Annotated in this window: 53 protein-coding genes and 2 pseudogenes (2 of these 55 running past the window's edge); 46 read left to right on the plus strand and 9 right to left on the minus strand. The window is 32.8% G+C overall.

What is annotated here, in order from left to right:
- The 25 genes from KQI88_RS15580 to KQI88_RS15700 form a co-directional block, all read left to right on the plus strand.
- On the plus strand, positions 1 to 1,324 hold the 3' portion of the coding sequence (locus KQI88_RS15580; protein WP_216418889.1) for a VWA domain-containing protein. 683 nt of this gene lie to the left of the window's left edge; 1,324 of the gene's 2,007 nt are visible here — the last part of the coding sequence; its start codon lies off the left edge, out of view; its stop codon occupies positions 1,322 to 1,324.
- A 47-nt stretch (positions 1,325 to 1,371) separates the two neighbouring features.
- On the plus strand, positions 1,372 to 3,537 hold the full coding sequence (locus tag KQI88_RS15585) for a transcriptional regulator (RefSeq protein ID WP_216418891.1): 2,166 nt from the start codon (positions 1,372 to 1,374) through the stop codon (positions 3,535 to 3,537).
- Between the two features lie 102 nt (positions 3,538 to 3,639).
- Positions 3,640 to 3,918 carry a hypothetical protein gene (locus tag KQI88_RS15590; protein ID WP_216418893.1) on the plus strand — a complete coding sequence of 93 codons (279 nt, stop codon included), beginning with the start codon at positions 3,640 to 3,642 and terminating at the stop codon, positions 3,916 to 3,918.
- An 88-nt stretch (positions 3,919 to 4,006) separates the two neighbouring features.
- Positions 4,007 to 4,432 (plus strand): membrane-associated protease 1, encoded by a 426-nt coding sequence (locus KQI88_RS15595; RefSeq protein WP_216418895.1) that lies wholly within the window; start codon positions 4,007 to 4,009, stop codon positions 4,430 to 4,432.
- A 33-nt stretch (positions 4,433 to 4,465) separates the two neighbouring features.
- A complete protein-coding gene (locus KQI88_RS15600; RefSeq protein ID WP_216418897.1) occupies positions 4,466 to 4,891 on the plus strand; it encodes a membrane-associated protease 1 in 426 nt (141 codons plus the stop codon).
- Between the two features lie 53 nt (positions 4,892 to 4,944).
- Positions 4,945 to 5,370 (plus strand): J domain-containing protein, encoded by a 426-nt coding sequence (locus KQI88_RS15605; RefSeq protein WP_216418899.1) that lies wholly within the window; start codon positions 4,945 to 4,947, stop codon positions 5,368 to 5,370.
- Between the two features lie 14 nt (positions 5,371 to 5,384).
- On the plus strand, positions 5,385 to 5,936 hold the full coding sequence (locus tag KQI88_RS15610) for an FHA domain-containing protein (protein ID WP_216418901.1): 552 nt from the start codon (positions 5,385 to 5,387) through the stop codon (positions 5,934 to 5,936).
- Between the two features lie 16 nt (positions 5,937 to 5,952).
- Positions 5,953 to 6,459 (plus strand): FHA domain-containing protein, encoded by a 507-nt coding sequence (locus tag KQI88_RS15615; protein WP_216418902.1) that lies wholly within the window; start codon positions 5,953 to 5,955, stop codon positions 6,457 to 6,459.
- Positions 6,460 to 6,464: 5 nt separating this feature from the next.
- The gene (locus tag KQI88_RS15620) at positions 6,465 to 7,316 is read left to right on the plus strand and encodes a PP2C family protein-serine/threonine phosphatase (protein ID WP_216418904.1); all 852 of its coding nucleotides are present in this window, start codon (positions 6,465 to 6,467) and stop codon (positions 7,314 to 7,316) included.
- A 31-nt stretch (positions 7,317 to 7,347) separates the two neighbouring features.
- On the plus strand, positions 7,348 to 9,159 hold the full coding sequence (locus KQI88_RS15625; protein WP_216418906.1) for a PP2C family protein-serine/threonine phosphatase: 1,812 nt from the start codon (positions 7,348 to 7,350) through the stop codon (positions 9,157 to 9,159).
- 22 nt (positions 9,160 to 9,181) lie between these two features.
- On the plus strand, positions 9,182 to 10,459 hold the full coding sequence (locus KQI88_RS15630) for a normocyte-binding protein (RefSeq protein WP_216418908.1): 1,278 nt from the start codon (positions 9,182 to 9,184) through the stop codon (positions 10,457 to 10,459).
- Positions 10,456 to 11,151: a hypothetical protein gene (locus tag KQI88_RS15635; RefSeq protein WP_216418910.1), complete on the plus strand. Its 696-nt coding sequence runs from the start codon at positions 10,456 to 10,458 to the stop codon at positions 11,149 to 11,151. The genes KQI88_RS15630 and KQI88_RS15635 overlap by 4 nt, the downstream gene beginning before the upstream one ends.
- Before the next feature lie 22 nt (positions 11,152 to 11,173).
- A complete protein-coding gene (locus tag KQI88_RS15640; protein WP_216418913.1) occupies positions 11,174 to 13,783 on the plus strand; it encodes an acetate and sugar kinases/Hsc70/actin family protein in 2,610 nt (869 codons plus the stop codon).
- A gap of 28 nt (positions 13,784 to 13,811) precedes the next feature.
- The gene (locus tag KQI88_RS15645; RefSeq protein WP_216418915.1) at positions 13,812 to 14,588 is read left to right on the plus strand and encodes a hypothetical protein; all 777 of its coding nucleotides are present in this window, start codon (positions 13,812 to 13,814) and stop codon (positions 14,586 to 14,588) included.
- Positions 14,589 to 14,767: 179 nt separating this feature from the next.
- A complete protein-coding gene (locus KQI88_RS15650) occupies positions 14,768 to 15,391 on the plus strand; it encodes a hypothetical protein (protein ID WP_216418917.1) in 624 nt (207 codons plus the stop codon).
- Positions 15,392 to 15,412: 21 nt separating this feature from the next.
- Positions 15,413 to 16,840, plus strand: a complete 1,428-nt coding sequence (locus KQI88_RS15655; RefSeq protein WP_216418919.1) for a contractile injection system protein, VgrG/Pvc8 family — start codon at positions 15,413 to 15,415, stop codon at positions 16,838 to 16,840.
- Between the two features lie 17 nt (positions 16,841 to 16,857).
- On the plus strand, positions 16,858 to 18,276 hold the full coding sequence (locus KQI88_RS15660; protein WP_216418921.1) for a contractile injection system protein, VgrG/Pvc8 family: 1,419 nt from the start codon (positions 16,858 to 16,860) through the stop codon (positions 18,274 to 18,276).
- Between the two features lie 35 nt (positions 18,277 to 18,311).
- On the plus strand, positions 18,312 to 19,271 hold the full coding sequence (locus KQI88_RS18525) for a pentapeptide repeat-containing protein (RefSeq protein ID WP_216418923.1): 960 nt from the start codon (positions 18,312 to 18,314) through the stop codon (positions 19,269 to 19,271).
- A gap of 12 nt (positions 19,272 to 19,283) precedes the next feature.
- Positions 19,284 to 19,805 carry a hypothetical protein gene (locus KQI88_RS15670; RefSeq protein WP_216418925.1) on the plus strand — a complete coding sequence of 174 codons (522 nt, stop codon included), beginning with the start codon at positions 19,284 to 19,286 and terminating at the stop codon, positions 19,803 to 19,805.
- Positions 19,806 to 20,342 carry a DUF4280 domain-containing protein gene (locus KQI88_RS15675; RefSeq protein WP_216418928.1) on the plus strand — a complete coding sequence of 179 codons (537 nt, stop codon included), beginning with the start codon at positions 19,806 to 19,808 and terminating at the stop codon, positions 20,340 to 20,342.
- 25 nt (positions 20,343 to 20,367) lie between these two features.
- Positions 20,368 to 27,618, plus strand: coding sequence for an RHS repeat-associated core domain-containing protein (locus tag KQI88_RS15680; RefSeq protein WP_216418930.1), 7,251 nt, complete (start codon positions 20,368 to 20,370; stop codon positions 27,616 to 27,618).
- 17 nt (positions 27,619 to 27,635) lie between these two features.
- Positions 27,636 to 27,884: a DUF7660 family protein gene (locus tag KQI88_RS15685; RefSeq protein ID WP_216418932.1), complete on the plus strand. Its 249-nt coding sequence runs from the start codon at positions 27,636 to 27,638 to the stop codon at positions 27,882 to 27,884.
- A gap of 1,051 nt (positions 27,885 to 28,935) precedes the next feature.
- Entirely contained in the window at positions 28,936 to 29,196 is a 261-nt protein-coding gene (locus KQI88_RS18710; protein WP_408629729.1) for an RHS repeat-associated core domain-containing protein, read from the plus strand.
- Positions 29,197 to 29,208: 12 nt separating this feature from the next.
- Positions 29,209 to 29,586: a hypothetical protein gene (locus KQI88_RS15695; protein ID WP_216418934.1), complete on the plus strand. Its 378-nt coding sequence runs from the start codon at positions 29,209 to 29,211 to the stop codon at positions 29,584 to 29,586.
- Position 29,587: 1 nt separating this feature from the next.
- The gene (locus tag KQI88_RS15700) at positions 29,588 to 29,932 is read left to right on the plus strand and encodes a hypothetical protein (RefSeq protein WP_216418936.1); all 345 of its coding nucleotides are present in this window, start codon (positions 29,588 to 29,590) and stop codon (positions 29,930 to 29,932) included.
- 1,207 nt (positions 29,933 to 31,139) lie between these two features.
- Here the strand turns inward: KQI88_RS15700 and KQI88_RS18770 are convergent.
- Together KQI88_RS18770 and KQI88_RS15710 are read right to left on the minus strand one after the other, a co-directional pair.
- Positions 31,140 to 31,439: a cysteine-rich KTR domain-containing protein gene (locus KQI88_RS18770; RefSeq protein WP_456298291.1), complete on the minus strand. Its 300-nt coding sequence runs from the start codon at positions 31,437 to 31,439 to the stop codon at positions 31,140 to 31,142.
- Between the two features lie 25 nt (positions 31,440 to 31,464).
- Positions 31,465 to 31,992: pseudogene (locus tag KQI88_RS15710) on the minus strand (DUF998 domain-containing protein); the annotation flags it as partial.
- A gap of 173 nt (positions 31,993 to 32,165) precedes the next feature.
- On the opposite strand from KQI88_RS15710, the gene KQI88_RS15715 reads away from it, so the two are divergent.
- On the plus strand, positions 32,166 to 32,801 hold the full coding sequence (locus tag KQI88_RS15715) for a TetR/AcrR family transcriptional regulator (protein ID WP_216418940.1): 636 nt from the start codon (positions 32,166 to 32,168) through the stop codon (positions 32,799 to 32,801).
- An 11-nt stretch (positions 32,802 to 32,812) separates the two neighbouring features.
- Positions 32,813 to 33,649, plus strand: coding sequence for a M23 family metallopeptidase (locus tag KQI88_RS15720; protein WP_246579336.1), 837 nt, complete (start codon positions 32,813 to 32,815; stop codon positions 33,647 to 33,649).
- A 213-nt stretch (positions 33,650 to 33,862) separates the two neighbouring features.
- Here the strand turns inward: KQI88_RS15720 and KQI88_RS15725 are convergent, their stop codons facing one another.
- A complete protein-coding gene (locus KQI88_RS15725) occupies positions 33,863 to 34,306 on the minus strand; it encodes a threonine/serine exporter family protein (protein ID WP_246579337.1) in 444 nt (147 codons plus the stop codon).
- The gene (locus KQI88_RS15730; protein ID WP_216418942.1) at positions 34,303 to 35,109 is read right to left on the minus strand and encodes a threonine/serine exporter family protein; all 807 of its coding nucleotides are present in this window, start codon (positions 35,107 to 35,109) and stop codon (positions 34,303 to 34,305) included. The genes KQI88_RS15725 and KQI88_RS15730 overlap by 4 nt, the downstream gene beginning before the upstream one ends.
- Positions 35,110 to 35,328: 219 nt before the next feature.
- Here KQI88_RS15730 and KQI88_RS15735 point away from each other — a divergent pair, with 219 nt between their 5' ends.
- The 9 genes from KQI88_RS15735 (at position 35,329) to KQI88_RS15775 (ending at position 45,858) form a co-directional block, all read left to right on the plus strand.
- Positions 35,329 to 36,561 carry a serine hydroxymethyltransferase gene (locus KQI88_RS15735; RefSeq protein WP_216418944.1) on the plus strand — a complete coding sequence of 411 codons (1,233 nt, stop codon included), beginning with the start codon at positions 35,329 to 35,331 and terminating at the stop codon, positions 36,559 to 36,561.
- A 223-nt stretch (positions 36,562 to 36,784) separates the two neighbouring features.
- Complete coding sequence (gene ord, locus KQI88_RS15740; protein ID WP_216418946.1) at positions 36,785 to 37,831, plus strand: 2,4-diaminopentanoate dehydrogenase; 1,047 nt, start codon at positions 36,785 to 36,787, stop codon at positions 37,829 to 37,831.
- Positions 37,832 to 37,841: 10 nt separating this feature from the next.
- Positions 37,842 to 38,150 carry a 2-amino-4-oxopentanoate thiolase subunit OrtA gene (gene ortA, locus KQI88_RS15745; protein ID WP_216418948.1) on the plus strand — a complete coding sequence of 103 codons (309 nt, stop codon included), beginning with the start codon at positions 37,842 to 37,844 and terminating at the stop codon, positions 38,148 to 38,150.
- Positions 38,143 to 39,567: a 2-amino-4-oxopentanoate thiolase subunit OrtB gene (ortB, locus tag KQI88_RS15750; RefSeq protein ID WP_216418950.1), complete on the plus strand. Its 1,425-nt coding sequence runs from the start codon at positions 38,143 to 38,145 to the stop codon at positions 39,565 to 39,567. Before ortA ends, ortB begins: the two co-directional genes overlap by 8 nt.
- Before the next feature lie 25 nt (positions 39,568 to 39,592).
- Positions 39,593 to 39,958 carry an ornithine aminomutase subunit alpha gene (locus KQI88_RS15755; RefSeq protein WP_216418952.1) on the plus strand — a complete coding sequence of 122 codons (366 nt, stop codon included), beginning with the start codon at positions 39,593 to 39,595 and terminating at the stop codon, positions 39,956 to 39,958.
- Entirely contained in the window at positions 39,958 to 42,165 is a 2,208-nt protein-coding gene (gene oraE / locus KQI88_RS15760; RefSeq protein ID WP_216418954.1) for a D-ornithine 4,5-aminomutase subunit OraE, read from the plus strand. Before KQI88_RS15755 ends, oraE begins: the two co-directional genes overlap by 1 nt.
- The gene (locus KQI88_RS15765) at positions 42,155 to 43,513 is read left to right on the plus strand and encodes a GlmL-related ornithine degradation protein (RefSeq protein ID WP_216418955.1); all 1,359 of its coding nucleotides are present in this window, start codon (positions 42,155 to 42,157) and stop codon (positions 43,511 to 43,513) included. Before oraE ends, KQI88_RS15765 begins: the two co-directional genes overlap by 11 nt.
- A 10-nt stretch (positions 43,514 to 43,523) precedes the next feature.
- Positions 43,524 to 44,591 (plus strand): ornithine racemase Orr, encoded by a 1,068-nt coding sequence (gene orr, locus KQI88_RS15770; RefSeq protein ID WP_216418957.1) that lies wholly within the window; start codon positions 43,524 to 43,526, stop codon positions 44,589 to 44,591.
- Between the two features lie 184 nt (positions 44,592 to 44,775).
- A complete protein-coding gene (locus KQI88_RS15775; RefSeq protein ID WP_216418960.1) occupies positions 44,776 to 45,858 on the plus strand; it encodes a hypothetical protein in 1,083 nt (360 codons plus the stop codon).
- A 94-nt stretch (positions 45,859 to 45,952) separates the two neighbouring features.
- On the opposite strand, the gene KQI88_RS15780 is transcribed toward KQI88_RS15775, so the two are convergent.
- From KQI88_RS15780 to KQI88_RS15800, 5 genes are all read right to left on the minus strand, one after another.
- On the minus strand, positions 45,953 to 46,363 hold the full coding sequence (locus tag KQI88_RS15780) for a coiled-coil domain-containing protein (RefSeq protein WP_216418962.1): 411 nt from the start codon (positions 46,361 to 46,363) through the stop codon (positions 45,953 to 45,955).
- Positions 46,341 to 47,399 (minus strand): hypothetical protein, encoded by a 1,059-nt coding sequence (locus KQI88_RS15785; protein ID WP_216418964.1) that lies wholly within the window; start codon positions 47,397 to 47,399, stop codon positions 46,341 to 46,343. Before KQI88_RS15785 ends, KQI88_RS15780 begins: the two co-directional genes overlap by 23 nt.
- Before the next feature lie 275 nt (positions 47,400 to 47,674).
- Positions 47,675 to 49,258 (minus strand): recombinase family protein, encoded by a 1,584-nt coding sequence (locus tag KQI88_RS15790; RefSeq protein WP_216418965.1) that lies wholly within the window; start codon positions 49,256 to 49,258, stop codon positions 47,675 to 47,677.
- Positions 49,259 to 49,297: 39 nt separating this feature from the next.
- Positions 49,298 to 49,750, minus strand: a complete 453-nt coding sequence (locus KQI88_RS15795; RefSeq protein ID WP_216418967.1) for an ImmA/IrrE family metallo-endopeptidase — start codon at positions 49,748 to 49,750, stop codon at positions 49,298 to 49,300.
- A 16-nt stretch (positions 49,751 to 49,766) separates the two neighbouring features.
- A complete protein-coding gene (locus tag KQI88_RS15800; RefSeq protein WP_216418969.1) occupies positions 49,767 to 50,372 on the minus strand; it encodes a helix-turn-helix domain-containing protein in 606 nt (201 codons plus the stop codon).
- Between the two features lie 158 nt (positions 50,373 to 50,530).
- On the opposite strand from KQI88_RS15800, the gene KQI88_RS15805 reads away from it, so the two are divergent.
- The 10 genes and pseudogenes from KQI88_RS15805 to KQI88_RS15850 all read left to right on the plus strand — a co-directional run.
- Positions 50,531 to 50,719 carry a helix-turn-helix transcriptional regulator gene (locus KQI88_RS15805; protein ID WP_216418971.1) on the plus strand — a complete coding sequence of 63 codons (189 nt, stop codon included), beginning with the start codon at positions 50,531 to 50,533 and terminating at the stop codon, positions 50,717 to 50,719.
- Positions 50,720 to 50,851: 132 nt separating this feature from the next.
- A complete protein-coding gene (locus KQI88_RS15810; RefSeq protein WP_216418973.1) occupies positions 50,852 to 51,049 on the plus strand; it encodes a hypothetical protein in 198 nt (65 codons plus the stop codon).
- A 143-nt stretch (positions 51,050 to 51,192) separates the two neighbouring features.
- Positions 51,193 to 51,345 carry a hypothetical protein gene (locus tag KQI88_RS15815; protein WP_216418974.1) on the plus strand — a complete coding sequence of 51 codons (153 nt, stop codon included), beginning with the start codon at positions 51,193 to 51,195 and terminating at the stop codon, positions 51,343 to 51,345.
- Between the two features lie 323 nt (positions 51,346 to 51,668).
- Complete coding sequence (locus KQI88_RS15820) at positions 51,669 to 51,848, plus strand: hypothetical protein (RefSeq protein ID WP_216418976.1); 180 nt, start codon at positions 51,669 to 51,671, stop codon at positions 51,846 to 51,848.
- The gene (locus tag KQI88_RS15825; protein ID WP_216418978.1) at positions 51,849 to 52,250 is read left to right on the plus strand and encodes a hypothetical protein; all 402 of its coding nucleotides are present in this window, start codon (positions 51,849 to 51,851) and stop codon (positions 52,248 to 52,250) included. It abuts the gene before it with no gap.
- Positions 52,250 to 53,431 (plus strand): DUF2800 domain-containing protein, encoded by a 1,182-nt coding sequence (locus tag KQI88_RS15830; RefSeq protein ID WP_216418980.1) that lies wholly within the window; start codon positions 52,250 to 52,252, stop codon positions 53,429 to 53,431. The genes KQI88_RS15825 and KQI88_RS15830 overlap by 1 nt, the downstream gene beginning before the upstream one ends.
- Positions 53,432 to 54,027: pseudogene (locus KQI88_RS15835) on the plus strand (DUF2815 family protein).
- Between the two features lie 51 nt (positions 54,028 to 54,078).
- The gene (locus KQI88_RS15840) at positions 54,079 to 56,040 is read left to right on the plus strand and encodes a DNA polymerase (protein WP_216418981.1); all 1,962 of its coding nucleotides are present in this window, start codon (positions 54,079 to 54,081) and stop codon (positions 56,038 to 56,040) included.
- 79 nt (positions 56,041 to 56,119) lie between these two features.
- Complete coding sequence (locus tag KQI88_RS15845; RefSeq protein ID WP_216418983.1) at positions 56,120 to 56,413, plus strand: nucleoside triphosphate pyrophosphohydrolase family protein; 294 nt, start codon at positions 56,120 to 56,122, stop codon at positions 56,411 to 56,413.
- A gap of 32 nt (positions 56,414 to 56,445) precedes the next feature.
- On the plus strand, positions 56,446 to 57,671 hold the 5' portion of the coding sequence (locus KQI88_RS15850; protein WP_216418985.1) for a virulence-associated E family protein. It continues 1,099 nt past the right edge of the window; 1,226 of the gene's 2,325 nt are visible here — the first part of the coding sequence; it begins with the start codon at positions 56,446 to 56,448; the stop codon falls past the right edge of the window.

Consider the following 57,671-nt stretch of genomic DNA (forward strand, 5'->3'; position numbering starts at 1 on the left):
CAATTCTAATTTAGCAACCATTGGAACAGGAAAAAAACAAGAAATGATTATTCCTATTGAAGATTCCATAACAAAAGAAGTTAATCTTATTCTAACAACCCAGTCTCATCTTAAAGAGCCAAAAATATTCTATAAAGGAGAGAATGTATCCTTTAGTCAATCGAATCACTATACTGTAGCGAAAATATTAAATCCAAAACAGGAAGAAATAAAATTAGAATTTACTGGTAGACCCAATGAAACCATTAAGGCCTATTTATTATCCAGCTACGACATGAGTTTAATCTTAGATGTACCTGACACCATACAAAAAAATAAAGCATTTAATATAGATGCCTACTTAAGAAATAATATTGATCATCAAGTGGTGAAGGACTTAAGTTTTTATAATAAAATAACACCCAGCTTAACGATGGAAACTGATACTGAACAAGTTAATCTAGATATAACTATTTCTAATGAAAAGATACAAGCAGGTAACAGACTAGAGAATAGTGGTAATTATACCCTTTATACCCGTTTAACACATCCAAATTTTAATATGGAATTTAGGGAATTAAAACTAGATATTAAGAATAGTCAGCCTAAGGGTGAATTTTTTAAAAAGATTAAGCTACATACAGCATCAAAACCTAAGGTATATCAATTAGATAAATACTTTCAAGACCCAGACGGGGATACACTAACATATGAAATCATTAATAACAATGCTGAAAGTTTAGAACTTGAGGGGTCTCTACTAACCATTAACCCTACTAATAAAGGAACTTATCAGTTCGAAATAAAAGCAACCGATAATGAAGGCTTAAGCTATACAAGTGAAGCAATTGATCTAATAATACTGCCAACATTACAGTATTATTATCCCATAACAATTACCGTTACTTGTCTATTGATGGGAGTCTTGGTTTTTGCAATTATTTACAGAAGAAGAAAAGCGCCTAAGCCAACATTTACTGGTAAAATAAATGCATATTTTATGAATTTAACCGATGGAGATGAGGTGGCACCCCTTACTTTTCCATTATATCAATTTGAAAATAAGAAACGTATAACTTTAGAAGAACTGCTGCAGCAGGCAAATATAGATAAACCTTTTTTAAACACTAAAGAAATTTATTTCGAGCCAGGGTTGGATAAAACTATCGTTTTTTATAACAAGGGGTTTGCTACTTCCATGAAGGACTCAATAATATTAAGTAGGAATGTGAAATACCCCCTTCAATACAAAGCAAAAATTTATATTACCTTCGAAGATGGGACAGAAATTGAGATTCATTATAATAAATATAATCCTATGCAACAGGATGCAAATAGCTATTAATAAATAATTTTTATTTTAATATAATAAATAAAATTAGGAGGTATAAAATGGAAATTATTAATCAAACCAATAGAACCATGTTATTTGAGGAAATTAATCCAGAAAAGCTAGATTTACTCACTATAATAGGTGACACAAAAGGTATCGACAGCTTAGATGACGACAAAATAAAGGAAATTAATGAAACCCTTTTAGTAAAAAGTTTCGAAGAGTTTTTGGATAAATTCTCACCAGTTGTATATTCCTTTTATAATGCGACAAACCAAAAAGTCATGTATACACTAAAGAAGCCTGAAAATCTGTCAGAAGATTATATTACTGAAATACCAATAAACATGTCCAATGATTTCTTCAAAATGCTATTGACACTAATAGAAACAAAGACAGCGCAAGGATTAGAAAATGTAGATTTTAAATTTGAAAATCTATTAGATATGATTTCACCAAAAAAAGTAATGGATGACATTAGACAATCGAGAAAAGAGATACAGTATGTCTATAGCCACTATGAAGAGTTAGACGAAGAAGACCCTAAAAAATTAGATTTTGGCGATAAGCTAAACTATATGTTTGAAGAGGCTAGCCAAAACTATAACAATGTAATGGCAATGCTTCCATTGGCCATAGAAGATATAAAGACACGATTACTATTAGGCCAAAGAGACAGTGAAGAAAATAATGAAGAATTAAAAATAGGTATTTTAAGTATGGGAGAGAGTGGAGAACTTAAAATTTTAGAAGCCCCTAAAGAGGAGGAAAATGCTTTAGTAACACTGGATGATAATGCTAACACCGGTTTAATACAAGCATTTAAGGATGATTACGAAGCAATAAATGAAACCCCTTCAGATTACGTAAAAGATTTAGTTGTTCGTACCTTTTGTCCATTAACCTCAACTTTAGAGAGCAAGATAGATATAGAAACCGAGGTTAATAACTATAATACATATTTAGATTTTTATAAAAGTGCTAAGGATGACTTTATAAAAACAGTGAAGCCATTAATTGAAAAAATGCTTGGCGTTAAAATGTTCTTCGACCAATACAAGGTAGAGAATAAAATGATGGTACCTAGCTTATTAGTAACAAATACAAAATTAGATATGCTAGTAAAATCCAATAACCTACCTCGCTTAGTAACCTTTTTAAATACAGTAAACGATAAAAATGATTTTAAAAATACCATATGGTTTGGTATCGTTCCTTCGGTACAGATGAGTATGAGTGGTAAAGCAAATTTACGTAGAGAACGTTTTAAAGGGAATCAGCATGTGGAAAAAACAGATTTTAATACAATGGAGGCATTAACAGTTCTTTTAAATACCGTAAAGGACTATAGAATACAAATCTTCTTCAACTTTGAAACAAATGAAGAGACAACCTTCTCACAGATGGCTATAAATGGAATAGAAAAGTATATTGATAAATGTATGCCATTAACTAGAAAAGACTATAGTGAATTTGCGATTCCATGCATCCCTAACTTTACTATTATTCCTAAAGATAAATCGGGTGTAGTACTAGATAGTAAAATTGTTTTAAAAGAAAATGGCATGCCTAATCTGTCGAAGGAAAAAGAAGATATATTAAAACTTTGGATAGAAGGAGTATATATAGGGGCTTCTTATATTGCTGCAGGCTTGGTAGCTACCTATCAATGCCCTGAATATTTAAAGCAAGTTTTTAAAAACGCTAGTCAAGATTATCCAGGGGTTAGATTTGATATTGAAGCCGATGATAATGCCCTTAATGCTAAAACAACTTTAGCAAAAGAGATTTCTGGATTTACCAATAATATTAAGAACGCAATCAACAGGAAAAACTTTGGATTCGTATTTTCCTCTGAAAATGCCCAAGTGAAAGGGAAAGATATTAGACAAATTACCGTCTATAAGGCTAGAAGTTTACAATCAGTAGGAAATGATTTTGAGAGCATCTATAAGACTATTGTTACTACTTATATAGAGAGAATGCTTCGTTTCCATACTAACGATTTTAAACAAGACAATATCGTTAAGTTCTTCAGTAATAATCCTAATAGTCAAAAAAGTAAATGGCTTGCTAATAAAGGATTTATCAACTCTATTATTCAAGAGGGTGACGATATTAACTTTATATTAGATGAAAAACTAGGAAGCTGCAACATAAATATTACATTTAATGGAAGTGTGAAGAATCTTGAAGTTGAAATTACTCGTAGTATAGCAAATTAGTTAAATTGTTTGTTAGTTAGTCAATATAAGTTACTTAATAAAAATAAGTATAGACAAAAATTTAATTGAATGTTGGATTTTAATTGAAACATTTTTAAAGGAGTGAAAGAAATAGTAGATATAGTATTTTATATAACCGTACTTGTAGTAGGTACTTTAACTGTTATTAAATCAACAAAAAAAGATTTTGATCCAAAAAAGATAGTCGGAAAACAAAAACCAGGAGAATCAAATGAGGATTATATAAAAAGACAGAGAAAAAAAGCCATGGTGCTTGGAGTTATCCTTATGGTGATGGGGCTATTTTACTTTGGTCAAGTTTTTATGAAAGTAGCTGAAAAAATGAATACAATTGCTATGCTAGTAATGATAAGTATATAAATTATATTAATAACATAACACATTAATTTAGTTATAGTCATGCCAACATAGGGTGATTATTATAAAAAATAAAAAGGAGGAAAATTTTATGGGATTTAGAGTTAAAGTAGAAGGACTAGATACCATTGAATTAGGAGTTGAAAACATATTAACAGTTGAGTTTGAAACAGACACTCCTAATGATTCAAATGCAAGATCTACAGACTTAGGTACGTCACTTATTGTGAAAGGGAAAATACTAACAGCAGTGGATGGAGAAGAAGCTGATAGCACCATCAAGCTTGCACAATGGTCATTAGTGCCAGGAGATATAGCAAACTGCTACAGAAAAGTAACAGTTGACGTAATTTCAGCATCACAAGTAGTAAGACAAATAATCTTACCAAATGCCTTTGTAGTAGATTACACAGAAGAATATGGAGATACAGAAGGGGTAGGAACCTTCTATCTACACATGAAACAGAAAAAAGATAAAATGGCCTCCATAAAATTAGAAGGTGGATTCCAAGAATAATAAACTACAAAATAATAGAAAGGATGTTTTAATATGGGATTTAGAGTTAAAATTGAAGGTGCAGAAACCATTGAACTTCATGTTGAAAGCGTACAAAAAGTAACCCTGAAAACGGATATACCAACAGATGCAAATGCTCGTACTAAAGATGTAGGATCTACTATGGTTATAAGCGGTAAAATCTTAACAGCAGTAGATGGAGATCCATTTGATAGTACAAGACAGCTAGGAATTTGGTCATTAGTGCCAGCAGAAAAAGCAGATTGCTATCGCAAATTAACAGTAGAAGTAATTTCAGCAGACCAAGTAGTAAGAAAAATCTTCTTTCCAAATGCCTTTGTAGTAGATTATCGAGAGTATTTTGGAGATACAGAAGGGGTAGGAACATTTGAATTAGTTGTTAAGCAAAAAAAGGATAAGTTAGACAAAATAACCATAGAAGGCGGCTATAGCGCCTAATAAACTAAAGTAGATGTCCTTTTTAGGACATCTGCTTTATAAAGGATAAAACAATGAAAAATCTATATAAAATATTAGAAATAAGCGAAAATGCTTCTCAAGCTGAAATTAAAAAAGCCTATAGAGGGCTGGCTAAAAAATATCATCCCGATGCCAATATAAACGGAGAAAATACAGAGGAAAAATTTAAAGAAATAACAGAAGCCTACAGCCTATTAAGGGATGAAAAATATAGAAAAGAATATGATGAAAAGTTATTCAATAGTAAAAATTCAGAACAAAAGACATTTAGAAGAGAAAAATCATCCTCAAAAAAAACATCGACAGATAAAGTCAATGTAGATTATGAGTTTGAAAACTTTTTTGGTTTCAATCCAAAAACCAAAGAAAAAAACAAAAGCTTTAATAAAAAAAGTAATAAAAATCCGATGGATACAACAGATATTTTTAATACTTTTTTTAAATCTAAAAGACATTAGTGGAGTTGATCACTTTGGAAAAATCAATTTCAAGTAATATAAAGATTATAGATGTATTAATAACCTTTATTTCCATTGGAGCAGGGATTTACGTGTATTTAGTTTTTGATGACCAGTTTAAAAAATATGCACTGATTCTTCTATTAGCAATAGTAGGCATGATTTATTTAAATAAGGCAGTTAGCTCTAATAATCCCACTAAAGAAGAAGTCCTAAGTAGCCCAAACACAGTAAATGGACTGGCATTATTAAATGAAAATAACGAAATTATAAAAGAATGGGATTTACTTAATAAAGCCTCAATGGTAATAGGTCGTAATACAAAGAACAATGAAGTAGATATCGATTTAAGCACATCCACATATGCTTCATTAATTGATTTTCAGCATGCAGTATTAAATTATGCATCAGGAAATTGGTACATAGAAGATTTATACTCAGAAAATGGCATAAGTATTCAAAAGCCTGATGATCAAATCAGATATAAACTATCAAAGGATAAACCTTGTACAATAGTTAAAGGAGATGTAGTCTTTATAGCTAAAACGAAACTTTTGATTAGATGAAATGGAGTGTTAGCAAATGAGCCTTACAAGATGCAAAAATGGACATATGTTTAGTGAAAGAAGGTATGGAAGCATATGTCCCTACTGTAATATAGAAACAGCTACAAAAGAACAACCCCAAACCCCTTCAACAGACTTTGACATCGAAGATGAACTTTTAAAGGAAGAAATACAACCCGTCTGTGGTTGGATTGTTTGTATTGAAGGAGCAAGGGTAGGAAAGGACTACAAAATAAGAGAAGGCAAAAACTTTATTGGTAGGGCCGATGATATGGATATACAGATACTAGGTGACAATAAGATATCAAGAAGAAATCATGCAATTATAGTCTATGACACAAAAAAAAGAAACTATGTCCTACTGCCAGGAGATGCTTCAGGCATTGCATATTTAAATAACGAAGCGGTGTATGTACCTACACCATTATCCTCATATGACGTAATAGAACTGGGAAAAAGTAAATTTTTGTTCATGCCGTTTTGTGGAGAACACTTTGAATGGGATGACACGGATAGGGAGTAATCTCCATGAGAGAATTTATGTTTAAAAACAAATATACCGTTACAGCTATTTTATTTAGCATTGTAGGACTTTTAATATTAATCAGAAATTATATGGATTCCAAGCTTAAAAGAGGAACTTACTGCAATGGGTTAGAAGTAGGAGTCGCATCATCTATTGGTAATAGAGAATATCAAGAAGACGCTATGGATATAGCCTCCTTTAAAAAAGCCACATTAGCTGTTTTAGCCGATGGAATTGGAAAAAAGAGGGCTGGGCAACTTTCCAGTAGACTGGTTGTAAAAATATTTGTAGATTTGTTTACAGCAAATCCATCAATAGACAACATAAATTACTTTTTTAAACGAGCCTTTAATATAACCAATAGAGAGATTTTAAAAACTTTAGAAGATCATCAGGGTGGTGCAAGTGTGGCTTGTGGCATTATTGTTGATGGCCTGCTGCATTATGCTTTAGTGGGAAATACAATGGTTGCAGTTTTTAGAAACAATGAGCTAATACCCTTAAGCGAAGGGCATACAGTAAATATTCTTGCTCAAAAAGGTTTTTATCAAGGTAAAATAAGCAGACAAGATGCATTATGGGCATTAAAGGAGAAAAGGCTATTTAACTATGTTGGACAGGATGGATTTAAAGATATAGAAATTTATGATGTACCAGTAAAGTTAAAAAGTGAAGATATAGTTCTTCTAATGAGTGATGGGATACATAGTTACCTTCCCTGGAATCAGCTAGAAGAAGTATTGAAAAAAGATTTAACCTGTGATGAAATGGCAACGGCTATAATTAAAAAACTAAAAGAGACTTCTATAACAGAAAAGGATAATGCCAGTATTTTATTAATAAGGTATAAATAACATATAGAGAGAAAAGTTCGGGTGTAAAAAAATGAGAAAAACAAATTCAAAATTCATAACAAAATTTATGTCAGAACCAGGTAGTTTTCTTCAAAACAAAGATTATTTTGGTTTTGTAGAGTTGGATAAATTTGCCATTTATGTCATTGCAGATGGTATTGATAATGATACAGATTTAGAAGGAGCCAAGATTGCAGTAGAAACTATAATAAGCAGCTTTAGCGAAAGACCTAGTATGAAAAGTGGACTACTGAAGAGGCTTTTAAACCTTGCGAATAAAAAACTAATAGAGGAAAGTAAAAATTTTAGACTAAAGGTGTCTCTTACCATTGTTGTTACCGATTACGTAAAGGCAAGGTACGCTCTGGTAGGAAACACCAGGTTTTATTTACTTAGAGATGGATACATAAAGGATCAAAGTCAGGATCAATCCTTGACACAGCAACTAGTTGACCAAGAAAAAGTTCAGCTAGATAAGGTGGCACAGCATGAAGAGAGAAATAACCTATATTGTTACCTAGGGCAGGATGAAGTAATCATTCCCTATATTTCCTCAAAAATATCCATAAAAAAAGGAGATATTATTGCCCTAACTACAAAGGGCATATGGGAAAATATAGACGACGGGGAGCTGATAGATGGCATTGCTGATGCAAAGGAACCACAGGAGGCAATTGACAATATTGAAGATATGCTTCTGGTAAAGCAGCCTCAAAACTTAGAAAACTATACCCTAGCAGTTATATTCATTGAAAAAATTTATGAAAACCCCCAAAGAAGACAAAAAATAAAAAGAATTATATTCACATTAATTCCAATTATTTTGATTTTAGCAATCATTTTTTTAGCTTTTTATTATAAAAGAAAACAAAAAATTCATCAAATTAATGAAATGAATTATTATATAGAAAATGCACAGGTATATGCAGAAAGCAATAATTTTATAAGAGCAAATGAAGAATATAAAAATGCTCTAAGTATAGCTCAAAAGCTAAGACTAATGGATGATAGAGATCGGATAGACAAATTTTATAAAACAACAGAAGCAATTATTAATGCGGATGAGCTGCTTCAACAGGAGAATTATCAGAAGGCATTAGAAGAATACCTATTAGCAAAAGAAAAATCCTATTATGCAGATAACCTAGGAAGAAGCTATATAGACAACCAGTTAAATTATGCCAATGATCACATGAAGGTACTTCATTTAATGGAACTAGGGGATCGAAAACAAAACCTTGAAGATTTAGCAGGGGCTAAAGAAGATTATAGACTCGCAAGAGATTTAGCATATAATATATTTTTCACCGGTGCAAGACAAGAGGCACAAGATAAATTAAACCAGATCCATCAATTAGAAACAGAAAAAGAAAAAGAAGCAGAAGCTATGGCTAAAGAAGCAGAAGAAGAGAGAAAACAAGAAGAGCAGACAGAAGAGCAAGCAGCAAAGGAAAGACTCGAAGACCAGCTTAATGGAATAGAAACATCCAAAAAAGGAGATATAAGCTATAGCTTAGGAAACTACCATGATGCTAAGATGTACTATACAATAGCTAAGGAGCTATATCAAAAAGCACAAGCCTATAGCCTTGCAAATCAAATAGAAGAAAAAATTCAACTGACAGAGAAAAAAATACAAAATGAAGCAGACAGTAAAGCAAAAGCAGCAAGATACGAGAAGGATGCAAATGATCAATTTGAAGCAGGTAATTTAAACAATGCTAAAATGCTATACATGTTTGCTAGAGACATTTATCAAGAAATACAACTTCACAAGGATATAGAAAGAATGGATGAAAAAATAAAAGTAATAGATGACCTATTAAAGGAGAAAAATCAGTAATTGAAAGTACAAAGGAGAGCCAATGAAGGAAAAAATTTACTTTAAAATAAATCATATTGAAAACTTAAAGGATCGTGCTTTACTAAAGGAACTACTAAGCGAAGTTTTTATCCCCCTTTATGAGCATAGTGAAAGCATGTATCGTTCCTTGGAGCAAAGGATTTTTGATGAAATTGAATATACACAACAAAACTATAGCATTTATACAACAATTGTAAAAAAGCAGGACTATGATCCAATCCATTATTTTTTACATCCAATGCTAGAGGAAGACATAGAAGATCAAGAATACGATCTACAGTACATCTTAAATACCATGCTAGAAAAAACAGAAGTAAATATGTTTAAAGTTTTCCTAAAGTGCGATTACTTAGTTTACCAAGAGATACTGACAAAAAATATAAAATTTAAAGGAAAAATTAAAACTAACGAAAGAACCTATGATGCTTATTTTATAATCAAAGAAAATAAGCAATATTGGGATAAAATATACGGGCTGTATCAGATGTTTATTAGAAACAATATTCCTTGGAGCACCATTAATGCTCCCTATATTTCAAGAGTAGCAGATGTATTTATGGTTGAATATGAAGAAGGTATAACTAAGAAAGAAACGATTCAGGAAGTAAATGTAGATTTTGGCGAATATAGCAAATATGTAAAATATGATATCGTACCTGTTTGGAATATAGAAAAGCTAAATTTAGAAAGTACAGGATTTCCAATACCCTGTGAAGATAAAGTAAATTTTCAACATCAGATAGCATTAAAGGGAGAAGGCTCAGAGCACGGATACTTGGTAGAATACGAAAATGAAGAAATAAGAAATATAAGATGTGGAAGAGATACCCTATTCATTACAACAGAAACCAGTGACCTACAAGAATGGAGCGTCCTTAAGGTGATAAGACCAAAGGAATCGAAACTACAAAAATATAGTTACGAATTAGTATCCAACTCAAAAAAAATTAGTTTCATAGAGAAACTATCCAGTAAAAGCTATGTAAATATAAAAACAAAGGCAGAGCTTGTCAGAATGATAAATTCCTATGAAATTTCCAGATACTTAGAATTTAAAGATTTAAAAATAGTTGATCAAGAAGAAAATTCTAAAGAAGAAACCTATAGCATGAACTTTTTTATATTAGATGAAATAAGAGACAGGAATTATGGCAAGAAAATGATACTATACTTTACTCCTAGGGAGGAGAGTTTTATCATAAGAGACCTCCTAAGCTTCATTGTATCAGAAATACAGTTTTTTTATCCTGAATATAAATGCGAAGGAAGATTAATATGAATTATATATGGGATATACTGTTACAGGCCCATGGTCAAAATTTGGATCGAGAAAAGATTATATTCAAATGTGCAAAGTCATATAGTCCCTACATGGAGGTTTCATTTGAGGACCTTAATACGACTGAAATTGATGAAGCACCTATAGTAGAAATCAATCCATACTATCGTTTTTTTACCATATTTAAAAACATGTTTGATATAAACTACGAAGAAAGTCTACAGTTCAGGGAAGTTTTATTTGATATAATCATCCATCACCTAGGAGAACTTGACCTAAAACAAGGATTAACAAAAAAAGAGTATTATAAAAAGTTTATATTAAAGGATATTTTAAACAATATTTTTGATGAAAAAATAAAAAACCATATACAAATATTCAATAAAAGTGAGTTAGATATTGTATTAAATAACATGATAAGCCTATACGAGACGGGGACTTCAATAGAGCTGTTTAAGAGAGTGGTAAACAAAATTTTTAAGAAAAGTATCATATATATTAATCAGGATCATAAGAAAGAAATACTAATATACATTGGTGAACCCGAAACCCGTCAGCTAAGTTGTAAAATAGACGCTTTAATAGAGCTGTTTTTACATATGGAGTATGAAGTAAATATATATTGGCAATATCATTTTGGCCTACTAGGTATAGATGAAACGATGAAAATAGAAAAAATGGTACTATATTAGCTAGATTGTAGGAGATTGAAATATGGGATATTCATACAAATTATCTAAAAATAATAAAATTGAAGTCGACAATAAAGGCAGATATAAAGAAGATGAACTGAGGAAGATGACAACATTTCAACTAAGGGAAATATCTTCAAAGGAAAAGTTAGTAAGCAATACAATTAATCCATTAGATAAAGAAGCCCTAGTGAGACTTATTATGAGATATAGAGGAATAGAAGAAAATTTATTAATCAACACATATGATGAGGATGGTTTAGAAAGACTACAAACCTACTTAATTAATGTTGATAAGATCCTGGAGGATAAAATCATTAGCTCCCCTTCGAAGCTTGTATTATATGAAGGCTTAAGCATTGAAATTTTTGATGGCTATATAGTAACTCCAATGGATAATATAGACGAAGGCAATGTAATATTAGTTGATGAGAACTATAGTATTTGCACAATATTTAACCTGATTAAAGTTAATGAAGTTTACTATTTAGTAAAAAATGAAAGGATTAAAGCCAAAGAAACCACAAGCAAAAACTATAGCCTACTATATTTTGATAAAAAACAGTCAGAATTAATCTATGATATATACTATCGTAATATAAAATATATTCCTCAACACATTAAGCTTTATCCTATTCCTATTTTAGACTACAGCTTGAGGCAGCCTATGGACACAGATGCTCCTCTAGCTATAGATTTTGGAACCACTAATACAACAGCAGGGATATATATCAGCAAAGAATCTTTTAATTTCCTTAGTAAAACCACCGATGGTAATCCTCAAAATGATGGAATAAAGGCAGTGGAAGTTTTAAATACAATATTAGATCCAATAGAAATAACCCCATTAATCCCTAGTGTTGTAGGAATAAAAACCATTATAGATACAGAAGAAATTGAATATGTATTTGGCTATGATGCCATAAAACTTTCAAAACTTAGCTATGAAGATGATGGTATATGTTTATTCTATGACATAAAAAGGTGGATAAGGGATTATGAAAGGGAAGAAAAAATTACAGATGTAAGGGGACGGCAAACATATATTAAAAGAAAGCATATGATAAAAGCATTTCTACAATATATTATTAATCTTGCAAAACAGAGGTTTAAGACAAATTTTAAAAAGATCCATATATCCTGTCCATCAAAACAGAAATATAAGTTTTATAGAATGTTTCAAGAAATTCTTACAGAGTATGAAATAGAATATGAAAATATGCTGGATGAAGGAGCATCTGTGCTATTTAATACCATCACAGAATTAATCGAAAATAAAAGCTATATAGAAGGAGAATATTATAAGGCCCTTATTATTGATTGCGGAGGAGGAACCACAGATTTATCCTCCTGTGATTTTAAAATAGAAAACAATAGAGTTTCCTACAAGATTGATATAGAGACTTCATATGAAAATGGTGATACAGATTTTGGAGGCAATAATCTTACCTTTAGAATTATGCAGCTTATCAAAATCATCTTTGCTCATAAATTACAAAATAATGATAGGGTAAAAACCAGTTTACTAGAAGAATTTGATGTGGATCTATTTAGATATGTAGACAAATATGGAGTATTAAAAATATATAAAAAACTAGACTACGAATATAATCAAGTGGAGGAAATGATTCCTACAAAATTTAAAGCTTACGAAACTAGAAGTAGTGATGAATACTTTAAAGTAAAAAGTAATTTCTTTCTCTTGTTTGAATTAGCAGAGGAAATAAAAAAACAATTTTTTAATGATAACAATAGCCTAGAAATATTAATAACACCATACAATGAAGCCAGTAAAGACAAAATAACTGTAAACTATGACAAATGGAGAATTCATATATACAATGGGAAATTTTTAGAGCAGCTTAAAAATCCGTCAGAAATAACCTTAAGTATATTTGATATAACCACCCTAATAAAGGCGGACATATACAATATCATTAAAAAGTTTTTAGAAAGTATCTACCAACAGGACAAGCTACTGGAATATTCAATTATAAAGCTTACGGGACAATCATGTAAAATAGATACATTTAGAGAAGCAATAAAAGAATTTGTGCCGGGTAGAGTAATACAGTCAAGAAAGAGCAAGAAAGCTTCTAGCCATAACTATGACTTAAAACTAGACTGCTTAAAGGGATCATTAAAGTATCTAGAAGCCCAAAAGCTTGGTTATATGGATATCGATATACACACAAGGCTTCCAATATTACCCTATGTAATCAGTGCCTTTACCCACAGTGGTGAAGAAAAAATATTAATCCATAGCCTTGACAAGAGTAATACAAGTGGCAGCATATCAAGGTATATGGAAAGAATAACCCTTAAACTATATTTAAAGGATACTAATGGTATAGTTAGGTATCAATATGACTACGAAAACCAACCAGAAAACTTTATAGAAACAACCTTCCACGAAATAGAAGAAAAATATAAAGGTGTTATCCTACAGAATGAAACAGATAACATCACAAACAAAGAAGTAAAATTCTTCGTTTGGGCAAAAAGAGAAGAATGGGGTTTTTGTGTTGTGCCTGTTCTAAGAAATGACGAAAAATTATTTATAGGAAAAGAAGCCTTTTTCAATTTTGAAAATGATATTTGGGAAACAAACTTCTTCGACGGACAAAAATAATCATTCAATATAGAGGTGAGGTGAAACCTTGTTTTCGACTACATATCCTGTATTTGGTAAAGGGAGAATATTAAAGTTAGAAATGTTGGAAAATCTACGAGATTATCCTAAAGATATTTTAGACATACATTTGCAGGAATATGCCGATGGAATATTAACTGGCTGCAAATTACAAATATCTGACAACTATATTATCATAACACCAGGCATAATTTATTTCAAAGGAATTCCCTATATATTAAGGGACCCCTATAAACTGCCATATTTCCATACCAATGTAACCACACTACTTAAAATAAGCTTTTCAGAAAAAAGCGCAAACAATGACTTTATTAGCTATACGGCAAATGCCTTTATTGATGACAATATAGCCATAAGCGAAAACGAAATAGAATTATGCAGATTCAAATTAAAAGTAGGAGCAAAGCTGAGGACAGATTATACATCCTTTGAAGATTTAGAAACAGAATACAATACAGTAAATACAATACATGCACCTTATGCAGCATATAAAAAAAGTACCATATCGCCAGATATACTAAACTACTTTGCACAAGAAGCCTTTAAGCATAATCCTACAGAACCACTGGATATATCCTTTTGTATGATATGTATGGAAAATCAACAGGCAATAGGTAGAGAACTGATCACCAGTTATATCGCTTTAAGATTAAATATACAAAAACAAGATTATACAAATCAAACAATATACAAGTACTTAAATCAAATATTAAATAATATCTCAACCAGTAAGAAGACAGAAAAAAATATGGGATTTTCATCAAAAAGAATATTAATTGATTAATTACCTCTAAATTTTAATAAGATCCAGCTATAAAAAAATAAACGAGCAGAAGAAAATAGAACTAGACCCACAGCAGAGGGTTTACCTGTTAGGTCTTCTGCTTTTTTTAAAAGATAAAGAAATTACTTCGAGTATTTGTTTAGGGCTGATAGCATCAGTAATGATAGGAGGATGAAAACATGTTTTTAGATGAAAAGATAGCACTTTTAGAAAAAGCCAATAGACAGGCAAAAATGGAAGAAGCACAAAAGGAAGCATTACAAAATGAATTAAAATTAGAAGAGGAAGCAGTTAAGACAGAACCTACCTTAACATTAGAAGAAATAAGGGTACAAATCCAGCAAGGGCAAGCTCAGATAAAGGATGATACATTGGAATTTGAAATAAAAAGTTATTTTAACCATAAGCTAGTATTGCCAATAATGCCCCAATTCTTTGATGAAGTAAAAGAGGAAAAGGAAGCAGTACTTTTCGTTAACGATGAAAAAGGAATAAGTTTAATATGTACCTATTTACCAGAAGAAATGAAGGCCCAAACGATTGAAGAGGCCAAGAAAGAAATGGAGACTAATCTTACTAAATTAGGATTATATGCTGAATGCATTAAGGAAGAGAGCCTGCAAAACTTAAGTTATATTTGTTCCAATATGCCTACAGGAAAGGGAACCATCTATAATATTCTTTTTTGGATTCATAAAGATGAAAGAAGAATTGTAGGAAATTTAAATTGTTTAGAAAAAGATAAAGACATCTATGGTATTTTACTAGAGGCCATTGTGCAGGAAATCGATACACTGGTTTAATAGAAATTAGGGGGAGAGCAAATGAAGGAAAAAGGGATTACTTATCAAGAGCTTCGTTTATCAATTTCTTCTATTCTTTATATTAAAACCCTCAGGATCACTGAGAACATCAATAACCATGCCACTATGAAGGTTAGTGCCATGCTTACAGATGATATGAAAGAAGAAATTATACATGAGGCAGAAATGAACGTAAGTCTGTACTACATAGAAGAGGGTACAAGCCATACCCTTTTCACAGGAAGAGTAACTAAACTGGATCTAACAATAGAAGGAGATCTATATCAACTGGAAATAGAGGCAAATAGCTATACCTATGATATGGATATTAACAAGCGGAGTCGATCCTTTCAAGACATTAACATGTTATCACATGAAGTAATAAAAAGTGTTATGAAACATTATAAAGATAGTGATTGCTTATTAAAAATTCCTAATGAGCCTATAGGCCAATTGGTTGTCCAGTATGAAGAAACCGACTGGCAATTTATAAAGCGGTTTGTTTCTCGTTATAACGAAGGCTTATATCCAGAGGCAAGTTTTTCACAGCTAAGATATTATATAGGAGTTCCACCTACAGAGCAGGAGGTTAATTGGGATCATTTACCTTATACCATTTCAAAAAATATTAAGGATTATAGTTGCATGAAAAAAAATGCCTTACCTATGATAAAAGAGGTTGATTATGTAGTCTATAGGGTACAAGCCTATGATTATGCGCCACTAGGAGCAACTATTGTTTATCAGAAGAAAAACTTTACCATAAGCAAAATCCAAAGAGAATTAATAGATGGGCAGTTAATGAGTACTTATCAAATACAATTAAAAAACGGACTATTACAACCCAAAATTTATAACGAGGCGATTACAGGTGTTTCTATAGATGGCAATATTATTGAAGTTAGCAGAAATAAAGTAAAGGCACAGCTTGCAGTTGATGAAGTACAAGAAAAGAAAAAGGCATATTGGTTTCCCTATGCTACAATGTCTGCCTCAAAGGATGGTAGTGGCTGGCATTGTATGCCAGAAATAGGTGAAAGCATTAGAGCCTACTTTCCTACCCATGACGAAAAGGAAGGCTATGTTATTACTAATATAAAGGCCCATAGACCGGATACCCCTTCGAAAGAAGATAGCATGAGTAATCCAACAAACAAAAGCTTAAGTACTCCCCATAATAAGGCAGTACATTTTACAGAAGAAGGAGTATTAATCATTGCTGATGATGGTGCAGGACAAGTTTTACTGGGGATAGATGGTACAGTGACAGTATCTGGTGTAGAAAAAATTTCACTTAATGCCAATGAAGATATTACTATACGGGCAGAAAAAGAAATTGTATTGACAGCTGATAATATAGTAGATCTGTTGTGTGAAAAAGATGGACAAATTCAAATTTTACCTGGTGGAACCATGAACATTAAATCAAAAGAAATTATTGAAAACTAAAGGAGGGGAGAGAAGAAATGGCTTTGACTTATGAGAATTTAAGAATAGCAGGTTATGATGTAGAAAAAATATTAGCCTGCCACATACAAGGAGAGGTAAATAACCATACCCAGCTTCAGTTAGAAGCAATCCTCAAAGAAAAGCAAAAAGATGAAGTGATTCATACGACACAAGAAGCCCATCCCATAGAAGTCTATGGGATAGAAGAAGGAGAAAAAATAACCTTATTTTACGGGGTGGTTACTGCAATTAATATTCATGTGCAGGATCAGGTGTATATCCTTCAAGTTGAGGCTAAAAGCTATACGTATTTAATGGATATTGAAAAAAAATCAAGATCATTTCAAAATCTGAAAATGACCTATCATCAAGTAATAAAAGAAATAGTGACTGCCTATTCTGATGCAAATTATAGCTTGCAAATCCCTAATGAGCCTATAGGAGAACTATTGGTTCAATACGAAGAAACCGATTGGGAATTTATTAAACGTATTGCATCCCAATGTTATGAAGGATTATACCCAGCTACAGAATATGAAGGTATTCACTTTTATGTAGGATTGCCACAAATACCAGAAAGTACCATGGACTTAAAAGAAATAAGAGTGAAAAAAGATTTAAAAGCCTATTATGAAATGAAGGCAGAAGGATTAAAAACAGTTAGACAACTAGATTATATAGTTTATTTTACAAAAACCGAAGAAGTAGCAAGATTGGGCCACTATATTGAAACAGAGGGTAGAAAACTATATGTAAAAAATTTTAAATATCAACTAGAAAAAAGTGTTCTAAAATATACTTACGAATTAGGAATGATGAATGGATTAAAGCAGAAAAAAAGATATCCAATGCATTTAATAGGTGTATCTTTAGAGGGGAAAATTTTAGAGCCACAAGGAGACAAAGTAAAAATCCACTTAAAAATAGATAAAAAACAAGATAAAGAAAAGTCCTATTGGTTTCCCTACTCAACTATGGCAGCCTCAAAGGATGGTAGTGGCTGGTATTGTATGCCAGAGGTAGGGGATACAGTAAGAGTATATTTTCCAACAAAATATACAAAGGAAGCTTTTGCTATCAGCTCTGTTAGCGTCTACGACTTACCTCAAGATGGCGTCGATCGTATGGGTAATCCAGACGTAAAATATTTACGAACAATCCATGATAAAGAAGTTAGATTAGCACCAGAGGGCATTTTGATTGCTAGTAATGGCAATCAAGCTGTTATGAAGGTTAATCGAGATGGTAGCATTTCCCTTTATGCAAACAAGAATATAAAAATAGTAGCAGAAGAAGACCTTCATATGAAGGCTACAGAAGATTTTATCATGACAGCAACCGACAAAATTGAGCTAGCCTGTGATAAAGGCGGCAAATTAGTATTAGACGAAGCAGGAAACATTGTATTAAGAGGAACAGAAGTTAAAGTAGATTAAAATTACAGCATATTTAAAAAAGAAGGAGGTACAACGTGATAAGACAAGAAGCATTAGAAACCTTTGAAAAATATAAAAATACTTTGCTACAAGATCATAAACGTAAATTTTGGGAGCATCTTCAAAAAAATATTGATCCTTTGAAAGAGGCGGTTAATGAAAGTATAAGGGAGCTAAAGGAGAAGGCACTCCATAAAAAAGACATTGCGTATTTCCAGTTTTCATTATTAAGAATAGATATGCTTACTAGAAACTATACAGTACTTTTACATGCCTATGACAATATGTGGTATTTAGATGAAGACCCAGTTAGTGTTACCCTAAAGATTAACTTTCTATTCGATACATTTAATGAAGTGTGGGATCAACTGAAAAGTGAGAGTAAACGTTATGTAGGCAAAATCAATCAATATGATGTAGAAAATACCATGTTTCAAGAAGCTATCTATTACAATGGTCTAATTGCCCACAGCCTACGTTTCATTATAAAGGATATTGAAAAGAATGAAGACTTTATGGCTATTTCTAAAGCAGACCTTTGGGTGATAAGGTGGGGAGAATATAGAGATAAAAGTGAAATTGTTATACAAAGAGATAGAAGGAAAAAAGACCAAAAAGACTGGGATAAAGCATTAAATACACTAAAGGAAAAAGAAGACCACCTTGTGGCTAGTTATTGGTATCAAGTGGATATAAAGGACGGAGAGTGCAAAGAAAGCCAGCTTTATTTTATAGGCTTTGAAAAATCACATCTTACAGATATAGACTTTACACAGGCTAGTTTACTAGGTGGACAGTTTAACGAGTGTGAAATAAAAAGGTGTCAGTTTAAAGGGGCTATCCTTAGAGAGGCGGATTTTAGAGGTAGTCATTTTGAAGAGGTGAATTTTGAAGAGGCAGATTTAACAAATGCTATCTTTTCGCAGGAGAAAGTTCCCTACTTAAACCTTTCACCAGAGCAATTACAACAGATTATAATAGAAGATCAGATGTAGAAAGGAGCTAATATGCGATATTTTATCATAAAACAAGACCAAAATTTACCCCATAGTATTAAATTAAGAGATTTTAACATGGCTGGAGCCCACAAAATTCTTTATAAAGAAGAGGCAGATCAGCTTAATGATATGTCTATGCTGTATGTGTTAGGAAATGCTGATTACATATATCCCGATTTTATAGAAAATCCTGTATATCTTATATCAGAAAGAATACAAAAAGTTTTTGATATGTATCAAGATGATTTAGTATTTAAAAAAGTTATTTTAACAAATAAAGAGGAACAGACTCAACAACTCTACTATAATCTTTTAACAGATCATGTGGAGGCTTTAAGTGAAAAAACACAATTTTATCCTGACGGTAGAGCAAAAGAACTTATTTTAGATAGCAATAAAATTAGAGAATATAAAATTTTTCAATTAGAACAAAGTCTGAGCAATTACTTAATAGTCAATTTAGATGTTGTAGAAAGTTTTTTAAGAAGAGAGGTTATAGGAATACAGTTTCGTGAATTGGAGGTAGTATAAATGAAGTCACATTTAGAACTGATGGCGGATTTAGCTTTAAAAAGTGTTTCAAATGCAATGGAAGAACTACAAGGTCCACAATATGTAGTCCATGGGGCAATTACAGCTTGTTCTTGTGGATTACGGGAAAGTCATGTAGTAATACCTGAAAGTCATGGGGTGTATATTCATGGACTACCACAGCTTACTGTAGCAGATAATGAACCAACCATCAATATTCAAACCTTTGGAGGGTGCACAAGTCCAGAAAATCGATCGGTACAGGATGCTGCAAAAGAAATTGTAAAAGAGGTACAACAACAGCCAAAGTCCTTTACAGAAAAGATAATCGGCATTTTTTTTAAACCCAAAACTGAAGCAGACGAGAGCTTTATTAGCACTTGTGCAGGACAGTGTACACCTGTTTTTGCACGACCTTGGGAAAATGGAAAAGATATTGTTGAAATAGATGGACATCCTGCACTGTTAGATACAGGTATATTAAATTGTATTTATAATGGGCAGGTCAGTATAGTACATCCAGGGCAACCTGAATAAAAAGCAAATAGCGGGGGATCGAATCATGCAATTACCATATAGAGGTTTAAAAATAGAGTTACCTATAGAAGCTTTACAAATAGAATATTTTTCCCTTCAAGAAGCTTTAAATGAACATGCTAGATTAGTATTACACTTATTAATAGAAGAAGAAAAAATATCAAAAGTAACAGAAGAAATAGATGAAAAAACCTGCATAACTGTCTATGAGCCCCATAGAGAAACAAAAAAAGACATACCGATCTTTAAGGGGAAGGTAATAAATATAGAAATGATGGAAAAAGGACAGTTGAATCATTTAGTTTTAGAATGTATTTCTTACACATACGAATGGGATTTAGAAAAGAAAAGTAGGACATTTTGTGATTTAGACCTTACCTATAAACAAGTGATTGAAAACATATTAGGAGACTACAGTAAAGGAGACTTTCAAGATACAATCACAAAAAACAAAAAAATACCACATTTTCTTCTACAATATGAAGAAACTGATTGGACATTCTTAAGAAGGTTGGCAACTCACTTTGAAACTTTTTTATTATCAGATCCAACGGAGAATTACGGAAGAGTCTACTTTGGTTTTCCTAGGTTACAGTATCAGACAGAGCTTAACCAGCAGGACTATACTATAACCAAAGACTTAGAGAAATACTATTTTTTCAATAAATTAGAAACATATTTCCCACAAGAGGCTATTACATGGAACATACAAACACCAAAAAGATTATATATAGGAGAAGAAGTTTTATTCAAAAAAATTGATACACAAGTTACAAAGGTTACTTTAAATACAGAAAGAGACGAATTGGTATATCGCTACGAACTTAGCCGATTAAAAGGAGTCCGTACACCCTATCAGAATAACCCTAACATTTATGGAATGAGCATTCCAGCAATGGTAAAAGAAAGAAAAGGCAATTGTATAAGGGTTCATTTTGCGATCGATCCAGTTTATGAATCAAAGCCACAAAATCAATATTTTACCTATGCAATAGAAAGTAGCAGCTGGTACTGTATGCCGGAAGAAGGCAGTAAAGTGCATATTTATTTTCCTGGCCACAATGAAAAAGAAGCCATAGCAGTACATGCTATCCGCAGTACAGATAGTGATGGGAAATACACAGAAAAATCTCAAAATCCTGATAATAAATCTTTTTCAAATGTAACAGGATCAGAAATGCAGCTAACGCCTTCTACAATTAGTTTTGCAGCCGATGAAGCAAAAAAAATTAGTGTTACCTTAGATCAAAATGGTAACATAGATTTATTAGGAAAAACCCTTAGTTTTAAAAGCGATAAAAGTATCACTATTGGAGAAAGAGAAGCACCCCCCGATCCAAAGCTACCCCATGTAAGGCCTAAAACAATAAATATAGCAGCAAAAGAAAGACTAACATTAGTAAGAGAAGAAGATAATAGCCAAGGATTTACTTTAGAAGAGGATAACTTAGTAATGGCAACTTTTCTTAAAAAAGAAGCCACCGATAAAAAACCATCTGTACCATCATCTGATACCTTTGATCAAAGTGCCAATGATAATGAACTAATTAAACAACATAATGCCATGGCAAAAAAGGGATTAGAAGATAAAAGAGATAAAGCACTTGGCAGTATTAAAAAAGGACTAGCTAGTATAGCGAAAGTAGCTGCTGTGGGAGTTTTAGTAGCTGCAACAGGAGGTCTTGCAGCAGGACCAATAGCAACAGTACTATTAGTAGGAGGAGCAACTGCCAAAGTTGCTATGTCCGCTAGCGATATAATAGAAGGGGTGCAGGACTACAACAAATCTCAATCAGGAGATTTAACTAAATCTTGGAATCCTGTTCGGGACGAACTCTTTGGAGGAAATGAAGAATTATATCGAGCTTTCCAAGAAGGAGTAGACCTAGTCTTTGGTATTGTTTCCAGTGTGGTATTAACGGGAAATATGGCAAACTTAGGTCAAGCTGCTAATTGTGGACAGATAAAAAAAGCGGGGATACAGCTTCTTATTCGTTCTAAAGATATGATTATAGATGATTTGATACATGATGGGAAAATAGATATAAAGAAGCTTGGCTTTAACCTAACTTTCAGCTATTTATCGGGGAAAGTGACAAGTGGAGTAAGCCAAAATCTGACAGGAAAGATTTTTGATAAAGTACCAGAATTACTAGATAGTAAGATAGGGCGGAAAGCAACAAAAATAGTTACTGAAACTGGAGTAGATACAGCAATGGAGTGGGGTATGTCACTCCTTACAGGAAGTGAATTTGATTTAGGTAAGAGTCTAAAAACTAACGCTTTTGCTAATTTTTTAGCTGAGGTTGTTGGTGATCCTATAGACACGGCAACAGGCAGTCTTATTGTTACCTCTACAGACTTTATAATGGCAGACATACAAAAACAATTTACCATTGAAAGACGATATAATTCTATAGATAATGATGTGGGTATATTAGGGAGAGGATGGAGCTTTAACTACGATAGCCGGATATTTAGAGACGAAGAGAAAGTCCACCTCCACAGTGTAACAGGCCATATGTTATGCTTTGAAAGGGTAGCGGGAGAATGGCAAAATATAGAAGGCGAAAAAACTAGATTCAACTTAAAACAAGAAACCGTACCTTATCAATGGATACTAGAAGACTGCCATACCCGACAAAAATATATCTATAATCAAACAGGGAAATTGAGCACCATTGTAAATAAAAATGGTCAAAAAACAATATTAAGCTACAATGGAGAAAAACTGGCAAAAATAAAAACTAGCTTAGGCTATGAACTTACATTTACCTTTAAAGACAACAAACTAATACAAATTACTGATGATATAGGTAGAACAATACAATATAAATATGAAGGGGAACTGCTAACCCATGTGGTCCATGTAGACACAGGAATTACCCAGTATACCTATAGCGAAGAAGGATACATAGAAACCATAAAAGACCAAAACGGAACAATCTATAGTAAAAACACCTATGATCAAGAAGGTAGGGTAATATTACAAGAACTAAGTAATGGAGATACCTACAAAGTAACCTATGACACAACAAACCGAAGAAACATATTTGAATATGGCAATAGCAAAAAAATAGAAGTCTACCATTATGATGAAAACTATATGTTAACCCAAATAGACTATGAAGACGGAAGTAATAAACAATATAAGTACGATGAATATAAAAATAGAAACTACGTAAAAAACAGATTAGGCTATATTACAGAAAGTATATACAGCCCTTATGGATACATATTACAAGAAAAACTACCAAATGGTTGCTTAACAACCTATAAATATGATGAAAACCATCAATTAATACAAAAAAAAGATAATGGAGAAAGAGAAAGTCTCTATAGCTACGATACAAAAGGAAACCTAATAGAAGAAAAACATAAAATAACCACAGGGAAATGGCAAAAATACAGCTATAAGTATGACAATAGGGGAAGACTGCTGGAAACAGAAGATAGCTTGAAATCAGTCACTAGTTATAGCTACCAAGAAGACCAAAAAGGGCCAAGTAGCGTCAAAAGTCCATTAGGGGACTATACTTATTATCAATATGACAAAGTAGGTCGAAGAATGAGTATAGAAAACCAAAACGGAATTATAGAATTTACTTATAATAACCTAAACTACATCACTCAAGAAAAAGATCCACAAGGCCATACAACCCATAGAATTTATGACAGAATGGGGAACCTAATCTCCTACTATTCAGCAAAAGCCTGGGCAAACAAAGAAAGAGGATATACCTATAAATATGATTTCCTAGACCGACTAGTAGAAGTTATAGACCCATTAGAAAACCATTTTAAACAAATAGTAGATACAGAAGGAAATATTACAAAAGCTATTCATCCCAATAGCTATAGCCACTATACAAGAGAAGGAGAAGGAACAGAATATATCTATAACCATGACAATTACTGCATTAAAAAAATAAACATAGACGGAGGAATAGAACGCTTCTACTATGACAGCGAAGGAAATCTAATAAAACACATACTACCAGAATATTACGATCCAAACAAAGACGATGGCATAGGCTACAGTTATCGCTACAACCCAATGAACCAATTGACACAAATTATTACACCAGAAGGTACACTAGAAAAAACCTATACCTACGACTATTACGGTAACATCATACAAGAAACTGATGCTGAAGGTTTTAGCATCCTTTACCAATACGACCTAAAAGGAAACCTGACAGAAAAAAGAGAACCAATCAAAAAAGAAGGAGAAAAAATCCAATACAAACTAACCGTCTATGAATATGACACAGAAGGCAATAAAATAGCAGAAAGATATGCAAAAGACTACGTAGAAGAAAAAAATTACCCAGTAAGCTACCATAGCCTAACCTTTTACTACGATAAAAACCATCGACTGATCCAGGTAAAAGATGACTACGGAGCAGAAATTAATTATAGGTACAATAGCCTAGGACAAAAAACTTACGAAGAAAGAAAAATAAATCAGCAAAGCCACCAATGCATACATTACATCTACAATAAATCGGGCTGGCTTATAGAGAAAAAAGAAGAAGTAGACAGTAGCATATTAGGAGAAAAAGAAAGAAGAGGCCTATGGGCAATTACAAAATATCAATACGACCCAAATGGCAATATAACAGAAGTTGAAACACCAAGAGGCTATAAAATAAAAAGAAAATATGATCTTTGTGATAGACTTATAGAAGAAGAAATTATAGATAAAGAAAACGGAATCAATCGAATCACTAGCTATACCTATGATGCAGTAGGAAACATTATTAAAGTAATAGAGAAGGCAAAAGGTCAGGAAGATACAGAATATGGTTATACTTACGACTTAAAAGACAGATTGACCCATATAAAAACACCAGAAGGAGGAACAATAAGATATAAATACGACAAAAATGATCGACTCATAAAAGAAATATTACCAGAAAACTATAACCCAGAAACCGACGATGGTCTAGGAACAAGCTATACCTATAATTATAAAAGATCAGTAGAAACCATAACCAATAGTCTAGGAGAAAAAACACAACAAAATATCTATGACCCAGTAGGAAACCTAAAGACACAAAAAGATGCTCTAGGAAATCCAATCAACTACACCTATACTCCAGACAACCAAATACAGTATATTACCAGTAGTCAAGAAGAAAAACCATTACAAAGCTACGACTATAATGCGAGAGGACAAATTATAGGAGTAAAAGATGGAAACCAACAACAAACCCAATATAAAGTAGATGGATGGGGAAGAATTACAGAAATAACAGGAGCAGATGGAAGTATAGAAAAATACACCTACGATTACGCTGGCAATATAACCAGCACAACGGATGGCAATGGCAACACGATTACCTACCGTTACAACAGCTATAATAAAGTAAGCGAAGTTATAGATCAAGAAGGAAAAAGCGAATATTACTACTATGATGAAGAAAAAAGACTAAAAATCCATATAGACCGTAACGGAAATAGAAAAGAAATTAGCTACAACATAGATGGTAACATAACAGAAGAAAAAATTGCAGATAAAAAAGAGAAAAGCATCATTAGAAGAACCTATACTTACGACAGTAAAGGAAGACTAGAAACAGCGAAAACAGGAGGCTTTGCCTACAAATATACTTATACCATTGAAGGTAGATTACAAAGCAAATCCACCTGTGGAAAAAAACTAATAGAATACACCTATAATAAAAATGGACAAATTGCTACAATAAAAGATATAACAGGAAAAACAACAAAATATATTTACGATCAAAATAACAGACTAAAACAAATACTAGACGAGAAAAATAACATAATAGCCCACTACAGCTACACAGCCCGTGGGGAAATAGAAAACATCACCTACAAAAACGGCTTAAAGACTAAATACAGCTATGATAAGTACTACAACATAAGTCGAATATTAACAAAAACAAGCACAGGAGAAGACCTAATAGACCAGAGCTACAAATATGACCAAAACGGCAACCGGCTAGAAAAAATAGGCCCAAAATACCAAGTGCAATACAGTTACGACCCATTAAACCGACTAAAAGAAGCCAGCTATAACGGAAGAAAAGAAAGCTATACTTACGATAAGGCGGGTAACAGAATAAGTAAAACAATGGAAAAAGAAACAGAAAAATACACTTATAATAGTAAAAATCAGATAATACAATGGCATCAAGCCTCAGGAACTACTACCTTTACATACGATGACCAAGGGAATATAATAGAAGAAAAAGGACCAAAAGGAACAACAACATATGGATACAACCCATTAAATCAACAAACAAAAGTAATAACCCATCAAGGTCATATACAAGTTAATCGATACGATGCAGAAGGCCTAAGGGCAGAAATAGAAGAGAATGAAAGGTTAACGAAGTTCATCTTTCATAAAGAAAATGTTGTAGTAGAAACAGATAAAGAAGATAATGTTGTAGCAAGGTTAATTAGGGGATATGAGGTAGTAGCAAGTGATCTTACCAATGTTTTGGAAGAAAACAAAATAGAGAAAAACACCTCAGAAAAATGCAAAATGAATTACTACTACTATAGTCAAGATGAACAAGGAAGTACCCTGTATATAACCAATGAAGAGCAGGTAATTGAAAATGCCTATACCTACGATGCATTTGGAAATATACTAACAAAACAAGAAAATATACATAACCGAATAACCTATACAGGACAACAGTACGATGCTATTACTCAGCAATATTACCTAAGAGCAAGATACTACAACCCAATTATAGGAAGATTTACCCAAGAAGACGTCTATAGAGGAGACGGACTAAACCTGTATGCCTATTGTGCTAACAACCCAGTTAATTATTATGATCCTAGTGGGTATGAAAAACTTAAGGGAGGGATATGTGACCCAAAAGAGCAGACTATGTCTAATCCTGCGAATGATAGTAATAAGGATTCGGGAGGCGCTGTTAAGGGTGGGGACGAAACACTTAATCCAAAGGATATCCACTTTATGCAGAGCTCTATAAAGAATCAGACAGGAAGTCATACTGTTTTAGATAATATTGATGCATTGAAAAATGGCACCCTTAAGCCTGAAGATCTCCCTACAATCAAGGTGTGGAAAGATGAAACTGGAAAAATATGGACATTAGATCATAGGCGACTTGCAGGTTTTAAAGGAGCTGAATTGGATAATATTCCTGTTCAATGGGCAACTCCGCAAGAAGTTGCTGACCAAATGTGGAAGATGACTACTAAAAATGGTGGAACATCAATCAAATTAAAATTGGGTAATGGACAAAGTACTACAATAAAATAAACTTTGGAGGATAGAAGATGAATGAGATTTTGAAGAATGTCAAAAATAAAGAGGATTTTATTGAATTTATCAACGTGCTTCTAAAAGATATTAACGAGAATCCAGATGATTGGGAAGATAAACATGTCTTTTCGTATCTTGAATCAATACAATCATGGGTTGAAGATATGGAAGGTTATTATAGCAACACAAAACAGGAGATTCCTAAAGATATCAACTGGAATTTTATTGCCACATTGCTCTACGTTGGGAAAATATACGAGTAACATCTGCTTGTAGCTACCCAAATAGCACCTATTGGGGATGTGGTGAAGATGGAACAGGAAAAAATATGTTGGGAAAAATATTAATGAAGACTAGAGAACTTTTACATAAAAATCAATAGTATCTTTAATAAAAGTTAAAATACTTAGTGCAATGAAGTAGACAAATTAAATACAAAATTATATAACAGTTTTTTGGGGTTGATTAATTTTGTTAGGCTGTATGTTAAAATTTTGAGGATAAGTAAACTCATAATATTAATAATGCAGTGAATAGGGTGTGCGGGGAGAAGTGTGGTAGATAAAATTTAAAAAGTAATTTAAAATTGATGAAACTAAAAATACTTTTTAAAAGATATTTACCACCTTAGCCACTTTTGACACTAATTTAAAAGAAAATATAGGTTTAACTGAAATCTCAATACTACAGCAGTGTTGAGATTTTGTGTTTTAATAGGAGGTATAAAAGGATTGAAATATTTTTTAATAGATATTGTATTAAGATACATAGGTTTTGAAAGATATAGATTATAGTTAACAACAACTCCATATTTTATTGGACAATAAATTGTGAGATAATGTTTCTATCCTCCTATATCCCGAAGGGAGAGAACAACGTAGAAACCTTCAGTGTAAAAAACTAATAAAACTGAACTAAACTCAAGAAACAACAATTTTTACATACAACGACCAAGGGGATATAATAGAAGAAAAAGGACCAAAAGGAACAACAACATATGAATATAGCCCATTAAATCAACAAACAAAGGTAATAACCCATCAAAGAAATATACAAGTTAATCGATATGATGCATAAGGACTAAGAGCAAAAATAGAAGAAAATGAAAGATTAACTAAATTCATCTTCCTTAAAGAAAATGTTCTAGTAGAGACAGATAAAGAAGATAATGTTATAGCAAGGCTGATTAGGAGATATGAGGTAGTAGCAAGTGATCTATCTATCAACCCTTCAGAGGAAAATAAAACAAATCACTATTATTATAGTCAAGATGAACAAGGAAGTACCCTGTATATAACCGATGAAAACCAAACAATAGAAAATGCCTATACCTATGATGCATTTGGAAATGTACTAACAAAACAAGAAAATATACATAACCGAATAACCTATACAGGACAACAGTACGATGCTATTACTCAGCAATACTACCTAAGAGCAAGATATTACAACCCAATTATAGGAAGATTTACCCAAGAAGACGTCTATAGAGGAGATGGACTAAATCTATATGCCTATTGTGCTAACAATCCAGTTAATTATTATGATCCTAGTGGATATAACGGATGTGAGTAAAAAGAGCAGCTGATGGATAGTGCTGGGAATGATAGTAATGTACAAAATGAGGGGACGGATGAAGCTAAATATCAAGTCGGTGCATATGAAGATATTAGAGGAGTAGAAGGTCTTGATGCACATCATGTAGGTCAAAAAGCGGCAATGAAAAATTTAGTTGAAGACTATGACCCTATGACTGCACCAGCGATAAACGTTCCTAAAGTAGGACATACAATCAAAGGAGAAAATGGTATAGTATCAAGAAGTACAAAAGGAATAACTAGTGCAAGACAATTACTTGCAAGAGATATAAAAGAATTAAGGAGGGTTTATCCAGATATTCCAAACTCAAAATTACAAGAGTTAATTGAAATGAATAAAAAATTGTATCCGGAAATGAGGAAGTAAAATGAATGAAATTTTTATCAAAAGTATTTATAAAAGTGTAGTAGAAGAAAATAAAAAGCTATATAAAAATTTATTTGATAACACCAACATAGATAAGGCAAGTGATGAATATTGGAAACAATCATTAAAATTTTATAATAGTTTATCAGAAGAAAATAAAGAGGTTTTGATTAATATTATTGAGCAAACAATGATAGATACAATCTCAAATATACTAGGTATAATTGATGGAAGTAGTACACTTAATGGATGTGCTGTTGAGCCAAAATTATTTTTAGATGATAATGATACTGATAGTGAGTTACAAGATTTATTTTTAGAATATGTAGAAGAGATTAAAGAATAAGATATATTAAATTAAAGTAGATGCAAAATAAATAAAAAATATACTGCAAAAAACTATATGTTGAAAGATACTAATAAAATCAATAAAAGTAGCAGTAAGATACAATGCATAATCTAAATAATGTAGTGAGTAGGGGGCAAGGGGAGGAAGATTGGTAGATAAATTTAAAAAGTAAATCAATGTTGATTAAACTAAAAATATTTTTAAAAAAACTATCTACATTATCCCCTTTCCCTTAAATTAAAAGAAAATATCGTTGTAACTGAAATATCGATACTGCAATAGTGTCGATATTTTCTGTTTTAATAGAAGAGGATATGGAATTAAAACTTTTTAGTAGTTCAACAGATACAAGTATCTGATAAAGAAAATCCTAACTAATCAATACTAATACCCTTAGGAGCAAGTAAAATAAGGATAAAAGGGATGTGTAACTTGATAAGCTATGAATACCTAGGCTCAATAATTCGACTTAAAATTTAATGGAATTCATAATAATATATGTGTAAGGTAAAATCTTAGAAATAGATAAATAAATTTATAAATAAAAAGGATGTAAAAAGTGGAACGTATAAATAAGATAGCTGAGTAGAGAAAAAAGGAAAGAGGAAAAAGTTTACAGGGATAGGGAGCATAAGGCTGATAAGAAAAATAAAAGATTGAAATAGATAATAAATCTATTTCAGTAAAATAAATATTATTACAACATTAAACTAATCAAGATAGATAACAAATATATCAGTAATAGATGTAACTGTAAATAAAAATACTCAAAAAATAACAAGAATACTTCATAAAGAGAAAATCTCATATATTGAAGATAAGAATGTACCAATTAGAAATACGCTAAAAATATATACAGATTAAAAGAAGTAGTTGACATTGTAATACTTGAATATCAATAGAAATTTTAGATAGATATAACATAATAGATAAGCAATCAAAGAAGATAACAGCTACACCAGAAGAAAAGAAAGCTTTACTTATAACAAAACGGCAACCAACTAACCAAAACAACAGAAAAAGAAATAGAAAAATATATTTACAACAGCAAAAATCAGATAATACAATTGTACCAAACCTAAGGAACAACAACCTTTACATACGATGCCCAAGGGAATATAATAGAACAAAAAGGGCCAAAAAGAACAACAACGTATGAATATAACCCATTAAATCAACAAACAAAAGTAATAACCCATCAAAGTCATATACAAGTTAACCGATACGATGCAGAAGGCTTAAGAGCAGAAATAGAAGAAAATGAACGCTTAACTAAATTTATATTCCACAAAGAAAATATTCTAGTAGAGACCGACCAAGAAGACAATGTTATAACAAGACTAATTAGAGGATATGAAGTAGTAGCAAGCGATCGTACTGTGATTATGGTTTCCTGCTTGCACTTCGGACAAAATAGAGGAAAGTTTTCAAGTATTGTATCTTCTCGAATTTTCAACTGCGTCTTATTTTGACAAACTGGACACATTACCCATTCATCAGTCATCAGTCATAGAGCCACCTCATTTCACTTAAATTAACTGTCTGATAGATAATACTGTAAATGGGAGATACACAAATAGCAGGCATAGTCTTTGCCATATTCCCTCGTTTTCTATAAACGCACCTAAAAATCTTGTTTTATCGGCCATTATAAAGAGGGCAAAACTTCTTACCGCAAGGAAAAAGCATAATAACGCAATTACAGCAAATGTTACATCACGCATCTTAAACAGCATACAAGAAAGAATGAGCGGCGCAAAAAGCAAAACAAAAAAGCCAATTACAGAGCCATAGCCATGAATTTTTTCCGGCATTGTCATTAATTTTTTTGTTATTCCAACAGAAAATAATCCAGACAAAATACATGCACCAATGGCATAAACTGCGAGTGATACTGTTAAACAGATAGCAAGTGTTTTCGATATAGGGGCAAATAGTATATATAGGTTTACAGCACTAAGTAAAAATAAAATCCCCGCTAACACAAGCCAAATATTATAGATAATGTGTAGAGGATAATTCTTATTACCTAATAGGCTCATTACCATTTTACTTGGATTATATCCTGTGCAAAAAGGAGCAAGAAGACAAGAAGTATCTTATTACTAAAGCGTTGAGATAGCGTTAAGTGAGAGTAAAATTTATTTATTGACCTTTTAGGTAAATGGCGGTATAATGATATTGACCTAACAGGTAAATACCAAGTTAGATTGTCAAAGGAGTATTAAATATGCCTACAAAATTATTGGATTTAGAACATCAAAGACGCGACGCTATTTTGAATGCGGCGTTGAAAGAATTTGTACTAAGAGGATTTGACAATGCTTCAACAAATGTAATTGCAAAAGAAGCAGGGATCTCTAAAGCCCTGATGTTTCATTATGTAAACAATAAACAGGAACTTTTTCTGCTTGTGTATGACTACTTCACCGAACTTCTTAATAAAGAATACTTTATGCGAATGGATTTTACCGAAAAAGACATTTTTGATAGGCTACGTCAATCGTATCTTCTTCAAATTGAATTGATAAAACAGTATCCTTGGATTTTTGAGTTTAACAAACTTTCTATTGCAACTGACTCTGAGGAAATAAACAAAGAACTTGAGGAAAGAGCTAGCAAAAAGCAATCTTCATGCGGTACTGAAATATTTGACATGATAGATGAATCTAAATTTAGAGCAGGGTTGAATATTGAAAAGTGCAAACAATTTATCTTTTGGGCTAATGTTGGATTTACTAATGAAATATTGGATGATATTAGAAATTCTGAAGCTTCAAATCTGGATTATGAGCGTATTGTTTCAACACTTGACGAATACTTTGACGAACTTAGGAAAATTTTCTATACGTCAAGCAATGAATGAGGGGTTTGGAAATGCGAGTTTCAATGTGGAATGGGAAAAAGCCCATGTCTGCGCGTATTAGTATCGTACTGGCACTTGCCTTAGTAGCACTTGTTATTTTGAATAATGTAGATAAAGAATGGGCGGATGGGAGCAATGAGATGATTGAAGCGCGTGAGCCGATAATTGTAGAGTTTCCTTTGAGGGGAGAATGGCTCTCTCCTAACACCCCAGGGACAAAAATTCCAAGCCACGGAACAGACCAGTTAGGAACAAGATATGCTTATGATTTTATACAAGTGGATTGGGCAAGAACGGGCTGGCCCGCCTATCGCGTTAGCTTGCCGCAATATCTTCTTTTTGGGGTTCTCTTAAGTGATTATTACTGTTGGGGCCAAGATGTATATGCACCTTGCGACGGGATCGTTGTCCGAGCAGAGGATGGTTATAAAGAACGAGCACGAACGAATTTGCTTTCAGATATGTCTAACGCCTATAAAAATGCTCATTATTTCGATCCAAAAAAAGATGACGTACAATCAGTTGCTGGCAACTACATCATTATGGAATGTGGCGACAATGTATATGCTGCCTTAGTCCATCTTCAAACAGGGTCTATTCAGGTTACAGTTGGTCAGAGTGTAAAAAAAGGTGAGGTTATTGGTAGAGTGGGACATTCCGGTAATTCCTTTGCCCCGCATTTGCATTTTCAGCTTATGGATAGCAGCGATATAGCTACTGCAAACGGATTGCCCTGCGCTTTTGAACAATATGAAGTATTCCAAAATGGTGAATGGCAGGAAGTAGTGAATGGTATTCCCACAGATAAAGATAGGATAAGGTTTTATGTTGAGTTACCAAAATGGTAACAAGTTATAAATTGGTAAAGTCAAGCGACTTGGGGCCAAGTTGGCCCCAAGTCCGCTACAACAAATGCCCCATGATACGGCTTCGGGAAAGAAGGTTCGTAATAAAAGGTGCGAATAAATGGAATCTTTGAATCGCTCGATATAGGTATCTCTGTCTGTCATGCGGTTCTCGCTATGTTCCTTTATTACTTATTTTATTTTCCTCCTACCCGATTATTGCTTTAGTCTTTGCCTTTGTCTTCTATAAGAATTTATTGAAAGTACTATTACTAATGCACCAGCAATTGATACAGATATTAAAAGCGCTTCAGTACCGTGATTAGCAGCCAGGTCAAATCTTCTATCTACAATGGAACGCATTGTGTTATATAGACCAAATCCAGGGACCAATGGAATAATTCCTGGGATGATATATACAGTAATAGGATTTTTATCTATAATTGCGAAGATCTCACCTATTATTGCTATTACCAGAGAAGCTACAAAAGTAGCTCCGACAATAGATCCAGATAAATTTTTAGTAAAGATATAAATAACCCAACCTAATCCACCAGCGAATCCAGATTTAATAAATGAAGACTTAGGAACATTAAACAATACTGCAAAGCCTATAGTAGAAAGATAAGCATATATAAAGTTTGTTATATATTCCATCATAATAAACTACCTCCAAGTACAATTTGCCAAAGCTTTAAAATAAAACCCACGCCAACAGCAATTGAAGTAGCAATAATTACTGCCTCTGCTGCTCTAGCAAGACCTGATACAAGATCGCCAGCAATTGAGTCCCGCACTGCATTTGTAATAGCAACTCCAGGAACCATTACCATAATAGCGCCTGTTATTACTATATCTACATCTAAATTTACATTTATTAAAGAACTAATATAAGAAAGTATAATAGCCACTAAAGCTGCTACAGAACCTCCACAAATATTTGATAAAAATGGTGGAAACTCAGTTTTTGCTAAATTAGATAAAGTATAGATTACAATACTACCAGCTATAAAAGCACCTAAGAATGCTGGTAGGTTCCCGCCGAATAGTAGTGCAAAAAACGCTCCAGATAATCCTCCACCTAGTAGGGCGTCCACATGCTGTGAGAAAGGTTTTAAATTATCAATTGCTTTTAATGTTGCCAATGCTTCATCTAGGGGCATATTGCTTTCAACAAAACGTCTTGAAAAGTTATTTACTTCAGCAACTTTATTTAAGTTAATGCCCCTAGACTTTATACGTTTAATATAGGTTACAATTTCATCCTGAGATTCTCCTTTACTGTCTACGGATACAAAAATACCTGTAGGAGTAACGTAAGCCTCTACGTATGGAAAATTTCTTGATTTACATAATCTAGTTATTGTATCCTCTACTCTATATGTTTCAGCTCCATTTTTAAGCATTATTTCTCCTGCATATAGAGCCATTATTAATGTTTTTTTGCGATTAACAGAAACCATAACGTCACCTCCAAGAGCAATATTATACCAGATTGTAATTAGAAATGTAAGGGCATTGTTGATAAATAAAAGATTATTAATTATTGTGAAAAAGGGTAGTATATAATAGTAAAATATATAGAGTAAATTAAGTATTAGAATATCTTGTAAAATATATGTAAAAAAACTATAATAGAAAGTGAAATTAAGAATATTTCAAAAACGAAAGGAGAAGGACTAATGAATTTTAACATGTTAAAGGTCAGTGATCCAGAAATTTATGAGGTAATTCAAAAAGAAACACAAAGACAAAGAAATAACATAGAATTAATTGCATCAGAGAACTTTGTTACAGAAGCAGTAATGGAAGCTATGGGAAGCCAATTAACAAATAAATATGCTGAAGGATATCCAGCAAAAAGATACTATGGTGGTTGTGAAGAAGTAGACGTTGCTGAAGATTTAGCAAGAGATAGACTAAAAAAACTATTTAATGCTGATCATGCTAACGTACAACCTCATTCAGGAGCTAATGCCAATATCGGTGTATATTTTGCTATACTAAAACCTGGTGATACAGTTTTAGGTATGAATCTATCCCATGGTGGACACTTAACTCATGGTAGTCCAGTTAATATTTCTGGTACATATTATAACTTCGTTGATTACGGAGTTGATGAAAAAACTCATTTAATTAATTATGATGAGGTAAGAAGAATTGCTAATGAAATTAAGCCAAAACTTATTGTGGCTGGCGCTAGTGCATATCCTAGAAAGATTGATTTTAAGAAATTTAGAGAGATTGCTGATGAAGTAGGAGCATATCTAATGGTAGATATGGCTCATATTGCAGGTTTAGTTGCTGCTGGATTACATGAAAATCCTTGTGAATACGCGGATTTTGTTACTACAACTACACATAAAACTTTAAGAGGCCCAAGAGGCGGAGCTATTTTATGTAAAGAGGAACATGCTAAGATGATTGATAAAGCAATTTTCCCAGGGTTACAAGGTGGTCCACTAATGCATGTTATAGCTGCCAAAGCCGTTGCTTTTAAAGAGGCATTATCTCCAGAGTTTAACGAATATCAACAACAAGTCATTAAAAATGCTAATAAACTTGCAGAAGAGTTGATGAAGAGAGGATTTAATCTTGTATCTGGTGGTACAGATAATCATTTACTATTGCTTGACTTAAGAAATAAAAATATTACTGGTAAAGATGCTGAAAAGTTATTAGACGAAGTAGGTGTTACAGTTAATAAAAATACTATACCGTACGATCCTCAAAGTCCATTTGTAACAAGTGGTGTTCGTATTGGAACTCCTGCTGTTACTACAAGAGGAATGAAAGAAGAAGATATGGCAACTATTGCAGACATTATAGGTACTATTATAGACAATCCAGAAAAAATAGACGAAGTTTCTCAAATGGTAAAAAATCTTTGCCAAAGATTTAAATTATACGAGTAAATTTTAAAAAAATTAATACTTAGACTTATTATATAACTAAGCGCAAATATATTTGCATGTACTGCAAGAATATTTGCGCTTTTTTAAAGATCATGTTATAAAAATAAAATAAATATACTGCAAGACTGTTGAAAAATGCAGATTGATGTTTTTTATTTAAAATTGGCTCGTATTTTGCATATATTTAAAGTTGACTAATAATTCGAAAAATGGAGGGATCATTTTGGAAAATATCAAAGTAATAATTTGGGGTTTTGGAGCAATGGGTAGTGGTATGGCTAAAATGTTAGTAAATAAAAAAGGTGTAGAAATTGTAGGAGTATGCGATAAAGCTGAACATAGAGTAGGAAAAGATATGTATGAAGTGATCGGTGTTAAAAGTGAAGGGGATAAGCCTGTAATTATTAAAGATAATATTGAGGAAATAGTTAAAAATACAAAAGCCGATGTTGCATTACTTGCAACTGACTCTTTTACAAGAGGTGCTTTCGATAAAATAAAATTTATTCTAGAAAATAAAATTAATGTAATATCTACAGCAGAAGAAATGGCATATCCTGAGGCACAAGAACCAGAGCTTGCCAAAGAACTAGATAGAATTGCTAAGGAAAATGGAGTAACAGTTTTAGGTACTGGTATTAATCCTGGATTTGTATTAGACTTATTGATTTTGGCATTAACGGGAACATGTGAAAATGTTGAACATATTAAAGCAGCTAGAGTAAACGACTTATCTCCGTTTGGGCATGCCGTAATGGTAGAGCAAGGTGTTGGTTTAACAGTTAAGGACTTTGAAGAAGGTGTAAAAAACGGCAAAGTAGCTGGTCATGTTGGTTTTCCAGAATCTATTAGAATGGTAGCTGATGGTATTGGTTGGGAAGTAGAAAAAATCGATCAAACAAGGGAAGCTATAGTATCAAATGTTTACCGTGAAACACCTTATGCAAAGGTAGAGCCAGGAAATGTAGCAGGATGCCGCCAATGTGGATATGCTTATGTTGATGGAGAGATGAAAATTGAAATGGAGCATCCACAACAAATTTTACCTGAAAAAGAAAACCTAGAAACAGGAGATTATATTTGGATTAAAGGTACACCTAATATATCTATGGAAATTAAACCAGAAATTCCTGGTGGTATTGGTACTATATCTATGTGCGTAAATATGATTCCGCATGTAATCAATGCAAGACCTGGACTCAAAACAATGTTAGATTTACCTGTTCCAAGAGCTATAATGGGTGACATGAGAGATATTATAGAAAGGTAGGAGTTTTTTTATGGTAGTAAAAAAAGGAGCTTGGGTAAGAATACACTATATTGTTCTTATGCCTAATGATAGAGCAACAAACTTACCTGAAGATACAAAAGAAGTACCACTAGAAATGTGGACCAAGGGTTTTTTAATGGAAGATGGAGAAATAGGAAAAACAGTAGAAATTAAAACTATAACAGGTCGTTACGTTAAAGGTACTTTAATAGAAGTAAATCCACACTATGACCATGATTTTGGGAAGTTTGTACCTGAAATTCTGCAAATTGGACTCCAATTAAAAGAAGTACTTTGGGGAGGTGCAGATAATGAATAAAGATATGAGTTACGAAGCAGTTATGTCGAGACGTAGTGAAATTATGAAAAAATCTGTAGGGATAGATTATGCTACTTTTGAATCTGGCGGAATAGCCTTTGATTATGAGAAAATGATGAAAGAGACAGGATATACTCTTGAAGAGATGCAAGAGATTCAAGGAAGCACTGGAGTAGGTAATACCCCTTTACTAGAACTTAAAAATTTAACAGCTCTTGCTAGAAAATTTGCTCCTAAAGGAAATGGTGCAAGAATTTTTATTAAAGATGAAGCTTCTAATCCTTCAGGTAGCTTTAAAGCTAGAAGAGCAGCTAATGCTGTATATCATGCTAAAAAATTAGGATACAAGGGTGTAATCGCGGCAACCAGCGGTAATTATGGTGCTGCAGTTGCAAGTCAAGCTGCAATGCATGGCTTAAAATGTATTATAGTTCAAGAGTGTTATGATAGCACCGGGAAAGGGCAACCTGAAATTATTGAAAAAGCAAGAAAATGTGAAGCATATGGAGCAGAAGTAGTACAGCTGACTGTAGGTCCAGAACTTTTTTATACATTCTTAAAACTGCTTGAAGAAACAGGTTATTTTAATGCATCATTATACACTCCTTTTGGAATTGCAGGAGTAGAAACTTTAGGATATGAACTAGCAATGCAGTTTAGAGAAAGAGAAGGACGTGACCCTGATGTGGTAGTTTGTACTAACGCTGGGGGCGGAAACTTAACTGGTACTGCAAGAGGATTAATAAAGGCAGGAGCTGAAAAAACACAAGTAGTGGGAGCTAGTGTTAATTTGAAAGGGCTTCATATGGCCAGTGATCAGTTATTTAATAAAAAATCTTTTACAACTGGTCATACAGGCTTTGGAATACCTTTTTCAACATGGCCGGATCGTTCTGATGTTCCTCGTTCTGCTGCAAGACCTTTAAGATATATGGATAGATACGTTCTTGTAAACCAAGGAGAAGTATTCTACATGACAGAAGCATTAGCACAATTAGAGGGACTCGAGAGAGGGCCAGCAGGTAACACTTCTTTAGCCGCTGCATTTAGTCTAGCCCAAGAGCTAAAAGAAGATCAAATTATTGTAGTACAAGAAACTGAATATACTGGAGCTGGAAAACATATTCAGCCACAATTATCATTTGCAAGAGAAAATGGAATAGAGATTTTCTTTGGCAACCCACAAGATGAGGTACAAGGTAAGAATATAATTTTACCATCTCATCCATCACAAATTAAAGCTAATGAAATTGATTTAAATAAACTAAGAACTTCTTATATTAGAAATTGTATAGATCAAAAGCAAGTTAAAGAAATTAGCGGTGAAGATGTTAAATTCATTATGGAAGATTGTAAGGCTTCCAAAGAGTTTGTAGAAAAGACACTTAATAATCTTGGAGTAAATATAAAAGAGTAGTTAAATTTTGGAGGTGCAATAATTAATGAAAAGAGCTGATGATTTTAAGGTGCGTAGTGCACATTTAAAAGATTTAACAGATGAACAACTAGAGCAAAAATTTTGGCAGTTAGCAGAACAAATAGTAGATCCATTAATCGACCTTGCTACAAAGAACACATCCCCATCAATTGAAAGATCTGTTTTACTAAGAATGGGATTTTCAAGTATAGAAGCCAAAGCTATTGTTGAAGGAGTTATAGACAGAGGACTAATGGGAAAAGGTGCAGGACATGTTGTATATAAAGTAGCAAAAGATAAAAATATAGATGTAAGAGAAGCTGGTCTTGCTTTAGCAGAAGGTAAGTACTGGGATGATGCTGTTAATCTTTTTAAAGGAGGGGATAAATAATGGAGTTAAAGCCAAATGAAAAATTAGATGTTAAAAATATACTTAAAGATTTAGATAAATATACACCTAAAAGACGTGGATGGGTTTGGAGAAAAAAAGAAAAAGATTTAAAAATGGGTCCTTTCACATTCAATGATGCATCTACTCCATTAAAAAACAGTATTCCCCTTCCATCAGCAAAATACTTTGGAGATATAGATCCTCAACCAAATAATGTTATTACAACTGAAATTGCTTCAGGAAGATTTGAAGACGATATAAGAAGAATGAGAATGGCGGCTTGGCATGGAGCAGATCATATAATGGTAATTAGAACTGCCGGACAAAGTCACTTCGATGGATTAGTTGAAGGAACACCTCAAGGTATTGGTGGTATTCCAATTACTAGAAAACAAGTTAGAGCTCAAAGAAAGGCATTGGATTTTATTGAAGAAGAAGTTGGAAGACCGATTAATTATCATTCATATATTAGTGGTGTAGCGGGACCTGAAATTGCTGTTATGTTTGCAGAAGAAGGAGTAAATGGTGCTCACCAGGACCCTCAATACAACGTGCTTTACAGAAATGTTAACATGATAAGATCTTTTGTTGATGCTGCTGAAGCTAAGAGGTTAATGGTTTGGGCCGATATTGCACAAATTGACGGCGCTCACAATGCTAACGCTACAGCAAGAGAAGCTTGGAAGGTTATGCCAGAGTTAATGGTTCAACACGCATTAAACTCTATGTACTCTGCAAAGGTAGGAATGAAAAAAGAAAATATTTGTCTATCTACAGTACCACCTACTGCACCTCCAGCAAACTGTTTAAAATTAGACCTACCTTATGCTGTTGCATTAAGGGAAGTATTTAAAGATTATAAAATGAGAGCTCAAATGAATACAAAGTATATGGAATCTTCTACAAGAGAAGCTACAGTAACCCATGTACTTAACCTTTTAATTTCAAGACTTACAAGAGCTGAAATTCAATCTACAATCACTCCTGATGAAGGTAGAAATGTTCCATGGCATATTTACAATATGGAAGCAATAGATACGGCTAAACAAGCATTAGTTGGTATGGATGGACTAATGGAAATGATTGAATTAAAAGATGAAGGTTTCTTACGAGATAAAGTTAGGGAGCTAAAGGAAAGAGCAGTTCTATTTATGGAAGAAGTATTAGAAGTAGGTGGATTCTTTAAAGCTGTTGAAGAAGGCTTCTTCGTAGATTCTGGTCAATATCCAGAGAGAAATGGAGATGGAATAGCTAGAAAGATCGATGGAGGAGTTGGTGCTGGTACAGTATTTGAAAGAGATGAAGATTACTTTGCTCCAGTTACAGCTCACTTTGGATATAATAATGTGGAGCAATACAGTGGAGATAAAGAAGATCCATCTAAATTAATAGGTGGAAGTACCTTAGAAGTACCTGAAAAAATTGTATATATAGATGAACTGGATGAGACAGACAATGTTAATGTTAGATTAGAAGAAATTAAAGCATTAAGAGAGACAACTGAAATTAAACCAGAAGTAGAGTGGGCAGGGGATGGCTATATTATGATGAACCTATTTATGCCTACTACTAGAAGAGTTGCTGAGTTTGCTGCTATTGAAATGGCTAAAAAAATGGGACTTGAAGATGTAGAAGTTATTCATAAAGAGGTTATGCATCCAGCAGAAGGAACAAGGATAGAACTAAAGGGTAGAGTACCATTTACTATTGATACAGCTTCTTTAGTTATTCCTCCAGAGCCAGAAATTATGTCAGATGAACAAATAAGAGAAAATATAGAAAAGAAACCTATGAAAATAGTTGCAGGAACAGTAGGGGAAGATGAGCACTCTGTAGGGCTTAGAGAAATAATAGATATTAAACATGGTGGTATCGAAAAATATGGTATTGAATGTGAATATCTTGGAACTTCTGTCCCAATTGAAAAACTAGTAGATGCTGCTATAGAATTAAATGCAGATGCCATTTTAGCTTCAACTATAATTAGTCATGATGAAATTCACTATAAAAACATGAGACGTATTCATGAACTATGCATAGAAAAAGGAATCCGTGATAGAATAATGATACTTTGTGGGGGTACTCAAGTTACTCCAGAGCTTGCTGTAAAACAAGGTGTAGATGCTGGATTTGGAAGGGGTTCAAAAGGCATTCATGTTGCTACATTCTTGGTAAAGAAAAGAAGTGAGATGGAAAATGAAGATTAATGTATTAGTAGCTGAAATAGGTAGTACTACTACTGTTGTTAATGGATTTGAAAATATAAATACACCCTGTCCAAGGTTTGTTGGGCAGGGTCAAGCTCCAACTTCAGTTTTAGAAGGAGATGTTAATATTGGTCTTCAGGAAGCCATTGAAGACTTAAGAAAAAACTTAAATGTAGATAATATTGAATATGATGAAATGTTAGCTACTAGCAGTGCAGCTGGCGGATTAAAGATGACTGTCCATGGATTAGTTTATGACATGACTGTTCGTGCTGCAAGGGAAGCTGCATTAGGTGCAGGTGCTAATATTCATTTGGTCACCGGAGGAAAGTTAAAAAGAACGGATCTAAAAAAAATAAAAGAAGTTAACCCAAATATTATTCTAATTGCTGGTGGCGTAGATTACGGAGAAAGAGATACAGCTCTTTATAATGCAGAATTAATTGCAGATCTAGATTTGGATGTGCCAGTAATATATGCAGGCAATATAGAAAATCAAGAAGAGATAAAAGAAATTTTTTCAGATAAAAAAAATAAGTTGTATATAGTTGAAAATGTATATCCTAAAATTGATCAATTGAATATTGAACCTACAAGAAGGGCCATACAAGATGTATTTGAGGAGCATATTGTTCATGCACCTGGAATGCAGAAGGTAAGAAGTATGATAACAGGACCTATAATTCCGACTCCAGGGGCAGTAATGGAAGCATCTATGCTGTTTAAAGAAAACTTAGGGGACTCAATTACTTTTGATGTTGGCGGTGCTACTACAGATCTACACTCCGTAACTGAGGGAAGCGAGGAAATAAACCGTATTTTGCTTAGTCCAGAACCAATTGCCAAAAGAACGGTTGAAGGTGATCTAGGAGTTTACGTAAATATGGCCAATATTGTAGAAAAGATTGGAAAAGATAAGCTATCTAAAGAATTAGGAATTGATATAGAAAAACTAGTAATAGATAAAAAACCCATTCCTAGAACGGCTGATGAAATTAAATTTGTTGAAAGATTAACTTTAGAAGCGGTATTAGTTGCGCTAGAAAGACATGTAGGAAAGCTGAGAAACTTATATGGACCAGGTGGAAAAACCACTGTAGCAGAGGGAAAAGATCTTTCAAATGTAAGGTGTGTTGTAGGAACTGGTGGTGCTTTAACCCGATTACCAAATGGAATAAACATATTAAAAGAAGCTATTAGAAGAAACAGTTCTCAACTGTTATTACCCAAAGAAGAGGTTGACATTTTTATAGATAACCATTATATTATGGCCTCCTTAGGTGTGCTTTCAAAACGATATCCAGGTGCAGCTCTTTGCTTAATGAAGCAAAGTATGGATATTAAATAGGAGTGATTATATGAATCCAAGGATAGATATATCTTTAAATAAGCTTAAACATAATACAAAAGTAATTTCTGATATGTGTAAAGAAAAAGGGATTCAAATTGCGGCAGTTACAAAGGCATTTTGTGGTATACCAGAAATTGCCCAAGTATTTATAGATGGCGGTGCAAAATATTTAGCGGATTCACGAATAGAGAATTTAAAAAAGCTAAACAACATACCTGTGGAAAAAATAATGCTTAGACTACCTATGATTAGTCAAGCAAAAGAAACAGCTGAATACGCAGATATTAGTTTGAACTCTGAGATTGAAACAATTATAGCTCTAAATGATGCTACTGAAAAACTAAATAAAGTGCATAAAATCATTCTAATGGTAGATTTAGGTGATTTAAGAGAAGGTTTTTTTGATAATAAAGAACTTGAGAGCGCTTTATTGATATTAAAAGATCTTAAAAACATTAAAGTTGTAGGTATAGGATCTAACTTAACTTGCTATGGTGGAGTTATCCCTAATAAAACTAATTTAGGAAAACTTGTTGAATATGGGGAAACTATCGAGCGAGTGTTAGATACCACTCTTGAGATTATTAGTGGAGGTAATTCTAGCAGTATTTACTTATTGGAAGAAGATAGAATACCCGAAAGAATTAATAATTTGCGCTTAGGAGAATCCTTATTATTAGGTAGAGAAAGTGCCTATGGTAATTTTATTACTAATACGTATAATGATGCTTTTAGATTAGTGGCAGAGATCATAGAAATTAAAAACAAGCCATCTATGCCAATAGGGGAAATAGGTATGGACGCATTTGGAAATACACCTATTTTTGAAGATAAAGGTATAAGGAAAAGAGCTATTTTAGCAATAGGAAGACAAGATATAGGAAGCAATAGCATTGAACCTGTAGATGAAAAAATTGAAGTAATAGGGGCAAGTAGTGATCACTTAATTATTGATATTACTGATTGTAATATCAGCTATAAGGTTGGAGATGAAATAACCTTTAACATTGGGTATGGAGCACTTCTATCCTTAATGACAAGTGAGTATATTCATAAAAATATAATTTCCTATTAAAATAAAAAAACATAAGTATATCTAAGTGATATCCTTATGTTTTTTTTATTTGTTTATTCAAAGTATAGTTTAAGACTTTAAAAGAAGTAGTAGTTTAGAAATATTTCAGGTGCGATAGTCTCAGACGACTTTTATGTAATAAAAGTAATTATTTTTAAATACTATTGTAGAAAGGGGGGAGAGTATGATAAAAAATATAGAGATTCAAGTAAAAGATGAAACTTATGAAAGGCTGAAAAGAGAGTCGATTAATTATGATATGGACTTACAAAGCTATATATCAATGCTTATTGAACAAGATTACCATAACATAAGGCAGAACCATAATTATATTGAAGAAAAAGTAAAAAAACCACTTCAGAAAATACTTACTGATCTAGAAACTTCAAATACTTATCATAAAGAAAACAGTAACTTATTTAACAAAGTACTACTACTTCCTTTGAGAAAATATAATAAAGCTTTATCAAAAGAATTTAGTAGAATAATTGAGTATTATAAGAGTAGAGATTTGTATGATGAGGAAAATTTCTATTTAATTACAGATGGAAAACGCATTTTAGGATATATGGGTCTAAATATTAGTGAAGAAGATGCTCCATATGGTAGATATATATTTATTTATGCTTTAAGTTTATATAGAGAGTATCAAAGTATAGGTAATCTTAAATATATTGTAAATTTTGTTCAATCAATTGGAAGACAGAGCCAGTGTTATAGTATAGATATTTTGCTTGAAAATTCTAATGTTACCTATAATCAATTAAATGATTTAGGATTTTTACTTTTTACATCTACAGATATAATAAAAATTAAAGTAGAAACTGATAAAGCTGAAGTTAGTATTTGTAATTTAAAAACAGAGGCCACGGATATTGAAGATTTAGGGGACTTTTTACCTATATGCAGAACAGAACCTTTAAAATCAATGATTAGCCAATGGCAATCAAAAAAAGAAATGATAGAAGTGCATAGAGCTATTTATGAGGATGAAGAAGAAATAGAATTTATATATGTTAGAGAAGATAAAAGTTTTAATAAAACTATGTACAATTGCTTTACATTATTTGTTAGGCCTAAATATTTGTATGATGATAAATATATACATAAAGTTTTATCCGTCTTAGAATTAATTATTTCCGAAAATATAGATAAATATACCAGATCTATAGTTGTGATTCCAAGAACTCTTAATAAAAATTCATCTATTTATAATGAGGATGATGTATTAGATACATTAAATTGGTTAAGAAAAAATAATAGTTAAAACAATAAAGATGAAAAATTAACCGTAAAGGTAGAAATAGGTTAATTTTTCATCTTTTTACTCGAAAACATTTTAAATATTAGCAAGGATTTTTCTATATGATAACTAGTATCATCATTAGAACATAAAGTAGCTGAGTGTGCTCTCTTTGTGCGGTAAGCTCTTCTTGTAATTTAATATTTTCTTCTTGGATCTTTATTATATTATTATTTAGTGTTTCTATCTGAGTACAATCACTTTTATTTTTTTTATCCTTAAGATCCTTAATTTCCTCTTCAAGGTTAACAATAAGATTATTATAAGAATGAATTTCTTGTGTTTTTGATTCTATTTTTTTTTCTAATTCACTTACTTTATTTTTATATTCATCAATTTTTGATAATAATTCTTCATTTTCTTTCGAAGTTATCAAGTTAGCTTCTAGAGCCACCTGCTTATTTAAATATGGTTGTTCATCTTTAGATTTAGGTAGAAATGTACTATTAACTTGTTGGTATGTCATCATCAGTCTCACCTCCAAATCCTAAAAACTTTATATTTGGATATAGACTTCCAAAAACAACATCGCATAATATACTTTCTAGATCATTACTGGAATTTGATATATATCGATAACGCTTAAAATTAAGTTTTCTACTATCTTCATGGATAAAAGACTCAGACCAATTTTTCCCCATATCAATGGAATAACAGGAAACTATTTTACCCACCTCTGTCCAAATAGCCCATAAGATTTCTTTATAATAAACTAATGTTGGAAATGAGCAACTTGATTGATTTGATAATGAAATAGGATTCAAGTCCTCTGATTTAATATCTAATTTATTTGTATCTATGTTTAGATATTGAACAACTAAATGTTCTTCGTCATATTTACTCCAAATAATATGCAAGGTTTTATTATTATCTAATAATCCGTCTATATATATTTTTTTATCTTTAGAATGTGAAAGACTTATAGAATTATCTAACTTCCCAGTTGAAATATTTAGTTTAGTTATAAATATTTGGTCGACACCATTCACTACAGATCCATATAATATAAGGATTTCGTCATCTTTGCTAAAAATTTTAAAAGGATTAAGATAGGAGTGTGAATATACTGTAGTAATATGGTTAGTTTTATAATTTTTATTATCAAAGCTTAGATGAAGCAAATATGCTTTATTCTTTTCACTTGTATATAGTAAATAATAAAATATATGAATTTGATTATTTACATACTTAATCGTTGGATACAAAATTACTTGCTCTGATACTGGATATTGTGCAATTAAATGATTTTGCCACTGTTTATTATTATATTGACTGTAATATAAATTACCATTACTATGGAAGCTAATAATATGTATATTATCTTTATCATCTATCTCTACATAAAAATTCTCGGTTAATTCTGTAATAACTACATATTTTTCTTTCCACTTACCTTTATTATCAGACACTATATATTCAATATGCTTTTGTTCATTTAAATAAAAATCAAAAATTATTCCAAGTTTATTTTTAATTATAAATTCATAACCTGGTATAAAAGCCATAATATCACTTCCTTTAAAATTTTTATTTCAATAGTATGAAAGACAAAATAACACATATATAAAGACTTTTTCATTAAAATATATGCTAAATTACAATAAAAATTACTGTTTACTAGCACCTAAATTAATCCTCCTTCATATTGTACATTAAGTAGGAATTTAAATGTTTTATTTGTTCTTATGAATAATAAGTAAAAGGAGTGAAGATAATGGCAAACAATGAAGATTTAAACAATGGCGTATTACAGATAGATGATGCTTGCTATACAAAAATGCTACTGCAATAGATCAATAGCAAAGCTATTCCCATCCCATACAATTTCATTCACAATTGCTTTTATCATATTTTTTCTTAAATCGTATGGTACATCATCAATAGTGTTTCTGAAATGTATTAATGAATCTCTAAATATCTCAAGATTAAGAGTATCAGCAGCAGTAGTATCCTTTTCAAGTTCTGTTTTCAGTTTATTGTTTTCTTTTTCTAACTTTTCCATTTCAGCTATAATATATTTTGTAATTGTACTACTTTCATTTTCAGATAGCTGCTTAACTAAGTTGTCTATTGATCTTTGATTCTTTTCTATTTGCTTTTCTATAGTCTTGCTTTGTGATTTTCTATTAGATAGTTGTTTTTTCTGTTTATCTATTGACTGTAGTAGTCCGTTATCTATAATATTTTTTAAATCATCAATAATCTGTTCATCTGTTTTTTCTCCGTTGAGATTTTTGCATTGGCACTTTGACCTTTTGGAAATTTGTTTCAAACTACAAGTGTAATAGTAAAGCTTCTCACCAGTATCTTTATTAGTCCGTCCATATTTAATATGCATAGGAGAACCACAAAAACCGCACTTTAATATTCCGGAAAGCATAGCACTTCTGGAAGTTCCGTTTCTTGGTGCTTTTTCTCTATTCTTCTCCATTAACTTTTGCACTTTAATCCAATCCTTACCATCGATAATTCCTTTATGTTTTCCTAAAGATACAATCCATTCGGAGTGGTCTTTATTTCTTATATGGCGATTTTTTTTAATCAACCTTTTATTATATGCCATTATACCTTTAGTACCGTTCCACTTATCTTTGGAAGTGGCTATATTAGCTTCTAAGCTCTCAAAATAATCATACATATATTTATCTCCTTTAGCATAAACAGGGTTTGTTAGAAGGAATTTAAGAGCAGTTTTACCTAAATATTTTCCATTTTTACTCATGAGATCTTCTTGGAATGAATATGCTTCAACTTTAGCAAGGGATTGTAATTCTAAGTATTTTTCAAATACGTGTTTTACAATTTCAAGTTCTCCAGGGATTGCTTTTAGAGTATACATTTTTCTTTCTTTCATATGTTCATCAATATATACAATAGGCTCTGAATCAAATCCAGTAGGAGAATTGCCTCCTAACCATCTTCCAGTGCGTGCTAATTGGTACATATTATCCTTGATTCTTTCTGCGATGGTTTCACGTTCTAATTGTGCGAATACAGATGCAATATATAACATAGCTCTACCCATTGGTGTTGATGTATCAAATTGTTCCCTAACGGATACAAAAGATATATTTTTTTCTTCTAACATTTCTATTGTATTAGCAAAGTCAGATATATTTCTGCTTATACGATCTAATCTGTAGCATATAAGCAAGTTGAACTTACTATTTTCAGCATCTTTGATTAGTTTTTGAAATTGTGGTCTATCAGTATCTCCACCTGAGAACCCTTCATCTTCATATACAAGTATCTCAGAGTTAGGAAAATGATTGTTTATGTACTCTTTGCAAACGGTGATCTGATTTTCTACAGATTCACCTGTACCTGTAAATTTAGATTTTCTTGAATAAATTGCTACTATCATAAAATACCCCCTTATACTAAAAAAGCCCCTTGGGGCTTACTAAAACTTCTCTAAAACAATTAAAGGTTCGAAATAAACTATGTAATTATCTATTGTGTGGCATAGACCGTAAATACCTTTAAAATGGTCAATTGCCATGTCGATAAATTCTTCCGTCACTTCTAAAAATTCAGCTAATTCGTGACGATTCCTAACACCAGCTTTAAAGGCATCTATAAATTGCTCAACTCTAATTAATTTATCTACTGCCCAACGTCTTGCTTTCAGTTCTTGTTTTCTATTTTCTATTTTAGTCTGATCGATTATATTACCAATAGTTGTGTAATGGTGGCCAAGCTCTTCGGCCAGAATGCACGTTTTTTCAGCTACCTTTAAATTTCTATCAATTATTACTTTCCCATTCTTATACAGCCCTTTAAATCCATATTCTAGTGATTTCTCTTTAATTTTCACTTCATATTCTGATTCTATCATTAATCTTTCGTATGTCATCCCCCTTAGGCCTCCTCTAATCGTCATCTTCATCAAATAGCGCATCTATATATTGTTCAAGTAATTTTACTTTCTTAGGGGTTAGGTTCTTTCCTTCTAAGTGTGCTGCTACAGTATCTATTACATGTCTTGTGTTTGAATCGTCCTCTTGGTCTTTTGCTAATGCTTTTTTAAAATCTTCGTATGCTTTGATGTCACCATCAAAGTGTGATGGGATAACCTCATTATATAAATTATAAATATCTAAAAATTCAACAAATGAGTCCATGTTAAATGCCTCGGCTATTTTTTCTTCTAATCTATCATCATCTGGTATACCATTTGTTTCATATTCTAGAACGTCCTTTAACGTTACTCCTAAACTTTCAGCAAGATCTTTTACACTAAGTCCTTGTTTTTCTCTTTCTTCTTTTATAGCTGAGCCTATTTCGTTATTTTCTATTCCCAAAAGGGTATCTGACGATACTCCAAAATAGTTTGCAATTTTAATAATTGTGTTTATATCAGGTTCGCTTGCCCCTGTCTCATACTGTGTATATGTAGTACGGGCAACGCCTAAATAATCTGCTACTTCTTTTTGAGTTACTTTTTTTTCTGTTCTCAATAATTTTAGGTTTTCCATGATTGACCTCCTTATAGTATCTATATATTTATTATATTGTCAAAAAAGTTGACATGCAATAGAATTGTAAAAAATATATGTTTATTATCTTGACATTAATAATAAAATACATTACAATTAAGTCAAGAAATATGACATGAAGGGAGTTGAGAGTCAAGATGAATAACATTAAAGCTTTAAGAATACAGTCTAACTTAACTCAAGAAGATTTAGCTTTAAAACTAAATATATCAAGATCTACTGTTAGTATGTGGGAAACCGGAGAATCACTACCTAGAAGCAGTAAATTACAAGAACTAGCAAAAATTTTAAATTGTAGTATTGATGAGCTTTTTAAAATGAAATAGATAGTACCGGACCAGATGTGTTTTTTCCTGGGAAATTTATTCTAGAGCATGTACATATTGATAAATAGATTACTGAACAACAGTAATAGGACATTCTTTAAAAATCATAAATTAAAACATGGGGGTGTTAGTATGACAAAGTTCACAGTAGGGGGAGTTCCTTGGGAAGAGTTAACGGAGGAACAACGATTACAAGCAAGACAAAGAGCAACTAAAGTAGTGAGTGAGATAGTTACACAGCACGTGCAAAACATGATTGATGAAGGTAAATCTATTGAGGAAATTAAGAAATTTCTAAAAATTGACGAAGAGGATAATTATAAAAATTGATATCTAGTTAGGGGGGCTAAATATGTTTAAATTATCCCGCAGGAAAAGAGGACAAGTGTGCACTTTGATCCGTACTGATGGAATGGAGGCTAGGAAGCATATATTTAGCATCTTAGTTATGGGTGCTGAAAGGTTGACACCAGATGCCTAGACGAAAGAAAAACGCTAGAAAAGTGTACAGGCCTAGGAAATTTAAGAATGTACCAAGGGCAGTAATATTGCCGTTACATAGACATAAAGATGATGGCATTAGTCCAGGTAGATTAGTAGCTATAGCAGAATGGAGGTGTAGTTAGTGATAGAAGAGTACAACCAAGCATTAGAAGATTTAAAAGTAAAGCAATCTATGTAAGGGTTAGCTAGTAAAGAGTATGAAGCTGTAGCTTATCATGAGATGAAAGCAGCAGAGGAAAGAGTAAGAGTGATTATAAGACAAATTAAAGGAGGTGAAAGGTTTGAGAGTAGCAGCTTTTAGTGGTAATATTAAGGATTTTAGATTGTATTTATTAGCAAGAAAAATATATTTAGGGATAGAAAAAGCCCCATTGGCGGCAACCAAGTAGGGGCACATAAAAAACTATTCGATTTTATTATAACACAGAAAGCGAGGTTTTAAACAGTGGAAGATAAAATAGTTGTTACATATTGCGATCATTGTAGTAAGGAAATATATAAAGGTGAGCAAGTAAAACTTTGTGATGGTGGTCATATCGTTCATGAGAAATGTTTACAAGCTTTTGCAATAGAACTAGTGTGTTCAATTACTATTACTGTAGAAGAATTAAAGGAGGATAAATAAATGAATATTACTGTAAATATCAATATTCCAGCTTTAACAGATTTAGCAAAAGCAATTGAAGTCTTAGCTAGTTCCTTAGGAGGAAAAGCAATAGAATTACCAATTAAGAGAGAAACACCAGAGGCTAAAGCTACTAAAACAGAAGTTAAAGAATCTAAAGCAGAGGAAACAAAACCTAAAATAGAAGAGTTAGCAGAAGAAGCAGGAGTAGAAATTTCAGATACTGATATGGCTGACATACCAACAGTAGTAGACCTTAGAGCTAAGGCCCAGGAAAAAGGAAAGACGGCAGAAGGTAAAAAAGCAATAAAAGCTTTACTTGATAAATATGATAGTAAATCAATATCTAATGTTCCTGAAGAAGTGCGAGCAGCATTTATGGCAGATTTAGAGGCCCTATAATGGCAGGTGGACATGCTCTTCTAGGAGCTTCAAAAGCAGATCAGTGGATTAACTGTCCACCTAGTGCAAGACTACAGGAGTCTATACCGGATACTAAAAGTGAATATGCAGAGGAAGGGACAGTAGCCCATGAACTAGCAGAGATTAAGCTTAGTAGAAGTATTACAATCTGTGATTCCAAAGAGAGAAAAAGGCTTGATGCAGAACTTAAAAAGGTCCACAAGAATAGCTTTTATAATACTGAAATGGAGAACTCCATTCAAGAGTATGTGGAATTTGTTGAAGAGCGATTTATGGAAGCTAAATCTAGATCAGAAGATGCAGTAGTGTTATTAGAGGAGAGATTAGATTTTAGCGAATGGGTGCCAGAAGGCTATGGCACAGGAGACGTAGTTATAATATCCGATGGAATCCTAGAAGTTATAGATTTAAAGTATGGTAAAGGTGTTCCTGTTAGTGCAGTAGATAACCCTCAGATTAGACTATATGGACTCGGTGCCTGGGCTAACTATAACTACTTATACGATATACAAGAGATTAGAATGACTATTATGCAGCCTAGACTAGACAATATTAGTAGTGACAGTATTACTGTAGATAACCTTTTAACTTGGGCAGATACAGTTGTAGTTCCAGCTGCTGAGTTAGCTTTTAATGGTGAAGGTGAATATAAAGCAGGTAGCCATTGTCGTTGGTGTAAAGTAAAAGGTAATTGTAGGGCAAGATCTGAGGAGAATATGAAGGCTCTAGAATATGAATTTAAAGACCCAGCGCTACTTTCAAGCGAGGAAATAGGCTCTATTCTTTTTATCGCTGAACAACTAAAAGCTTGGGCTAAAGACGTAGAAGATTATGCCCATAATCAAGCCTTAAATGGTGAGAAAATCCCACAATGGAAGTTAGTTGAGGGTAGAAGTAATCGCAGTCTTACAGATAAGGAAGCTGCTAAAGAAATTCTTAAAGAATCTGGATACAAGGAAGAACAATATCTAAAACCTCAAGACTTACTTAGCTTAGGTGATTTAGAAAAATTAGTAGGTAAAAAGAATTTTAGCACTGTTATGGGTAATCTGATTATAAAACCACCAGGCAAACCTACATTGGTGCCTGAAACAGATAAAAGACCTGAATTAAATAGTATAGAACAAGATTTTGAAAATATTGATATGGAGGAGATATAAATGGCAGATAACAACACAACTAAAGTAATTACAGGAAAGGTGAGACTTTCTTATACAAACATTTTTCAGCCACAATCTATTGATGGTGGAGATGAGAAATATAGCACAGCTATTCTAATACCAAAAAGTGATAAAGAAACTTTAAGAAAAATTAAAGCAGCAGTTGATGCAGCTAAAGAAATCGGAAAAGGTAAATGGGGAGGTAAAATCCCTGCTAACTGCAAAACACCTTTAAGGGACGGAGACGAAGAAAAACCTGAAGATGACGCTTATGCAGGTCATTATTTCTTAAATGCTACTTCAAGAAATAAACCTGGTATCGCAAAGCCAATCGGAAAAGGTGCAGATGGTAAAACTAAATTTCAGGAAATCACAGACAGTACAGAAGTATATAGTGGTTGCTATGCAAAGGTATCGATTAATTTCTATCCATTTGATGCAAAAGGAAATAGGGGTATAGCTGCAGGCTTAACAATGTAGTTAAAGTTCAAGACGGAGAGTTCTTAGGTGGTAGATCTAATGTAAACGATGAGTTTGCAGATGAAGATTTTGATTTAGATGATGATTACGGAGACGATGATGATTTTATGAGTTAAGTAATTGTAAGGGGCATTTAGCCCCTTGATTTTTCAAAGGGGGGAAAAAGTATGACTGTCTTGCAAATAGACTTAGAGACGTATTCTAGTGTAGATCTTATTAAAAGTGGAGTTTATAGATACGTAGAGGCACCGGACTTTGAGATATTGCTGTTTGGCTATGCCTATGATGATGAACCTGTAAAGGTAGTAGATTTAACTGCATTTGAAGATTTACCGGATCGTGTGTTATCTGACCTAGTAAATCCTGATGTTATTAAAACAGCATATAATGCAAACTTTGAACGGACTTGTATTTCTAAGCATTTTGGAATTAAATGCGATCCATCACAATGGCAATGTACATCTGTATGGGCATTAACTTTAGGATTACCTGGGAATCTATCTGATGTAGCAAAAGTATTAAAACTTGATGCTCAAAAGGATATGCGAGGTAAAAACTTAATTAAATATTTTTCTGTGCCTTGTAAACCAACTAAGACTAACGGAAAAAGAACTAGGAACTACCCACACCATGATCCTGAGAAATGGCAACAGTACATAGAGTATAATCTTCAGGACGTTGTGGTAGAAAGAGAAATTAGATGTAAATTAGAGAGATTTCCAGTACCAAAACACGAGTGGAATCTTTGGGCATTGGACCAAAAGATAAATGATTTAGGCGTTAGGCTTGACCCTGTATTAGTTAAACAAGCAATTGCATGTGACGAACAGTATAAGAGTCTACTAATACAAGAAGCTAAAGAATTGACAGGGCTAGATAATCCAAATAGTGACACTCAACTTAAGAATTGGCTAGCGATTCAGGGATTGGAAACTCCTGAAGGTTTAGGAAAAGATATTGTACCTAGCTTATTGGATCAAGCACCTAATGAGGAAGTAAAGAAAATGTTGGAACTTAGAAGAGAAATGGGAAAAACAAGTGTAAGTAAATATAATGCTATGGAGCGGAGTGTATGTGAAGATAGTCGAATAAAAGGTGTATTTCAATTTTGTGGTGCTAATCGTACTTGGAGATGGGCTGGGCGTATTTTTCAACCACAAAACCTACCTCAGAATAAAATTGAAGATTTAGAAATAGCCAGAGAAACTTTGCGTAATGGAGATTTTGATTTATTGGAAATGATGTATGGATCACCACTCTTTATTCTTTCACAGCTTATCAGGACTGCTTTAATTCCATCAGACGGGTGTAGGTTCATAGTATCAGATTTTAGTGCAATAGAGGCTCGTGTTATTGCATGGTTGGCTGATGAAAAATGGGTGTTAGATGTATTTAAAGGTCATGGAAAAATCTATGAGGCTACAGCTGCACAAATGTTTAAGGTACCTATTGAAACTATTGTAAAAGGACATGAAAATTATTCTCTACGTGCTAAAGGAAAAGTAGCTACATTAGCCTGTGGTTATTCAGGCGGACCGCCAGCATTAATAGCCATGGGGGCATTGAAAAGTGGTATACCTGAAGAAGATTTACCAGGCATAATTAAGCAATGGCGTAATGCCAATCCAAACATCGTTAAATTGTGGTATGCTGCTGAAAATGCTGCTATTGAGGCAATACAAAGTAAAACCACAGTGAAGTTAGCACATGGGGTTCAATATAGATTTGAAGCGGGGATTTTATTTGCAGATTTACCTAGTGGGAGAAGTTTAGCCTATGTTAACCCAAGATTAAAATATGACTCCAAATTTAATAAAGACGGAATTGTATTCGATGGTATGGAACAAACAAAGAAAAAGTGGTCTGCAAACCGTACTTATGGCGGCCGACTAGTGGAGAACCTTATCCAAGCAATAGCTAGGGACTGTTTAGCAGAGAGCTTAACTAGGCTAGATAAGGAAGGATATAAGATAGTAATGCATGTACATGACGAGGTAGTACTTGATGTACCTATAGGTACTGGTTCTGTTGAACACGTGACTGCTATTATGGGACAAGAAATAGATTGGGCTAAAGCATTACCACTTAAAGCAGCAGGGTTTGAGTGTGATTTTTATCAGAAAGATTAAAATTTATAATGAATTACCCAAGTGGCAGACACGCTATCTCAAGGGGGTGTGCCTGCCTATATGGAAAGGAGGCTTTAAAATGCACGATATAAAATTGCCAGTACTAGAAAAGAATGATAGATGGTCAGAACACGTTTTGAAATTAACAGAAGAATATAATGAGTTGCTTTGTGCATTCCTTAAAGAAGATAGTATACGGTTTGAAGATGTTATAGAAGAAACATTAGATTTAATTCAAGTTTGTATTGGGATTTTAGACAAGCTTGATACAGATAGACCTGGAATTGTTAGATTATCAGCAATGAAACACATTGAAAAATTACACTCTAGAGGCTGGAAATTTAAGAAATGGCTCTATATAAACGAAGATTAGTGCTGCTAGGAGTCGAAAAGAGGTGAGTATATATGCAAGAATTAGATATAAGCTTTGGAAAACATCGGGCAGATACTAACTGGAAACCCCAATACCTAACATGGGATGAATTTATAGAACTTCTACGAAAAGTACGTAGGACTAATGAAACTATGGCTCAATACGATAAGATGCACAATATTGGTAGAGGGAAAATAAAAGATGGGCCTGCATTTGTAGGTGGATTAGTACGAGGCGGTAGAAGGAAAAAAGAAAATATAGATACACGAAGCCTGATAACACTTGATGCAGATCACGCTGACGAAGATTTCCTATTCGCTGTAGAATTGGTGCTAGGAGGGTCAGCTTATGCTGTCTACTCCACCCACAGCCATAGATCTGATAAGCCTAAATACAGACTGATTATACCTACAGATCGTGCTATGAGTCCTGACGAGTATGCTGCAGTTAGTAGAAAGGTAGCAGAAAATATAAGTATGGAGTACTTCGATAAAACTACTTTTGATGTTCACAGGCTTATGTATTTACCAAGCTGTAGTAAAGATGCGGAGCCTTTACTTGAGATATCAGAAGGAGATTATTTAGAAGTAGATAGTATTTTAGGAGAGTATGATGATTGGCAAGATCCATTATCGTGGCCACGACATGAAAGCGATAAAGTACAAAGACAAACATCTAAACGCATGGAAGATCCTAGAGCTAAAAATGGAGTAGTAGGGGCATTTTGTAGATGTTATTCCATTAGTGAGGCAATAGAGAAGTTTCTCCCAGGTATATATGAGCCTGTAGATGATAGTTTAAATAGATATACCTATGTAGGCGCTAGTAGCCACGGAGGATTAGTTATTTACGATGAAGATACTTTTGCCTATAGTCACCATGAGAGTGATCCCTGTGGAGGTAGGGAGGTAAATTCATTCGATTTAGTTAGGCTTCATAAGTTTGGTAAATTGGATGATAAAGCTAGTGAGAAAACTAATATTACTAAACTACCTAGTTATGTAGCTATGTTAGCTTTTGCATCTAGCGATGGAAAAGTAAAGCGGAATAGATTATCAGAGTTATCTGAGGACTTTGCTGATATTGAAACTGATGAAGAAGAGGAAGACGATTGGATAAGTAAACTTAAAGTAAATGAGAAAACGGGTCTACCTTTGTCTACTTCAAAGAATGCAGAAATAATTTTAAGTCATGGCCCTTTTAAAGGGGTATTAGCTTATGATGCCTTTGGTAACACAGAGGTTATAAGAGACGATTT

The organism is Alkaliphilus flagellatus (genome assembly GCF_018919215.1).
Lineage (GTDB): Bacteria > Bacillota > Clostridia > Peptostreptococcales > Natronincolaceae > Alkaliphilus_B > Alkaliphilus_B flagellatus.

Bases quoted from the DNA above. Each gene is read 5' to 3' on its own strand.
- KQI88_RS15585 (WP_216418891.1), top strand. From the start codon at position 1,372: ATGGAAATTATTAATCAAACCAATAGAACCATGTTATTTGAGGAAATT.
- KQI88_RS15775 (WP_216418960.1), top strand. From the start codon at position 44,776: ATGATAAAAAATATAGAGATTCAAGTAAAAGATGAAACTTATGAAAGG.
- KQI88_RS15675 (WP_216418928.1), top strand. From the start codon at position 19,806: ATGAAGTCACATTTAGAACTGATGGCGGATTTAGCTTTAAAAAGTGTT.
- KQI88_RS15780 (WP_216418962.1), bottom strand. From the start codon at position 46,363: ATGATGACATACCAACAAGTTAATAGTACATTTCTACCTAAATCTAAA.
- KQI88_RS15830 (WP_216418980.1), top strand. From the start codon at position 52,250: ATGGCAGGTGGACATGCTCTTCTAGGAGCTTCAAAAGCAGATCAGTGG.
- KQI88_RS15845 (WP_216418983.1), top strand. From the start codon at position 56,120: ATGCACGATATAAAATTGCCAGTACTAGAAAAGAATGATAGATGGTCA.
- KQI88_RS15600 (WP_216418897.1), top strand. From the start codon at position 4,466: ATGGGATTTAGAGTTAAAATTGAAGGTGCAGAAACCATTGAACTTCAT.
- KQI88_RS15630 (WP_216418908.1), top strand. From the start codon at position 9,182: ATGAAGGAAAAAATTTACTTTAAAATAAATCATATTGAAAACTTAAAG.
- KQI88_RS15805 (WP_216418971.1), top strand. From the start codon at position 50,531: ATGAATAACATTAAAGCTTTAAGAATACAGTCTAACTTAACTCAAGAA.
- KQI88_RS15790 (WP_216418965.1), bottom strand. From the start codon at position 49,258: ATGATAGTAGCAATTTATTCAAGAAAATCTAAATTTACAGGTACAGGT.
- KQI88_RS15660 (WP_216418921.1), top strand. From the start codon at position 16,858: ATGGCTTTGACTTATGAGAATTTAAGAATAGCAGGTTATGATGTAGAA.
- KQI88_RS15800 (WP_216418969.1), bottom strand. From the start codon at position 50,372: ATGGAAAACCTAAAATTATTGAGAACAGAAAAAAAAGTAACTCAAAAA.
- ortA (WP_216418948.1), top strand. From the start codon at position 37,842: ATGGTAGTAAAAAAAGGAGCTTGGGTAAGAATACACTATATTGTTCTT.
- KQI88_RS15715 (WP_216418940.1), top strand. From the start codon at position 32,166: ATGCCTACAAAATTATTGGATTTAGAACATCAAAGACGCGACGCTATT.
- KQI88_RS15725 (WP_246579337.1), bottom strand. From the start codon at position 34,306: ATGATGGAATATATAACAAACTTTATATATGCTTATCTTTCTACTATA.
- KQI88_RS15685 (WP_216418932.1), top strand. From the start codon at position 27,636: ATGAATGAGATTTTGAAGAATGTCAAAAATAAAGAGGATTTTATTGAA.
- KQI88_RS15825 (WP_216418978.1), top strand. From the start codon at position 51,849: ATGAATATTACTGTAAATATCAATATTCCAGCTTTAACAGATTTAGCA.
- KQI88_RS15695 (WP_216418934.1), top strand. From the start codon at position 29,209: ATGGATAGTGCTGGGAATGATAGTAATGTACAAAATGAGGGGACGGAT.
- KQI88_RS15615 (WP_216418902.1), top strand. From the start codon at position 5,953: ATGAGCCTTACAAGATGCAAAAATGGACATATGTTTAGTGAAAGAAGG.
- oraE (WP_216418954.1), top strand. From the start codon at position 39,958: ATGGAGTTAAAGCCAAATGAAAAATTAGATGTTAAAAATATACTTAAA.
- KQI88_RS15785 (WP_216418964.1), bottom strand. From the start codon at position 47,399: ATGGCTTTTATACCAGGTTATGAATTTATAATTAAAAATAAACTTGGA.
- KQI88_RS15595 (WP_216418895.1), top strand. From the start codon at position 4,007: ATGGGATTTAGAGTTAAAGTAGAAGGACTAGATACCATTGAATTAGGA.
- ortB (WP_216418950.1), top strand. From the start codon at position 38,143: ATGAATAAAGATATGAGTTACGAAGCAGTTATGTCGAGACGTAGTGAA.
- KQI88_RS15635 (WP_216418910.1), top strand. From the start codon at position 10,456: ATGAATTATATATGGGATATACTGTTACAGGCCCATGGTCAAAATTTG.
- KQI88_RS15755 (WP_216418952.1), top strand. From the start codon at position 39,593: ATGAAAAGAGCTGATGATTTTAAGGTGCGTAGTGCACATTTAAAAGAT.
- KQI88_RS15840 (WP_216418981.1), top strand. From the start codon at position 54,079: ATGACTGTCTTGCAAATAGACTTAGAGACGTATTCTAGTGTAGATCTT.
- KQI88_RS15765 (WP_216418955.1), top strand. From the start codon at position 42,155: ATGAAGATTAATGTATTAGTAGCTGAAATAGGTAGTACTACTACTGTT.
- KQI88_RS15670 (WP_216418925.1), top strand. From the start codon at position 19,284: ATGCGATATTTTATCATAAAACAAGACCAAAATTTACCCCATAGTATT.
- KQI88_RS15735 (WP_216418944.1), top strand. From the start codon at position 35,329: ATGAATTTTAACATGTTAAAGGTCAGTGATCCAGAAATTTATGAGGTA.
- KQI88_RS15730 (WP_216418942.1), bottom strand. From the start codon at position 35,109: ATGGTTTCTGTTAATCGCAAAAAAACATTAATAATGGCTCTATATGCA.
- KQI88_RS15795 (WP_216418967.1), bottom strand. From the start codon at position 49,750: ATGACATACGAAAGATTAATGATAGAATCAGAATATGAAGTGAAAATT.
- KQI88_RS15655 (WP_216418919.1), top strand. From the start codon at position 15,413: ATGAAGGAAAAAGGGATTACTTATCAAGAGCTTCGTTTATCAATTTCT.
- KQI88_RS15650 (WP_216418917.1), top strand. From the start codon at position 14,768: ATGTTTTTAGATGAAAAGATAGCACTTTTAGAAAAAGCCAATAGACAG.
- orr (WP_216418957.1), top strand. From the start codon at position 43,524: ATGAATCCAAGGATAGATATATCTTTAAATAAGCTTAAACATAATACA.
- KQI88_RS15700 (WP_216418936.1), top strand. From the start codon at position 29,588: ATGAATGAAATTTTTATCAAAAGTATTTATAAAAGTGTAGTAGAAGAA.
- KQI88_RS15620 (WP_216418904.1), top strand. From the start codon at position 6,465: ATGAGAGAATTTATGTTTAAAAACAAATATACCGTTACAGCTATTTTA.
- KQI88_RS15815 (WP_216418974.1), top strand. From the start codon at position 51,193: ATGCCTAGACGAAAGAAAAACGCTAGAAAAGTGTACAGGCCTAGGAAA.
- KQI88_RS15605 (WP_216418899.1), top strand. From the start codon at position 4,945: ATGAAAAATCTATATAAAATATTAGAAATAAGCGAAAATGCTTCTCAA.
- KQI88_RS15720 (WP_246579336.1), top strand. From the start codon at position 32,813: ATGCGAGTTTCAATGTGGAATGGGAAAAAGCCCATGTCTGCGCGTATT.
- KQI88_RS15625 (WP_216418906.1), top strand. From the start codon at position 7,348: ATGAGAAAAACAAATTCAAAATTCATAACAAAATTTATGTCAGAACCA.
- KQI88_RS15810 (WP_216418973.1), top strand. From the start codon at position 50,852: ATGACAAAGTTCACAGTAGGGGGAGTTCCTTGGGAAGAGTTAACGGAG.
- KQI88_RS15680 (WP_216418930.1), top strand. From the start codon at position 20,368: ATGCAATTACCATATAGAGGTTTAAAAATAGAGTTACCTATAGAAGCT.
- KQI88_RS15640 (WP_216418913.1), top strand. From the start codon at position 11,174: ATGGGATATTCATACAAATTATCTAAAAATAATAAAATTGAAGTCGAC.
- KQI88_RS18770 (WP_456298291.1), bottom strand. From the start codon at position 31,439: ATGACTGATGAATGGGTAATGTGTCCAGTTTGTCAAAATAAGACGCAG.